We start from the raw sequence: 57671 nt of genomic DNA on the forward strand, positions 1-57671 counted from the left end.
TTTTGCAACTGGCAGGAAGAGTTGGCTGTTCAGCGATACCGTGGACGGAGCCAAGGCCAGTGCCGTCGTCTACAGCCTGATGCTGACCTGCCGCGCCTCACGTGTCGAGCCGTTGGCGTGGTTGCGCCACGTCCTCACCGAATTGCCTCAGCGCGCCGGCGACGCCGGTCGATATGACCGACCTGCTGCCCTTCAACTTCCACAAAGCCGCCGCTGCCTGAACGGCCCGGTATCGCCCGATACTAGGGCAATCCATCAAAACCGCCGGCGTCAACGTGCGGGGAAAATCGCGCTTACCGGTGATCGCGGCGATGCGGGTTTCGATTCGAGCAGGCAAATGACAACCGTTCCGCTCAGATCATGGAAGCGTAGATATTCAAGATATCGTTCTGAACGCCGTTTGCTCAATCTGTTGGGAAGTCATACCTGGTCCAGGAGCGAATCGATTACCTCAGGCCTCAATGTCCCGCATGGTTCAGTCGGAGACTCGACGCCGCCGATCTGGGACGATGTCTTCCTGAGCCGTCTTGCTCAAACGGCTGAGGCCATACCGCGGCGAGAGTGCAACAAAGCACGTCAATCGGTACATGATGTTCCAGAAATGGAACATTGATCTGTGGTTTGTTGATATTCCAGCATTCGCCGCCGATTCAGCCGAGTTCGCCGGAACGATGAGTGCAACAGGCTATAGGAGTTTCGGCATTTGGATACTCGCACTCTGATGTTCCGGGTGTCCTGACGTGAGTTGGTCCGGCAGAGCCAACCGGGTTTCACATCTGGAGCGGCGCTACAAGGTGGCCCATGGGAACAGTCGACGATCTAACACTTCTCGCAGAGATCATCGAGGCGGGCAGCCTCTCGGCGGCAAGCCGCAAGACAGGCATCCCGAAGTCCAGCCTGAGTCGTCGGATCGGCGATCTCGAAGGTCAACTCGGTGTTCATCTCGTGCATCGTGGCCCACGATACTTCTCTCCGACTGAAATAGGTCTCTCGATCTACGAGAGGAGCCAAAAGATCAGAGACGAACTCGTCGCCATCAGGGCTCTCGCGGAGGATCGTACCAACCGCCCGTCGGGGCTGTTGCGCTTATCGTGCCCTGCCGTTCTTTCTGAGCATTTGGTCACGGACTTCGCAATCCAGTTTGCGGAAGCCTACCCGGATGTGCGTATGACCCTAGACAATCCCAAGGGAACGTTTGATCCGAAGAACGACCACTATGACTTGGTTATACATCCCGCGCGAGAAGATCTCGCGGACTCCGAGTTGATATGCCAAAAGCTCACGAAGACGCCTTACCGTTTGGTGGCTGCGCCCGACCTTATCCGGCGCATCGGACCATGCTCGAAACCCGCAGACCTCCAAGATTGCCCAGGGATCGGCTGGAGCGCGGACGGCTCGATCTCCCGTTGGCGGCTTCTCCATTTAGACGCGTCAACAGTTGAAATCAACGTTGCGCTAAAGTTCGCCGCCAACAATCTCAACATCATTCGCCAAGCCGCCATACGCGGGTTAGGCTTGGCGCGACTTCCAATTCCAATGTGCGAGGCAGACCTCCTGAGTGGAAGGCTCGTTATGCCTCTTTCAGATTGGTCACCTCCACCGGTGACGCTTTACGCGCTGTATCCCTCGCGTCGATCTTTAACAGTTGCCGGAAGGTTGTTTCTGTCCGGCCTCGCCAAGTTTCTTCAAGAAAAGCTGCGCTCGTCCGGCGACCGGCCACAGTTGAGCTCGACCTCCACCGTGAAGCCCATGCCCGACATGCTTCCAAAAATCGCAAATACCGACCTGGTAAAGTGCGCGAAAAGTCACGATCCCAAGCAAAGCTCCGACAATCCTATTCGCGCGCTCGTCGGACGATCTTCGTATCAAGAAACGTAACGCGAAACTGTGATATGGCGATCAAAGTGGACCAGCGCTTGATCCGCCGCGTAGGCAGGCCAGTTGGGCAGGCCGTTACCGTTGGCATCTCCGGTCGCTGCGAAGGCTGCAATTGAACCTCTGAAGAGACGGCTCAAGTCTTGCACTTCTTGCTGATCCGCTCCGCTGATCATCGGAGCGACTTTCCAAACATCGATATTGCCGAACAGGAAAGGAAGATCGATGCAGTGGCAAGCGCCCAGTTCCGGATTCGGCGACTGCCAATCGAACGAGTACGAAAACGCTTTTCGTCCGAACCGGGACTGTATACTGGCGATCTCGAAACTCTGCTTTGTGAAGATCCTGTCACTGTAGAAATCGCCTAGAAGCGCGCGTGGCGACGCAGATGCACGTGTGGAACGAAGTTGGAGAACCATTGAACTCGCGTCATCTCCAATTTCCGATCGAATCAGGGTCTCTAGCGCATCATCGGACAATTCTTTAAGCGCGGGATTCGCGACAGAGAACGCGGCATACTCCTCTCGCGTCACCCCGATCATGATGTCGCACCAACGCGCGCTACCTATTTGGATGGATGCGATCGGATCGCAACCAGAAAATGCAGTATCTAGAACCGGCATAAATGGCGGGGCGATATCTCCCGGTTTCGCTGAGGCGCGCTTTTGCAAGGCTCGTAACCCCTCAAAGATCCGATCAAGCGGCATTGTTCGCAGTTTGCCGACTTCGTTTGGGCTGACATCGAGAACATCGAGGATCGCGTTCACTATTGGTCGAGCCTGCTCAACTGTTCGCATTTTGATGCCCACGGGCGTGCTCATCATGATTGCCCGTTTGAAGAGTTTAGGACAGTGCTCGGTCCCAAAATGCATCGCGATGCTAAAGGCCCCTGCCGATTGCCCGATGACTGTAACCCGCTGTGGATCGCCGCCAAACGCACTGATCGCTTGCGCGATCCATCGGAGCGCAGCGATCTGGTCGTGAAGACCAAGGTTCAATCCTCCCAGGCCAGCGTGAGGAAAGAAGCCGAGAATGCCTAGCCGATAGGTGATGTTGACGACAACAAGACCGTTCTCTTTCGCAAGAAGGCTTCCGTCGTAGCAAGGCAACGATCCTCCTCCAGTCATGAAAGCGCCCCCGTGAATGAACACCAGGACGGGAGCGCGGTCATGTTCAGTGTGACTGGTCCAAATGTCCAAATGGAGACAGTCTTCACTTTGCTCTGCATCATAGATCCCCATAACAGCATCGAGACGCGATGGATTCTGGGGAGGAATTGGGCCGGGCACGATCGCATCGCGGACACCTTGCCATCGCGGAGCCGCGCCTGGCATCTCGAAGCGCCGCGAGCCGACCGGGGCCTCCGCGTACGGTATTCTCCGAAACGCCGTTACGCCTTCCGATCTCACGCCGCGCAGACGACCAAAGGGCGTTTCCAACTCAATGAAATCCACACCGGCCATTTCTTATCTCCAAACGAAGCAGCTTGAGGCTCAACGTCAGGCGGTTGGATCAAGCGCACCGGACGCTGAAATTGAGGGGCGCTCCAACTTCGAAATGTTGACTGATGCCAGAAGGAATGGTCCTACCTCATCGATCAAAGTGGGCGGCGCACGGGTCGTCGCATTTCGTCTCGCTGGAGGTGCGGCAGGAGCGCAAAGATAGAGAGAAACGCGGGAATTGTGATGGTGAGCAGGATGGACTTCGGGTCAAGGTCCATCGAAACCAACAAGCCGGCGACCGCTGGCCCGACTATTGATCCGATGCGGCCAGCGGCGGCTGAGAACCCGACTCCCTGCGCTCTAAGCGACTCCGGATAGATCGAGACGGCGAGGGCAGACTGACCAACACTGCACGAGATCAAGCCCGCGCCTGTCCCGACAATCAACAGCGAGATGCCTAGCGGAACCAGGTCGTGCATCGCAAGCCCGGCCGCGGAGACTACGGCGAGCATGTTTGCCAATAGAAGAACGCGGGTAATTGGGAATCGACTCACGAGAAGTACCACGACGATATTCGCAATAAATCCGCCGGCACTGAATAGGCTTACCCCAAGCTGGGAGAATTCGGGTGAAAATCCCAGCTTGCGGAGAAGCGATGGAAGCCAAAATACAAGCGTATACCCATCGGCAAAAAGGAGGAACGAGAAGATCCACAAGCTGACCGTTCTGACTGCGAAGCCAGGTGCAAGCAAATCTCTTATCAACTGAAGGGACCGTCGGAATCCTTTACGCTCGCTGGCGGGAGTTTGATCACGCTCGGTGATTGGCCGAGGGAGCCAAAGCAACAGAGTAATTGAAAAAACAAGCGGGAGCGCCCCTCCAACATAGAAGAGAGACTTCCAGCCAAATCGAGCAGTGAGGACTGCTCCAAGGATGCCACCCAGAATTCCACCGGCGGCCATCCCTGTGGCGACGATGACAGCGACCGCCTCCCTGAGCCTTCGCGGGCACTGCGTGGTGGCAATAGCAACGGCTGGCGGGAGTGCTGTGCCGAGCCCGATTGCCGTGACGAGCCGCAGCGCCGCAAGCTGCTCGACAGAGCTCACAAGTGGAGTTACCAGCGAGAGGCCGCCAAAGGCGGCCACGCTCGCGATCAAGACCCGCCGTGCTTGCCAGCGGCTGACAAGCGATCCAGATGCCAGATATCCGAGAACGGCTCCTAAACTCGTTGTTGCGAACGCAGCCGTGAGTGATGCTGGCGATACTTTGAAGTCAGTAGCGATAGCCGGAGCCGCCACGCCAATTGAACTCGTATCTAACCCGTCGAGGAGGACCGCGACGAAACTAAGAACGATCGCGACCCAAGACATGGTTCGCGGGTTGGCGTCTGCCCCAGAATTTAGATCCGCTATGTTCGTCACCTCGGCCTCCCCCCAAAATCTCGCTATGGCAAGTCAAGAAGCTTCCAGATTCGGTGTCTAGTTCCAGAAGTGAGACGCTCAGTTCTGGAATTGAGACGCCCTGTGCCGGCATTGGTTGGTTTGAGGAAGGCGGTCGGCTTTCAGCCCCGAAGTCTCGATGTCGAGCACTGCTACGCAGGGCCCATCTGCCCCGGCTGGCATCACTCTTTTTCTCTCGGGACATCCTGATCGCGGCTGTGATAACCTCGTTCCAACGCGCGTTGGCCGACCAGGTGGACGAAGAAAGCTGTTGCCTCTCAGCTGTTGCCTGCGGGCAGAGCCTAGCAATTTGGCCGTCTCTTCCACTCGATACTGGCTGATTGGGACGACGCCCGCTGGGTCAAGTGAAGCATGGAAAGCGAGACTTTTTGCCCCGGACGGCATCGGCGCGTCGATGGCAAGTAGATGGCTGCGCCATCCGCAGCGGGCCGGTCGATGAGGTCAATCGTTGTTACACAACTCGATCCGAGTGCCGTCTGAAATCATTCACAAATGGCAAGAGATCGTCGATCTGCTTGCCGAGATCATGCACGTGCCGTCCGCTTTGATCATGCGAGTTGACCCGCCCAACATCAAAGTGTTTGTGTCCAGCCGGTCTCAAGCGAATCCCTACGAACCGGGCGAGCTCGCTCCTCTCGACACCGGGCTTTACTGTGAAACCGTGATGAAGACCGGCCAACCTCTGCTAGTCCCGGACGCCAATCGCGACGAACGGTGGAAGTCAAATCCCGATGTCAAGTTGGGGATGATTTCCTACCTTGGCGTACCCATCAGTTGGCCAGACGGCGAGGAGTTTGGAACCATTTGCGTTCTCGACAGCAAAACGAACCAGTACAGCAAGCCATACCTCGGTCTGCTGCTCCAGCTACGCGATGCAGTGCAGCTGGATTTGCGAACGCTAACGAGGCAGCACAGACAGCTCGAGGAACGAGAGACGAAGATTCGGCGTCTGGTCGATGCGAACATCATCGGGATTTTCATCTGGGAGCTCGGAGGTCGACTCCTGGAGGCCAATGATACGTTCCTTCGTATGGTGGGTTACGATCGTGAAGAGCTCATCTCGGGCGCCGTCCGCTGGATCGACCTCACACCGCTGGAATGGCGCGACCGCACAGCACGTGCTCGGGAAGAATTAGACAGGACTGGCGTTATCCAACCCTTCGAGAAGGAGTACTTTCGCAAGGACGGCAGCCGCGTGCCAGTGCTGATCGGTTCGGCGGCGTTCGATGAACAGCGAGACCAAGGCGTCGCGTTCGTGCTTGATCTGACTGAACGAAAGCGTGCGGAAGCCGAAGCCCGTGAAAGCGAGCGACGCTACCACGAGGCTGTAGTGGAGCTCGCGCACGCCAATCGCGTCGCCACGATGGGGCAACTGACGGCCTCGATTGTCCATGAAATCAGCCAGCCGATGGCTGCCACACAGGCTAATGCAAAGGCCGGGTTGAATTGGCTGGGTGCCCAACCGCCGGACTTGGAGCAAGTCCGGCAGACGCTCCTATCAATCCTCAATGACGGCGAGCGGGCCGGCGCCGTGATCAACCGAATCCGAGCACTTTGCAAGAAGGCGCCTCCGCGAAGGGAGAAGACGAAGATCAACGAAGCAGTGCTTGAAGTCATCGCTCTGACCCGGGACGAAGCGGTGAAGAATGGCGTCTCGATAGCGACGCAACTCGCCGAAGGCTTGCCGGTCGTTCACGTAGATCGGGTCCAGCTGCAACAAGTGGTCCTCAACTTGATCATCAATGCCGTCGAAGCGATGAGCTGTGTCGGCGAAGGGCCACGTGAGTTGCTGATCAGCACTGGAATAGACGCCTCAAATGGCCTGCTCGTCAGTCTCCAAGATTCGGGTCCGGGAATGGAGCCAGGGAGTCTTGAGCACCTCTTCGATGCATTCTACACGACCAAGTCTAGTGGCATGGGCATGGGATTATCAATTTGCCGATCGATCGTCGAAGCGCACGGGGGACGGATATGGGCGAGCGCGAATAAACCTCGAGGCGCTGTCTTTCAATTTTGCCTGCCTTTTGATTGAAATGAGACACTCCCGTTGAATTTGCACGAGGAGCGGATACTAGCTGTGAATCAGCGCCCAACATTGACCCCATAGATATCAAATCGATCAAGGATTTAGGGCGCCGATCGGCGCCCGGACCCCGCGCCGGATCACATTCCCCGAGGCGCGGCCCGGGAGTTGAGCCTGCGGAGGGGAAGGCATTTTGGACGGCAGCGAACCATGGTCCGAGGGTGCCTCGTAACTCTTTTATTCCACATCTCGCTTGGTACAGTCTCGGCGCTGGCAGAAACTTTTGACTATCACGGCTCGGCGACGATTGACTGTGTATGTCCTGCTCCCGTCGGAAGCTCCGATTGTCGAGTTCCGAAGTATCAGGAGTGGAAATACTCTTTTCGTGTTGCGGTTAGTCCAGGACTAACGGGCGGCTTGGATGATGCCTGTTTCCGTCGACGAGACAGGGCAGTGTGCTGTGACCGGCCCCGCTCATGGTATAGAGGCTGGGTAGGTAAACATTGCCCGGGGCGGCCAGACTGCAATTAAGGAGCCGAATCGGGCCTCGGGCATCGTCAATGGAGCAGATTTGGGCTCGACGACGAGGGACACTTCCTTGCCATTCTTGATCGCCCTGACGGCCGTACCTTCTGCGGTGGATTTGATGTCTCGGATTTGCGAATCACCCGCCGCTTCAAACTTGGCTACAAGCTCCTCCTGGTCAGGGCACGCGCGGGCGAGAAGGCACCAACCATCACACGAGCGCTTGAAGGATCGCTCGCCCGACATGATCTGTGCTCCCTGGCTTGTACGCAGCGTGAACAAAAAATGTACCGAGATTTCAGCGCCTGTTCGACCCAGCGATTCAGCCCTCAGTGATGCCAAGCCGTAGCTTGGCGGATTCGCCTGACGGATAAGCACAAGGAAGTTACTTTCGGGTGTGACTTGTGACGCGCACCACCTCGCGCCTAGGCTTCTCGGCTATATTGCTCATATAATTTTGCGGCGTTGTCCCAGCGAATGGCTTCCAAATAGACATCGACGTAACGCGCTGCCGCGGCGCCGTAGTCCATGTGATAGGCGCGCTCGTACATATCAAGCACCAAAACTGGACGACCGCCCGTGAGGGTTGTCGTATGGTCGGCCGCCCACTGGTTAACGAGGCGCTTGTCGCGGGGAGAATACGCAAGGATCACCCAGCCTGAACCGCCACCTTCCGCCTTGCCCATCGCTGCGAACTGGGCACGCCAGTGCTCCAAGCTGCCAAAATCACGCGCGATGGCTTCTGCCAACGCGCTATTTGGTTTTGTGCCGCCGCCGAGCCCGTCGAAATAGATTTCGTGCAGGATCATGGAATTTGAGGCGATCAGTTCCTCGCGCTTCAATCCGTTGATCACGAAATTGGCGGCATTGGCGAAGTCAAGTTCAGCCAACTGCGTACCAATCGCGTTAAGGCGCTTCACCGCGCCGACGTAGTTGTTTTCGTAATGGCTGACGAGCACCTTTTCCGAGATGCCACTGATGGATTTTGGATCAAATGGCATCGGTTTGGCTTGGTAAGACAATGCCTTGGCTCCAGTCTGTTGATTGCCTTGAGCATGCGCTCGGCCGTCTGCGAATACAGCCGTTGATGCTGCGGCCGCGCCATGCCTGCGATGAATTTCCGCCGCTCGGTATTCATTGTCATCGGACTCCCCACTTGTTGAACACCCTGAGTTAATCGGTTGAGGCCGCCGCCATCCGCAGGAAGGCGGCGGGTTTGCTTCCTTGGCTGTTAGTTCGCTCGTCTCGAAATCCGGACTCCGCAAATCTGTCGTCCGGCGGCTTACGTTTCAGGCTTGGCCTTTACGCCGCGCGCATCTCGCGAAGCACGCTCAATGTGCCATTCCAAAGTTCGATCCGGGCCTGAATGCTGTTGCACGCGGCGCGCAGAGCCCATTCGTTCCTTTGTGGCGAGTCCGCAACCCGGCCTTCGAGCAGTTCTCTCCCCATCGGACCATGGCTGTCGCCATCGAGCTCGATGTGCCGCTCGACGTAGTAGATGAAATGACGCAAGCGATCCTTGTCGTGCTTCGCGCCAAGGACCGTCTTCTGAAGCCTGCTGAACATCTCCGGAATGATGTCCTCGCGGCCGTAGAAAAATGCCGCCAGGACCTCTTCCGTCGACCCCGATTGGGCCAGTGTCAACGTATGCCCGACAAAGGACCGGACGTGAGGCGGAACGCCGGTCCGCACCAAACCCGCTTCGATCGATGTCCCGGCTCGCACCAGCGAGCGAAACGTTTCGAATTGCCGCGTGCTGGCGCCAACCTCCTCCATGGCGCGGAGATAGAGGTCGAGGTGACTGACATACGACCCGTCCGGATCGACATCTGTCTCTTCGCCAATCACGATGTCGTTGATCAGGCGCGCCGCCCGCGCATTGTCCGCCGGGAACCACGGCACCTTTGTGCATGTCAGGTCGTGCTGCAGCCGCTTCAGCAGTGACATGAAATCCCAGACGGCGAAGACATGGTCTTCCATAAATCGCTTCAGATCGTCGACGGTAGCGACCTCCGCGTAGATGGGATGGTCCAGCAGCTCCGAGCGGAGGGTGGCTAGGTGGTCACGAACCTGTTTCGGCATGTTTGACCTCTTTTTGGTACGTTTGACCTTGGCTCTGGATTGAAGGATGAGCCCGGCTTCCGCGAACTATCCCCCTTCATTCAATGATACAAGTGTTTCACCAATCAGCCGTGCGTGATACAGATGTTAGTATGAGTGATGCAACCGTCGAGACGGTGACGGAGGATCGGTGGCTCCTGCTGATCCATCAACTTCCGGCCAAGCCAGCGTATCTGCGAGTCAAGATCTGGCGGCGGCTCCAATCGCTTGGGGCAGTCGCGGTCAAGAACGCGGTTTACGCTCTGCCAGCAAACGAACAGACCCAGGAGGATTTCGAATGGGTGCTCAAGGAGATCATCGAGGGCGGCGGCGAAGCGATGATTTGCGCGGCGCAGTTGATCGACGGCGTATCGGACCAGGAGGTCCGGACACTGTTCACAGCCGCTCGCGACGAGGACTACGAGGCGATCGCCAAAGAGGCAAACGCTCTGGCCGAGACTCTGCGTGGGGACCCCAACGCCAAAGGTCAGGTTGGGGCGAGAACGCAATTGACGCGCATGAGGGCCAGGATGGCGCAGGTTGTCGCGATCGACTTCTTCGGCGCGAATGGTCGCGAAACGGTCGACGGGCTGCTCATCGGCCTGGGGACCAGGCTTACGGAGGGTACCATGGCGGAGACATCTCAACGCGGCGCAGCGGATCGCACGGCCGACCTGGCACGCTTGAAGGACCGCACATGGGTAACGCGCGAAGGGGTGCATGTCGACCGCATCGCCTGCGCGTGGCTGATCCGGCGCTTCATTGACCCAGGGGCTCGGTTTAAATTCGTATCCGCCAAAGACTACACGCCGAGCCTGGGCGAGCTACGCTTCGACATGTTCGAGGCCGAATTCACCCATCAGGGTGACCACTGCAGCTTCGAGGTGCTGCTCGGCCACGCCGGCCTGACCGACCCAGCGCTCCAGGCGATCGCCGAAATCGTCCACGACATCGACCTGAAGGACTCCAAGTTCGGACGGGGCGAAACTGACGGCATCAAGGCTCTGATCGCTGGCGTCGTGATGGCGCATCGGAAAGACGAGGAACGGCTCACTCGTGGCGGCGCGATCTTCGACGACCTCTACGAATACTTCAGCAAGAAGCGCAGCTGACTTGCTGGAGCGTTCGATGATTCAGTTTCGGTTGCCGGCCCGTCCGTCGAGCGCCTTGTTGCCCGAGCACTTATTCCCCGACGGCGGTCCCAAGCGACCCGCGCGCTACCGCACACTCATCGAACTTGCTAAAGTTTCGGCTGCCTCGCCGGACATATTGGACTGAAGTGTCCAGAACTATGTTGCTCACCGGCACAAACAACAAGCGAGTGAAGTCATTGCTGCAGTCGCTCTTGCGCGCGGTTTCGCGCGGAGCCGACGAGAGGTCAGGCGCGCGGCGAGTGGTGTCATAGAGAAACGCTCCGTTCACGCCGCTGAAGCTTTTGCGGCTCCATGAATCTGACGCACCTGGCGGGTTCTTAACATCACAACCGAACACGCTTCTGAGATTTGACCGTGATGACCTGGTTTGAGAATCTTCCTTACTCGCACGAGACGCAATGGTTGGAGATTATGATGCATCCGAATCCTGACTTGCTCCGCACAACTGAATTAAACTACGAGGAGTGGCGAGATATGCTGCGTCCAAATTGGGGGCTGTACACCCCCGATGACCCCAAAGGCTTTGCCGGTCGGGTGCGCTCTCGGCGCATTTGCGGATTTAATGCATCGGATATCAGCAATAATGTCCGCCGTTGCGAACGATCGCAAAGGGATGTTCGCCTCGACGGCGTCGACCACTACTATGCCGTATTTCAAATCGCCGGACGATCAACGATCATTCAGAATGAAAACGCTGCAACATTGGTCCCGGGCGATGTCACGCTCCTCGATTCTGCGCGTCCCGTAACGTACCTCAATGATGGTCACGAACAGTGGTTATCTCTTCAGTTGCCGCGCAGGCGCCTGATAAGTCACCTAGGCGTTGAACCGAAGGTCGGCTTTGGCGATCGCGCCGGAACGCGTGCAGGGCGCGCGCTCTACCAGCTCATTCTGGAAAGTGCCGAAGACAAGCGTTCAATATCTGCCCCGGCCGAAAAGTACATGCAGCTTGCGCTGTATGATCTCCTCGGAGCACTGTTTGTTCCGTCGGATCGAGCGACCGCCTCGATTTACAACGACAAGCTGTTCACTCGAATCTGCAATATCATCAAGGATCGCTTTGCCGATCCGGATTTTGGCCCATGCGAGGTGGCGATCGAGGCGGGGATTTCGCTGCGTTACTTGCAGAAGTTATTTAGCCAGCGCAATTCGACCTGCAGCGAGTTCATGTATGCGCTTCGTTTGGATCATGCCGCGCGCCTTCTGCATCGGCGCAAGTTGCTGAGCACAGGCCAGCCTGTCAGCGAAGTCGCGTACGCGTGCGGTTTTCGCAACTATACGAATTTCGCCCGGAAATTTCGCCATCGATTCGGCCACTCACCCGCGGCACATGCGGGAGATTACGCCTAGCCGAGGACATTTCCGTACCACCGAAAGTGCGTCTTCGGCTCGCGACGTCTGACCTCCGGCGATCTAATCTCCTCTCCAATCGATCCGAGTGCGGTCGCAGAGGAGGCCATGATGCTAGGAACATCGACAACACTGCTGACAAATGCGACGCCAAGGGCGCCGACCTCGATACTGGATCCTTATGCGGATGAAGCCCTGCTGAATCCCTGGCCGCTGTACCGCGAGCTGAGAGAGATCGGGCCGGTCGTCTGGCTGGAAAAATACGGGATGTTTGCCCTGACGGGTTACGATGCCGTCGTGAAAGCTCTCCGGGACTGGGAGGCATTCCCGTCATCGTTCGGCATGAATGATGATATGAACCAGCTGCTGCGCGGGAACACGCTGTGCAGCGACGGCGACGCCCACAGCCGATTGCGCCGCGTCGTAATGCGGCCGGTTACGCCGGCCGCGCTCAAATCGCTCAAGGAGGAGGTCGAACGCGAGGCCGAAGCGGTCGTCAACCGACTGTGCGCCAAAGGTCGGTTTTGCGCAACCGGAGAGCTTGCAACCCATCTGCCGGTGACGATCGTCTCCAGCGCGATCGGTCTGCCGGAGGAAGGGCGCGAGCGGATGATGGAGTGGAGCATAGGCATGTTCAACTGCTTCGGCCCCATGAACGAGCGTGCACGCAGCGCGATGCCGGTGCTCTCCGAAATGATGCACTATGCCGAGACCCAAGCCGTTCCGGGCAAGCTGAAGCCCGGAAGCTGGGCCGAAGCGATCCATCATGCCGCCGCCGCCGGTGAGGTGCCGTCCGAGGCGGTGCCGGTGATGATGATCGACTATATGGGGCCCAGTCTCGACACCACGATCTTCGGCATCTCCAGCGGCGTGTGGTTGTTTGCCAAGCACCCCGATCAGTGGGATCTCGTGCGCAATGATCCTTCGCTGATCCCCGCAGCCATCGACGAGATCCTGCGGATGGAGGCGCCGGTCCAGGGTTTCTCGCGCTACGTGGCGCGTGACTATGACCTGGACGGCTTCTTGCTGCCGGAAGGTTCGCGCGCGATCGTCTTCTATGGCGCCGCCAATCGCGATCCACGACAGTTCCCGGATCCCGATCGCTTTGACATCCGGCGCAGCAATGCCGGACGTCACATGGCGTTCGGCGCCGGGCCGCATGGATGCCTTGGCGTGAACCTCGCCAAATTGGAAATGCGGTCCCTCTTCATGGCGCTTGCGCAAAAGGTAAAACGCTTCCACGTCGAGGCCGAAGAGCGCGTGCTCAACAACATCCTGCGCGGCTTCAGCAAATTGATTGTCACCGTCGAATAAGCGGGCAGTCCGCAGCCGCGCGAAGCCATTTCACAACGACGCAACTGACAGACGTAACCACGTTCCCTCATCCTGTAATCGTCGCGAAACAGCGGTTCCCGACACCCGAGCTGGGCAGCTGCCAAGAGGAAGTACCAACATGGATATGTCTGCGTAAACGATTGTACCGGTTGTACGGGGGGCGCCCGACGGCTCGGCGCGTCTCTCGACCGTACCACGGCAGAACAGCTTCGTCGTCCTCGCCCGGTGTGCTTATCGTCGCATCGACGGTCCGGCCAAGGTTACCAAGGCGCATCTCGCCGCCGTGGAAGCCGGGACCATCGCTGATGCAAGTTACAAACTGACCGGTCGTTCCAGCTCCGGAATATCCGTTACGTGGTCGAGATATTCAACGTTCCACCACGCTGCCATTAGGTGGTTAGACCGGCATCGCGTGCCGGCTAGGGGCCCAACGCGCGCACGACGGCAATGGCTGCGAGGCCTCTTGGCGTCAATAAGCCCGTGATAGATTGACTTGCCGGCGTTTCAGGTCTCGGCATTCGGTCAAGAACGGTTGGCTTCAACTGGCGGACTGAAAAGCTTTGAGTCACAAAAGGAGTCGGTTCGCCAACTGATAAGGTAATAGGCAAAACCTATCCAGTTCGCCACTGATAAGGAAATTGCAGAGACCTTATCAGTGTGATGGACGAGCGGAATGGCGCTGCCAGACAGGATTGAACTGAGGTAGCAATCCTGATTTTCATTGATTCTATTGTATTTTTCGGTCCGGCGATTTGTTTTTGTGTGGCACTCTTGGGTCGCGCCGGAGCGACAACCTTTAGCACATTCCGTGCAAGCTCACCAAGGAGGAGATCGCAGAGTCGCGGACGCTGATTGGCCTCCTTCGATAGTCGCTTAGTTCGATGGCGGTGCCAAGGTCACTCTGGCGGAGATAGTGGGGTTCCCTTCCCCTTTTCTCGATCACCCCGAAAAACCCGCAAAATTGGATTCGCCTTAAGGCCCGGGGGAGGTTTGTGGCCACCGCGGTGTACCCCGCATCGGCTCCCCGACCGTCAAGGTCGGCCGACTTCGAGGCGTGCCTACGCATGGAGTCGAAGGCGCACGACAAATCACTCGGACCGGCAACTAAGGTCGAAGATTTCGATATCGAGCACCGGCGGCTTCACTGGACCAGTCTCGGGCTCGACGGGCCTCAGACGCCGTAACGTTGGAATGATGTAGCCGGAGAAATTCTGGTAAGCACTTACAAATTGCGATACCGGTCGTCCTCCGAGTTCCAGCGCGTCATAGTCCAGCCGAACCAACCGCCCCTCTGCATCGAAAAATAACTTCTGTTGGAGCGGATAAATGGAGCGGCGTTTCGGAAAAATCGACGTGCATCAGGCGAAGTGGCTGTGAGCGACCGTTGACGGATGGTGGATCCCCCTCGCGTAGTCGCGCGCTGTCAAACTGGCCGGGACCATTCTTGGCCGCCCGGTCCTGGGCGGGCTGCACCACCAATATGTTCGGATTTGATTTACGACAGGCACAGGCATACCCGTTCACGCTGATGTCGGACGATCTGCCGGCGGCGGCGCGCTTTATCGACATGCTGCTGGATCGATCGGGACGAAACGGCCTCACCATCTGGCACGTCTGGGCGACCTGCTTCAAAGGGATTCATCTGATCAAATCGGGATCCGCCACGGAAGGCCTGGCGTTGGTCGAAAGGACGCTGGCCAGAATTCCCCCGAACCGCTTCTCGCTGCGCTATGCCTGGGTGATCGGGGAACAGGCGGATGGGTTGCGCCGGGCGAAGCGCATCCCGCAGGGGTTGGTCGTGATCGATCAGGCCCTGTCGCTTTCGGCTCGCGATGAAGAGCGCTGGTGCGTGTGCGAATTGCTTCGCATCAAGGCCGAGCTGCTGATGGCGCAGGGCGGGGCGAAGGCGTTGGAGGCCGCGGAGCGCTGCCTTGTTGAATCGCTCGACTGGGCGCGCAAGCAAGGCGCCTTGTCGTGGGAATCGCGAACCACGCTGAGCCTTTACCGCTTGCAGGCATCGAGGGGGCGGCAAGCCAATGCAATCTCGAAATTGAGAACGGTCTTCGCCCGGTTCGATCAGGGATTCGGAACGACGGATCTACTGGAGGCGTCGAAAACGAAGGCTCTGCGAGCGATCGGCGAGGGTGACGTTCGGCCCGGGCGTGCATTGCTGCCGCAGCGACGCTCGTGCGCGGATGCCATGAGCGACAAACGTATGGCGCTTGAAGCGTCGAGGGCGAGCGGTGCCCTTGGCTGACTGACGGCACGGCATTCACTGATACACGGAGCGCCAATCACTCATACATCCATATGAGCGATATCGTCCCAACGTTGAATGGCTCAGAAAGAAGTGGGCGGACATTGTAGCGTTAGGGCCGGCCGGACCGTGACGTTGGCGGCTCTGATGGAAACGTATGACAGGTGATGCAGCACGAGCTTGAGGCTGGATTGGAACCAGTGAGCGCGGCAAATGCCGGGAGGATCTGGATGAGTAACATTGGAAGCAAGGACCGCACCGCGATCGAACCCGTAATATCGGCCCGGCTGGGCGTGGGCTCATGGATTATCCTGATTGTGCTGGTAGCGGCCGCGTTGGCCACCGGTGTCGTTGTCTATGTCGGCTGGAAGCTCGCAGACGGTGTCGACGTCCCGATCTCGGGTTATGTGGCGATGGCGGGTGGAGTCATCGTCTCTCTGGCCGTCGGATTTGGGTTGATGGCGCTCCTACAGCAGCCGAAAAGGGTATGACGAACCGCCCGTATTGATCGTTCCGGAAAATGACTTCAAGGAATTCGAGTCTCCCTCTAAGAGGTCGAATTAGCGGGGAACGGGGGCTGACAACGTCTGCTCGGCAGGGCTCGCATCGCGATGCAAAAGTATTGCGAGGTCGCGGGGGTCGACTGGGTGATGCAATATGATCGGGATCTCAAAGGCGTGCACGATATCGCTCCTGGAGGTATCTGTCAGAGAGTCGCAGCCTTGGGAATGCTCTCTGCTTTTCATCCTTGGATCAAACCGATGCCAGCCGCTCAACGCCGGATATGCTGACACTCTGCGGCTGGCCGTAAACGTGCGGCTTTTGTCCGTTTTTTCACCTGGCTTCTGATTTCGGACAGCGCCCACCGCACTATATTCAATTCGGTCACACGGTTGATCTTGTCATTCGTGTTCACCGATATCGAAGGCCGGACCGCTTTGGCGGCGCATACAGCGCCGCCACGCGGTGGCGTATGGCTGGAAATCAGGTAAAGACAATGGATCAAGCAAGGGTCGCCACGTCGGTCAGGAAATATTTCGAAACGACGTCGTTTCTCGACGGCGCCAACGCGATCTATATCGAGCAACTGCAGGATCGTTACCACGCGGACCCGAACTCAGTGGGCGCGGAATGGCGGGAATTCTTTGCATCTATCGAGGACGACATTGCGACGGCGGGGAAGGCGGCGGACGGGCCGTCCTGGAAGTGCGCGAATTGGCCGATCCCGGTCAACGGCGAGTTGATTTCGGCACTCGACGGCAATTGGACGCCCAATGCAAAGCCTGCGCTTGACGTGCCGGCCAGCCCCCCGATTGCCCGTCCCGCCTCAGATCTCGATATCCAGCAAGCCACGCGCGATTCCGTTCGCGCATTGATGATGATCCGGGCGTACCGGATGCGCGGCCATTTCCATGCAAACCTGGACCCGCTGGGTCTGGCGCAGCCGCAGGACCACGAAGAGCTCAAGCCGTCGACTTACGGGTTTTCGGATACCGACCTCGATCGCAGGATCTTCATCGACGGCGTGCTTGGCATGGAGTCCGCCACCATCCGCGAGATGCTCGATATCCTGCGCCGTACCTACTGCGGCACCATCGGATACGAGTTCATGCATATTTCGGATCCGGCCCAGAAGGCCTGGATCCAGGAGCGCGTCGAAGGCCACGCCAATCTGGTCAAGACCAGCGGGGACGAGAAGCTCGTCATCCTCGACAAGCTCGTCGAGGTGAAGGGCTACGAGCGGTACCTCGACAAGAAGTTCGTCGGCACCAAGCGGTTCGGCCTCGACGGGGCCGAAGCAACGATCCCGGCTCTTGAGGAAATTCTGAAGACCGGCGCGAAGCTGGGCGTGCGCGACGTCGTGCTGGGAATGGCCCATCGCGGTCGTCTGAACGTGCTGGCGCAGGTGCTGCGCAAGCCTCACCGGGCCATCTTCAACGAATTCAAGGGCGGCTCGTTCGTTCCGGACGAGGTCGAAGGTTCCGGCGACATGAAGTACCATCTCGGTGCGTCGTCGGACCGCGAACTGGAAGGTCGTTCTGTCCACCTTTCGCTGACGGCCAACCCCTCGCACCTCGAGATTTCCGATCCGGTGGTTCTCGGAAAGGTCCGCGCCAAGCAGGACCAGAATAACGATATCGTCGAGCGCACCACCGCTTTGCCGTTGCTGATTCACGGCGACGCGGCTTTCGCCGGCCAGGGTGTCGTCGCGGAATGTTTCGGGCTCTCCGGGCTGAAGGGTTACCGCACCGGCGGCTCGCTGCACTTCATCATCAACAACCAGATCGGCTTCACCACCGACCCGCGCTACTCGCGGTCGTCACCTTACCCCTCGGACCTGGCCAAGACGATCGAAGCCCCGATCTTCCACGTCAACGGCGACGATCCGGAGGCGGTCGTGCACGTGGCGCGCATCGCGATCGAATTCCGGCAGCGCTTCCACAAGCCCGTCGTCATCGACATGTTCTGCTTCCGCCTGTACGGCCATAACGAAGGTGATGAGCCGGCGTTCACGCAGCCGCTGATGTATAAGGAGATCCGGGCTCACAAGTCGACACTCGAGATCTACGGCGAGCGGCTGATGAGCGAGGGCGTCGTCACCCAGGCCGACATCGACAGGAAGAACGCCGACTGGGTCGCGCACCTGGACGCCGAGTTCGAGGCCGGTCAGACCTATCGGCCCAACAAGGCGGACTGGCTGGACGGACGCTGGACCGGTCTCAAGGCCACCAATGAGGAGCCCGACGACGCCGGCGGTACCGGCGTCGACGTCGAGAAACTGCGCTTCATCGGAGAGCGGATCACCGCTCTGCCCGACAACTTCAAGGTTCACCCCACCATACGCCGGTTCCTGGACGCCAGAAGGGCCTCCTTGACCTCGGGTGACGGAATAGATTGGTCGACGCCGAAGCGCTCGCCTTCGGGTCGCTGGCGGACGAGGGAACGCCCGTCCGCTTGTCCGGCCAGGACAGCGAGCGCGGGACGTTCACGCAGCGGCATTCGGTCCTCAGCGATCAGGACACCGGCGCCCGCCACACCCCGCTCAATCGCATCCGCGAGGGTCAGGCCCGCTGTGAGATCATCAACTCGTTGCTCTCCGAAGAAGCCGTGCTGGCGTTCGAGTACGGCTACACGCTTGCCGAACCCAATGCCCTGGTGCTGTGGGAGGCTCAGTTCGGCGATTTCGCCAACGGCGCCCAGGTCGTCTTCGATCAGTTTCTCTCGTCCGGCGAGCGCAAGTGGTTGCGGATGTCCGGGCTGGTCTGTCTTCTGCCCCATGGCTATGACGGCCAAGGCCCGGAGCACTCCTCCGCCCGTCTCGAGCGCTATCTGCAGAGCAGCGCCGAGGACAACTGGCAGATCGCCAACTGCACGACGCCGGCGAACTACTTCCACATCCTGCGTCGGCAGATGAGGCGCGATTTCCGCAAGCCGCTGATCCTGATGACGCCGAAGAGCCTGCTTCGGCACCGGCGCTGCAAGTCCACGCTTGCCGAGATGGGCGACGGCAAAGGCTTCCAGCGCATCCTGAAGGATGACGTCGAGACCAGGCCGGTCGGCACCATCAGCCTCGCCGACGACAGCCGGATCCGGCGCGTGATCATCTGCTCGGGAAAGGTCTACTACGACCTCTACGAACAGCGCGAGGAACGCGGTATCGAGGACGTCTACCTGCTGCGCGTCGAGCAGCTTTACCCCGTCCCGTTGAAGGCCATCACTCACGAACTGTCACGCTTTCCGAATGCGGAGGTCGTGTGGTGCCAGGAAGAGCCGAGGAACATGGGCGCGTGGAGCTTCATCGAGCCCTATCTCGAATGGGCGCTCGCCGAGACGAACGGCAAGGCCAGGCGCGCGCGATACGCCGGGCGTCCGGCCTCCGCCTCGACCGCCGTCGGCACGATGTCGCTGCATCAGGCTCAACTCGCCGCGTTCATGGAGCGGGCTTTTGCGCCATGAGCGGGCTGCCGGACATACTCGCTGATGACCTTGACGTCGTCTTCTGCGGGTTGAACCCCGGACTCGGTGCTGCAGCCGCCGGGCATCATTTCGTCGGCCGGGGCAACCGGTTTTGGACCGTGCTTTTCATGTCTGGTTTTACTGCCAGGCTATTCGAGCCGACCGACGACCGGCTGCTCCTCAACGAAAAGTGCGGGCTGACCACGGTGGTCTCCCGCGCGACGGCCGGCGCCGATCAAATCTCGGTCGGTGAATTCACGGCCGCATCGAGCGCCCTCGACCGGAAAATCCAGACCTACAAGCCAAGATTTATGGCGTTCCTGGGCAAGAAGGCCTACAGCGCTATCGCGCGCCGATCCACCGTCGAATGGGGCCGCCAAATCGAAACATTCGGCAGCACCGGCTCCTGGGTGCTTCCCAATCCCAGCGGACGCAACCGCGGCTTCTCTCTCGACGAACTCGTCTCCGCCTACCGCGAGCTTCGGCTCGCTACCGGACGTACCGAACCGATCGCACAGAAGGTCTTCGCTTCCGAGCACAAGGACTAGATCATGCGGGTTGCCATTCTTGCCGTTCCAGGAGTCCAGATGCTGGATATCGCGGGCCCGATGGACGTGTTCTCGGAAGCCAACACGGTATTGCGGGATTCAGACGCGTACTCCGTCCAGATCATCGGGCTGTCCTGCGATCCGATTGCCGCCCTCAACGGGACCCGGTTTCTGCCCGACGCTTCGATCGATTGTTCGCTCGAAGGATTCGATACGCTTCTCATCGCCGGCAGCCCCGGCATCCAGAAGTTCGAGGACCATCCCGGACTGATCGCCTGGATCCGGCGGGAGTCCCGTCACGTCCGCCGGCTGGGCTCGATCTGCACCGGCGCCTTCCTGCTCGGCAACGCCGGCCTGCTGGACGGCCGACGCGCGACGACGCATTGGAATTCCGCCGCTCGGCTGGCCGAGAAGTTTCCGCTGGTCAGGCTCGAGCCGAACATCTACGTGAAGGACGGCCACATCTATACGACGGCCGGAGTGACCGCGAGCATGGACCTCGCGTTGGCACTGGTCGAAGAGGACCACGGCCGCAGCACCGCGCTACGTGTGGCGAAAGAACTGATCCTGTTCCTCAAGCGGCCCGGCGGCGAGCCCCAGTTCAGCATCCATCTTGAGGCTCAGGCTTCAGAGATCGGGCCTATTCGGGACATCCATGAATGGATTCTCGGCAATCTGTGCGAGGACCTTTCCGTCGAGACGTTGGCAACGCGTCTGGCGATGAGCACCCGCAATTTTGCCCGCCTCTTCAAGCGCGAGACCAATATGACGCCCGGCGATTTTGTCGAAGCCGCACGCGTCGAGGCGGCACGGCGGATGCTGGAGGACAGCGATACGCCGCTGAAGAAAGTCGCCAGCATGTGCGGTTTCCCCCGCCAGGCGGGCCTGCGACGCGCCTTCATGCGCAGGATGGACCTGACGCCGGTTGAATACCGGCAGCGGTTTCGACCCGCGGAATTTGCGGCCGCCGGCGCCATCAAGGCAAAAGCTGCCGCCGACGGGCCGATGCTGCGGAAGGCCAGCTAAAAGGAGTGGACGGTCTCATCCGGCTGCTGGACGCGACAGCGCTAAGCCGACTTCCTGCCTGCAAGCGCAGCATGCAGGAGCACATCATAGTGATCACCCAACGCGTTCAGCGCAGTAGCGCCATCACCGGAAAATGACGAACCGTGCATAGTCGCCAGCAGCTTGGGCTTCAGCGCGGCCAGCTTGCGGACCGTCGAACCCGTGGTCGGGCCAAGACTGGTGTAATGGAATTGACTCTCCGAGGTAATCGACTGTTCGATGATGTCGCTCTCGGTGATCGCTGGACCGTTTCCAGCGCGCGTAAACAGGTCTCCGCACAGCAGGGTGCCTGTCGTTTCCTCGAACATGACGCCGGCATCCCAACCGTGCGGCACATGCGGTGTATCGATATAGCGAAAGCGCTTGCCGCCGATATCGATCACCTCGCCGTCGGAAAGCACGCGCGGCTCGCGATCGGCCATATCGCTGACAGAAACGCGACAGCCCACCATCCCGTGAGCAAGCTGGGCCGCAGGCGCGGCGGCCAGCCATTCATTCATCGATCCGCATTCATCGGCTTCGAAATGGCCGAAACCGAGCCAGCGTAGTCGCTCCACCGGCATGATCCGGGCAACCGCGGCTGAAACCAATGGAAACATCTTCCGCTTCCCGCAATGAAATAGTAGCGGCTCATCACCGTCGAACAGGAAATGATTGTAGGTGAATCCGGCCGGCGGAGCGGCATCGGGCACAAAGACGGAGAGGCGATACACGCCTGCACCGATTTCATCGATCCTGGTTTCCATGACAATCCCTTCCGATAGTGGCCTTACGACCGGTTGCGAACAGCCATTTGCATCTAGTGCGCGGCGGTGCATAATGCAAACAATCGTTTACTTTTTCAGGATGCCCCCTGTTGTCCATTGAAAAACCGCGCAAATCCGAGATCGCCCGGAACCGCATCCTGGAGGCTGCCCGGCGCATCTTTGCCGATGACGGCTATGAGCACGCGACCATTCGGGCGATCGCCGCCGAGGCGTCGATCAACCCGTCCATGGTCATCCGCTATTACGGATCCAAGGAAGGTCTGTTCGCCGCGGTCGCCAAAATGGATCTCAAGGTGGCGTCGCTGGCCGGGGTGCCCGTCGCGCAGCTGGGCGAGGCGCTGGTCGGCCACGCGCTTGATCGGTGGGACGATCCCAAGGACGGCGCGGCGCTCGCCGCGATGATGCGGGCTTCGATCTCGAACGAGGCCGCGCGCGAACGCATCGTTGCGCAGTTTTCCGAACAAGTAGCCGGATTGTTTGCGACGATGGGACCCGCAGCCGTGCAGGCGGCGCCCTTTATCGCGACACAGATGCTCGGATTGGCCATGGCGCGTTACATCTGGCGCGTTCCGTCGATTGCCGCCTTGCCAAAGGATCTTGTCGTGAAGCAGATCGGAAAGGCGGTGCAGCGATATCTCGACGATGCCGCTGAACAACAGCGCAAAATACTGTGAGAAAAATCGTCCGGCAGAAATGCTGGAGTGACTCTCGATCATCCAAATTTCTTATCGACAGTGCGAACATCGCTGAGCATCGAGAGTTCATATCGCTTCGGTTCGGAACGCCAAACGAGTTCATGAGAGTGCCGGATGGGTCGTGGCGGGGCAAAGCGAAAATCGAAATACAGCGCCCTGAGGGTTGTTCGGGGTGACCAGCAATTGCCCGTTATGGGCTTCGATAATCGACCGGCAGATCGAAAGACCCATTCCCATACCGTCGGATTTCGTGGTGAAGAGCGGGTTGAATATCCGCTCGGTATCTTGCGAACTGATTCCGGTCCCGGTATCCGCAACCGACATCAAGACGCGGCCGTCGTCAGCGATCTCCGATCTCACGCATAGAAGCCTGGGCCCGTCCCTGGCCGCCATGGCTTCGATAGCATTGGTGATCAGGTTCAAAAGCACCTGCAGCAGCGGAATTCGATCCCCCATGATCTGTGGCAGCCCCGCACTGGACGCAACAACAAGAAGTATTCGACGACTCCGCACCTCGTCGCGTACTAAAGCAAGCACTTCTGCAACGAGGTCGTTGACGTCAATCGTGCTGTGGGCTCGGGCATCCATCTTGAAGTTCTCTCGAATGCTTTCGATGACGGCCTGCGCGCGATGACCGTCGGCAGCAATGTTTCTAACCGCCTCTTTCGCTTTGTCGAGATCGGGTGTGGCGCGATCCAGCAGGCGGAAACTCGTGTCGGCTCTCATTATCATCGCGGACAGAGGCTGCCTGATCTCGTGAGCAATGGTGGCGGCAATTGCGCCGCCCGTCATTAGGCGAGCCTCGCGCTCGCGACGTTGGGCACGAACCGCGTTGAGTAGTCCCCCATAAAGGGTGTTTATTTCGTACAACAGGAGAATGAGGACGAGACCGCTGGACAGGAAGCCTACGACGCGCACTCCATACCAGCCCACGCTGAAGCGGCTCGGGGCAGGGTAGTAATTCACCATTTCGATCAGGTACAAGCACATTACGACCGTCAGCCAAAGATCGAGCATCGAACGTTGGCGGAGCCAAAGCCGAAGAGGGCGGAAATACTCAGCAACGCGACGGGTCCCGCAACAAAAGGCCACTGCGGGCCAAAGCGGAAGTCATCGAGCATCACGCGGGGCAATCGCGTTTCGTCCGCTACGCAAAGAAATGCCAGCACAGCGACAAGAACCGCTGTCAAAATGACGCTCAGCGTGATCGCCGAACGCATGGTTCCGTACCAGAGCCGCTTGGTGGGATTGGCTTCCTTTAACAGGGCATAGCCGATGACGAACATTGGAAAGCCGATGTGCCAGAAAAAGTAGAGCCATACGGTACTCTGCAAGCCGCCTACCAGGCCCGTGGATGCAAACACGCCTGGAAATGTCAGTATCCACGGGATCTCGATAAGGGCCCCGTACAGATATCCACTCGCGATCACGAGAATCGCCGTCGAGCGGAGAATGACAAATTGATTGAATAGAAGGATCGCGGTGATCGCATCGATCACAAACATCGCTGCAGAATAGGCCGGTACGAAGGCATCGACGCGGAAGGGCGGGATGGTTGAAAGCGGCCCGACAATGATGAAGACGGCGACTAAAAAGCCGGCCACGACCGCGAGCGCCAGTCGTTTTTGTGCAGGACCCGGCGACAAGGTGGAAAGGAGGAGATCTTGTTCCTCGGGGATAGCCACGATTGCTTCCGACATTGGCGCAATCTCCTGACCGGCGAAAGCACAATACGCCAGGAATCTATCTTCAACCAGCCTTCGAAGGTCTGGACACCCCGAGTTCCGCGGGCCTGGAGGTCTGCCACAGGATGCCAGATTGCATTTGCATTGATTTCTTGAAAACCTCTCAGGTCGAGGTAGTCGCTTCAGGATGCAGGTACAGGCTGCAGTGGAGGATAATGGCTTCTTGTTCGTGCCGGGCTGGACTTTCCTAGGCGCCACTTACACCGCTGTTTTGGTGCAGCCGTTTATTATGGCCAGCGTTGGAAGCCCGATTAATGCTCAAATGGCAGGGATGCATAACACGTACATCGTTCCGGCAGAACTGAGCTGGAAGTTAGGTGACACCGGGTTCTTTGTGAAGGCGGGCTTAGGCATGTATGTGCCTGACGGCACGAAGACTGGTGTAAATGGTCTTGGAAACCTCGGCAATCCGTGGTGGACGTTTCAGCCGGAGGTGATCGTTTCTTATTTGAAGGACAACTGGAATCTAACTGCTAACTTTTTCGCGGAGTTCAACACCAAGAATACAATAACCGGCTACACTAGCGGCGATGTTTTTAATGCTGAGTTCACCGCAGCAAAAACAATCGGAAAATGGACGATCGGACCAGTTGCATACTATGCGGGTCAGGTTAGTGACGATACGTCGAGCGCATTTTACGGCGGCGTCATTAATGTCAATCGATATAATATCTGGGCGGCCGGCGGTCTAATCGGATACGACTTCGGCCCAGCCGCGCTCAATGTCTGGGCTTTCGACGAGGTATCTTCGCGCGCAAGGGGGCACCCCAATTGCGGGCGTTGATTCGGCCACGATTACCAAAGGCTTCAGTGCGTTTGCAAGCTTGAGCTATAGGCTATGGGCCCCTGACGCGCCGGCATCAACAGCCCTGCCCCGAATCCATAAGTGAGGGCGCCAGGCACGGCGTAGGACCGCTTCGCAAGACGTAACGCTCGACGTGAGCCGTCCGGATGACTCATGCGCACCGGACGGCTTTCCATTATTTAACGTGCTACAAGTCGAAATGGCTCTGTGGCGCGATGCGCGAACCACGCCAACGCGTACAATTCGAATTCCAGAAGCAAGTTCGAATGCAGCGCGATGAAAACCCAGCGAACCTTTAGATCATTAGGTTCGCAGTTCCAGAGTGGATTGGACTGCAGCGATCCGGCTTGGGGTCGCCGCAATCGAGCTTGAGCGTCGATAGTCTGCTGAACTGTTTGTTTTACTTCGCGGTTTGTTCGCTCGTTTCCGAGAAACGGCGGGACCTACTACTTGATGTTCTCGATCGTTAAGATCCTGACGTTCAAAATCCTTAATAACATTTATCTGGCTTACGTCAGGCTCGCCGGTGGCGATTAAACCAATCATGTCGAATCCAGAGCGGTCGCAGCATTATCCGCTCCGGCTAGATTCTGACTGGATTCTGAAACTTCCAGTATCTTTTCTGAAATACAGCGATTGTACTCTTGGAGATGATCATGACGTTCACTCAGTGAGAATGTCATGGAAAAAGCTCCGACAGTTATAGAAGTTCCTGTGTTGATTGTAGGAGGAAGCCTTGTGGGGCTTTCGGCCGCGCTATTCCTGAATTGGCACGGCGTGTCGACGCTTAACGTCGAAAGACACGGCAGCACAGCGATCCATCCACGCGCCGGCCACTTTCACCTCAGAACGCTTGAGCTTTTCCGGCAAGTTGGACTAGAGCAAGTGATTGTTCAAGCGTCCCAAGAGCAATTTGGCCGTGGCGGTGGCATCAATTCCGTCGAGAGTCTTGCCGGCAAGGAAATAGCACAATACATCGCCGACTTGAACGCCGGGGTCGAAGCGTTCAGTCCATCCAGGCGCCTTTTCCTCTCGCAGCAGAGACTTGAACCCTTGATAAGAGGCCGCGCCGAAGAGCTGGGGGCTGCTCTTCGATACGGAACCGAACTCGTTTCGTTCGATCAAGACGAAACAGGGGTGACGGCCGTCGTTAAGGACCTTGCGACCGGCGAACAAAGTACCGTGCGTGCTGCCTATATGATTGCTGCCGACGGCAACCGTAGCCCGATCCGAGAGATACTCGGTATCGACACAAGCGGGCCTGGGCATCTGTCGGACAGCATTACGATCTATTTTAAGGCTGATCTTGAGCCATATGTACGTGATCGCGAACACGGCGTGATTTATGTATTCAATGAGGAACTGCGCGGCTTCTTTCGACTGGAGAAGGCTGCACAATCTGGCTTCCTAGTGGTCAGCACGTTGGGCGACACGACGAAGCCGGGTGCCCGCGATGTTGCTCGCGGCATCACGAAGGAAAGATGTATTGCGTTGTTGCGAAGCGCTATCGGTGTGACCGACTTGGAAGTTGAGATTCTCGATGTTGCGGTCTGGAAAGCGCATGCCGTGACCGCGGCTCGTTTTAGATCGGGCCGCGTTTTCTTAGCGGGCGATGCTGCCCACGTCATGCCGCCGTCGGGAGGTTTCGGCGGCAATACTGGAATACATGACGCTCACAACATTGCTTGGAAGCTTTCACTTGTATGTCGGGGAATCGCAAGCGATGGTCTACTGGACACCTATGACACGGAACGACGTCCAATATGCGTGACTACGGTGAACCAGGCGTACAGCCGTTGGGTTCGGCGAATTGATCCAGAGTTGGGGTTAGAGGAGGCGCCGGCGCTAATGGACGATCTGACGCTCGAGATAGGTTATCGCTACCCTCCCGCGGACGGTGTAAATTATTACAGCAGTCCGCTTGCGCGACCTGCTCAAACTGGCGATAGGGCCCCCCATTTGGTTCTTGAGCAGGGTGGGCAATCGATCTCAGTGCTTGATATCTTTGGTCAGAAGTTCGTCCTTCTAGCGGGAGGCGAGGGCGATACTTGGTTGAAGGTGGGCGTGACTGCAGCAGCGAACCTTGGGGTGCCGCTTAATGCCTACCGGATCGGAGACGATAGTGACCTCATCGATCTCGACGGCTCATTTGAAGAGAGATATGGCCTGGAGGCCACCGGAGCGGTTCTAGTTCGCCCCGACGGATTCATCGCCTGGCAATCGAAGGCCACGGACACCCCAACTCTCGATAGAATGTCGAACGTTCTAAGGCGTATTGTCGGATCCTAACGCTAGAACCTCTAGCGATTACTCCGTTCGCCTTTCTGCGATCGGAAGTTTCCGGGCGTTGCTCCGACGATTTGTTTGAAGACGGACGAGAGGTGACTCTGGCTGGAAAAGCCGCTCGCCAGAGCAATTTCGACGATGGGTGTGTCGGAATATGCGAGCAACTCTTTCGCTCGCTCGATGCGCTTGAATAGTATGTATTGGTGCGGCGCGACCCCTAGTCGTTTCTTGAACACTCTGGCGAAGTATATCGGGTTCATGCTCGCGACGTGCGCCAGTTTTCCGATGGTTAACTCGCTATCGAGAAAGGCCGCGATGTAGTCGACGACGCGATTCAGATGAAATTGAGATAAATCGCCCGATTCATAGAGCCGATTTTCGAAGCTCCCGATGTGCTTGGAGGTGTATCGTTTTAATAGTTGGATCGCGATCGCATTTGCGAGCGTATCTACGTAAACCGGGTTGCTGTTCTTCTCATTCCTCAGTTCGCTGAGGACCGCCAGAACCAATTGCTCAAGAAGGCCGTCGCGAAATCCAAGCCCCGGTATGATTTCCAGCTGTTCGGGATCTCTTTCAAATACATCCGCAGCGAGTCGCTCGACAATCGTCTTTCGGATGTACACGAGGAGCACTTGGGGAGAGCCTGCAACGCGCCAGTCAGAAGACACTCCGGCGGGAATCATTCCGTGAAGCCGAGGGCTCAATCGCGCTGTTCGCGGCTTCTCACCGTCGATCCTTCGTGAAATCATCGCGGAATCGCTGAGGCAGTACGCGATACAGTGATGGTGGATCGGGGGTAGGGTATCGTGCCAAGGTTTTTCGGCCGCAACCGACGCATACAAGTTTTGCCAGCCTCGTCCGTCGCTGTGTGCCAACAGCTTGTTCTTATGTTGCAAGGCAATGCCATGCGTTTCGCGAACTGAGAACGTGCCGGCGGGAGTTAAGCTGTTGAGCATGGGGCGTTTCGTATCATCTGATGGCGACCAAGATCGAGCGCAATCGTCATTCTGACGGTTTCAACTGCCAGCGCAACCCAGAAAATAGGTCACAAAATGCCTCTTAATTGGTCCGGTTCCTGAAATATAAGGTTCGGTTCTTGGAAGAATAGATCTTTCAGGAAGACGACAGTCCGGCCGATTGTAGCCGCCTGGCATTTGACGCGGATGGGAATATGTCTGCCGAAAAAAGGAGGGTTCGGGAATGCGTGCGATTGTGATTGGAGCAGGGATGGGCGGGCTCTGTTCGGCCTTAGCCCTACGGGAATCCGGGGCATTCGATGCCATCGATGTCTTCGAACAAACGTCTGAGCCCAGCACGGCTGGCGCGGGTCTGAATATCGCCCCTAATGGTGCGCGAATTTGCAAATGGCTGGGGATCGATTTGGATGGCGGTGATCCAAAGGGCAAGCATGGGGCGATCGACGGGGGGCGTGCTGCAATCCTGGAGACTACAAGGCAGATCATGCCTGACGGCACAGTCTCCGCGCGCAAGCTCGACCATAAAACGGCGGCCGGCGACAATGCTGGGTTTCACCACATGCATCGCCTTGACCTTCTCATGTGCCTTTATAAGCGGGCAGACGATTTTGCGCCGGACAAGGGCGTAAGCTCGCCAATCTCCGTCCAGATGAACAAGCGACTCGCCGGCATCTCACAGGATGAAAACTCGGTCACCGCGACTTTTTCTGACGGTTCATCCGCTCGGGGTGACGTATTGATCGGTGCGGATGGGGTCAACTCAAAGGTCCTTCGGCTCCTTTGGCCCGATACGAAGCCGCGTCGCTGGACCGAGGTAATTTGTTATCGCGGATTAATTGCTCGAGAAGATGTGGCCAAGCTGACCAAGCAAGACGGCCGTCCGATGGACAACAATCCGATCGATTCGTTCAGCATGGACGTAATCAAGAATGATGTTGCATTCTGCATGACCTACTGGGTCAGAGGTGGAGAACTTCTCAACGTCTGGTTGGCCTACTACGAACCAAACGCCGAAGACTTTCAGGCCGACGATTGGTATCCCATCGATCATGCCGACATGATCAAGCACATGAACAAGGGATTTGGCGACGATCCTCGCAAGGAAGACGTCTTGGCCATGGCAGCGGCGATGGAGAGCCCGACGAAATGGGGTCTCTATGACCGAGATGCATTCGAGAGCTGGCACCAGGGCAGAGTATGTCTGCTCGGCGACGCCGCCCATCCGATGCTTCCGACTTTCGGCCAGGGAGCATCGCAATCCTTCGAAGATGCCGCAGCCCTCGGCAAAGCATTCGAACTCCACCGCGGAGACTACAAGACCGCGCTTATGCACTATGAGAGGGTTCGACATTATAGAGCGACACGCTTTCAGTTTATGTCGAAGTTCCTTTTCAAGCATCTGGAGCCACCGGACTCGGACGAGCGAAAAATTTTGATGAAGGCGTTGAATGAACGCGATTTTCCGGCGTTTGATCACGAAAAACGTGCGGGAGATGATGACGCCTGGATCTATGCGTTTGATGCCAGGAAAATCGGAGACAAACTTCCGACCAAGAAGTACGGCCCGTGGGACTTCCGTGATCGAAGCGCGGCCGCAGAAACCCGCAAGAAGTTGTCGCAGACTCTATGGAAGCCTTCGGTTTCCCTGAAGGGCGACAGAAAAGTAACCCGCGCCGAGGTGGCCGCTCACGGTACGTTCGATAACTGCTGGATTATCATTCGGAACAAGGTTTACGATTTCTCCGAATGGAAAGACAGGCATCCAGGAGGGCCGTTTGTAGCACGCATGTATGCAGGCAAGGATGCGACCGCGGAATTTGGTGATTACCACAGCCGGCTCGCAGAAAAGCATATGGAACATTTCTGTGTCGGCGAACTGACCGACGACTGAGTGAGATTTGCTCGGACAGGTCGCATTGCTGCGCTTGCGGCGACCGCAGCATGTTCCAGGGAACGCATCATGAGTGGACACCGTAGCAAGAGGATAGTGGTGGTTGGTTGCGGGCAGGCCGGCTTGCAAGCCGCCATCAGCCTGCGGCAGCGCGGCCACACAGGTCCGATTTCAATGATCGAGTGCGAAAGCACGGGCGCCTATCAGCGCCCGCCGTTGTCAAAGAACTTCATTTTGTCCAAGGCTGATTGCTCGGATTTAGCTATCAGGAAGGATAGTTTCTATCGAGATCAGAATATAGAACTTCTCACGGGTCGATTGGCGAGTTCCATCGACCGCGCGAGAAAAGCGGTAGTGCTCTCAGACCGAAGTGAACTCGGGTACGACTGTCTGGCACTCGCAACAGGAGCTTCCGCAAGGCCTCTGGCCGTGCAAGGAAGCGAGCATGCGCATTACCTGCGAGGATTTGAGGATGCGTTGGCCTTGCGAACGGCTTTTCGCGCGGCGCGGCAGATCGCAATTGTTGGCGGTGGATACATCGGATTGGAGTTGGCCGCATCTGCCCGGAAAATGGGCCTTGAGGTAACGGTCCTGGAGGCCGCCGACCGCGTGCTCGGTCGGGTCGTGGCTCCCGAAACTTCGCGTTTCTTTGCGGCACTTCATCGCGAGCGAGGGGCCCTCATTCAGCTTAATACCGCGATCTCTAGCATCGTTAAATCGCGATCGGGCAGGTTGCTTGTCTCCTGCGCGAATGGCTTTCAGACCGAAGTTGATGTGGTCGTTGCTGCCGTTGGAGCGATGCCCCGCACGGAACTTGCGGAAGTAGCGAACTTGGACACTGAAGGAGGGATCGTCGTCGACGTCCGCTGCCGTACTTCCGATCCGCTCATCTATGCTGCCGGCGATTGCACGTCGCAGCAGCTGCAGACGACAGGACGTTTTTCGCGAGTCGAATCAGTGCAGAACGCTATTGCGCAGGGCAATCAGGTGGCAGCGTCCATCCTTGAACTGGACGCGCCAGCACCCGATGTGCCCTGGTTCTGGTCGGACCAATACGACATGAAGCTGCAGATCGCCGGGCTATCCGTCGGGTACGATCGAATTGAGGTACATGGCGAGCCAGGCGATGGCTCGTTCAGTGTGGCCTATTTCCGGAACAGTGCGCTGATCGCTCTTGACGCAATAAATCGCCCGCAGGACTTCGTTCGCGCGCGGAAAGCGATAGGGCACTTACAGCAAAGCCTCGCTCAAGAAAATAAGGAAACCGAGGTTTCCGCACAAAATGGAGCTGGTGATGGTCCTCATCAATTTCATTGAACCGTCGGGTAACGTTCGGCAGGTGCGTGCCACGCCGGGCTGCAAGCTCAAGGATGTGGCAATCGACAACTTGGTGTCCGGGGTTGTGGCCGAATGCGGCGGGGCCTGCTCCTGCGCTACGTGCCACGTGTATATCGAGGAAGGCTTGATGGACTATGTCGGGTTGCCCGTCGGTTTGGAGGCGGAGATGCTGGAGCTTGCATTCGACGTGCGCAGGAACAGTCGGCTCAGCTGCCAAATCGCCGTCACGGAGGAGATGAATGGTATGAAAGTCGGGATACCTACCAGGCAATCCTAATCCTCATCGGCACGGGAAGCCGAAACGGTTTCGCAGTACGCAAGCGTTTATTTCTGGCCCAATAGGCGACGCCGAAGACGCCGAGGGTGACGCGAGCAAATGAGCGAAGATGGTCACGACGTAAGGATGAGCGCCTTCGGATCTCAATCGTCCCGCGGAGCTCTCTGCACCACAAATCCCCGATTATGGGTTGGTCGGATGTGCGATGGAGGTCTTGGTCCGTCAAACGTCCCGGCGAGGGAAGGAAAGCGACGATGCGGCCATTCGTTTATGCGGCCCTGCCAGGGCGCGTGGTATTTGGCTCTGGAACTCTTGCTTGCCTTAGCCGCGAGCTTGACGCACTCGGCTGTTCGCGCGCCTTGGTTTTATCGGCCCCATTTCAAAAACCCTTGGCAAATGAGGTCTCCCATCGACTGGGTGCGCATTCGGTTGGTGTGTTCACAGAAGCAGAGATGCACACGCCGATTGAGGTCACTGAACGGGCAGTTTGCCGTGTAGCGTCTTTGGGCGCCGATTCCGTCGTGTCTGTAGGGGGAGGCTCCACCACCGGACTCGGAAAAGCTATCGCGTTGCGTACCGACCTTCCCCAGATCGTCATTCCGACCACCTACGCGGGTTCCGAAGCGACGCCAATTCTCGGCGAGACGGAGGCAGGTCGCAAGACCACACAGAGAAATCGAAAGGTCCTTCCAGAAGTCATCATCTACGACGTTGATCTGACGCTGACATTACCCGTGCCGCTGTCGGTCACGTCCGGAATCAATGCATTCGCTCATGCGGCCGAAGCACTTTATGCCGCCAACGCAAATCCGGTCACATCAATGCTCGCTAAGCAGGGAATGGAAGCCATCGTCCGAGCCCTGCCACGGAGTGAAACGCAATCGTGAAGAGAAGTTCGAACGTGGAACGTTGGGGCACGCCATCAACGCAGTTTCTCCCTGTCTTGCATTGCTGGTCGCGCAGTTCGGACCAGTCGCCCTGGGAGCGAGCTTGCGGCTACCTCGCCATCAGCTGTCCGGAATGGCCCATCGAGGACATGTACATTTCGCCCCTAACCGAAGCGGATTGGACCTCGGTCCATCATCCTGGGCTATCCTAGCCCAAGCCGCTCCGGGCCACCTGGGCCGCCCGTCAAAACAGGTTCGCGCCTATCAGGTTTGCTGTTGGCTCGGTCTCCGGATCGCCGGCGTTGTCGTCGGATGACGGTGTTTGGCCGGTCGATCAGCGTGGGCCACACGTGATGATAGCTTGGGTCTTCGCGCCGAAAGGTACCAATTGGCGGGAAATGCACCTAGACCCCCTCGCTTGGTCCCGTAACCCGTTGAAATCACAGCAATGAGCCCGCCCTCCGAGCGCACCATAAACCCTCATAGATCACACCAGCCTAGCGAGGCGGAAGCAGGCTTGCCGAAAAGATCGCGCGGGGTCGGTCGCGATGCCGGATGTGAGCGCGGATCAGCCCTCAATCCAGTTGCTGCGCGACGTTAAGCAGTTTCTCTCTTAGCCACTTGTGTCCCGGATCGGTCGTATGGCGTGGGTGCCAGTACATGGCCTCGTGGATGTCCGGGACAGATATTGGGGACTCCAGCAACTTGATATCGACCGTGTCAATCAGCCTCCTGGCCGCCCGTTCCAGCACGAGGCTGACGAGCCGCGTCCCTTTGATAAGAAATGGGTTCAACAGGAAGCTTTCGACCGTCACCTCGATACGCCGTTGAACGCCGGCGTCGGCAAGATGTTGGTCGGCGAGGTTCAGCTGCCGATCGTCTCCGATGCCGTAGACGAGATGCGGGAGTTCGAGAAACTGCGTCTCGGTCAACGTATTGCCTGTGACGTCGGGGTGATTTGCATCAACGGCGCACAGCCAGCGATCGCTCAGCAGCGACGCCGTCGGATAGTCGTTCGGTCCGAAGAGTTCGATCGGCTCAATGACAATGTCCGCCTGGTTCGTCTGCAGCACGCGCGCGGCGTCGCGAGCACGAGGCAATAGATGAATCGTCACGTTCGGAGCCTCGTTCGAGATCATCCTGACGAGCGGCGTGAGCAGGACCAATCCCGCATAGTCGGACGCGCTGATCGAGAACGTCCGCGCATCGCTCGACGGGTCGAATCCAGGGCGACGCAGCAGCAGCTGTTCGACTTTGCTAAGCGATTCCTTTAGCGGGACGATGAGGTCCTCCGCACTTCGCGTGAGAGCCAGGTCGCGCCCAACGCGCACGAGCAATGGATCATGGAAGACTTCGCGCAATCGCGCGAGAGCCGCGCTCATCGCCGATTGGCTGAGACCGATGCGCTCCCCAGCCCGGCTTACGTTGCGCTCGGTGAGGAGCGCGTCGAGTATAACGAGTAGGTTGAGGTCAATACTTCGTAGGTTCACCCCAGGGCTCCCGATGAATGGGACCTCGGACCGTAACAATTTGCATCGCCATGCACTATCGGAATGAGCTCGTCCTTTGTCGGATTTCGATCGGCGGTATCTCTCATATTGCGGTTGCGAGATGTTGCCGTGCGATGTGGTGGATCTCGGCTTTTCGGCGTCCCTCGAATGGTGTCTTAACGCGCATAAGACGGATGGATCGATCCGGCCGATAGCTGGAATATTTATTATCGATTAGACGTCGGCCAGGCGCGCCACTTAGCCTCCGTGACACGAATAAGTCGCGACGAGGCTTACCATGAAGAACAACTCGGGAATTGGAAGCGACCTCGGAGTTTCGCCCTCGCAGACGACTGCGGATGCGGTGGCATTTCGGGCAGCGATGCGGCACTTCGTTGGAAGCGTTAGCGTCGTGACAACTTGGCATGGCGACAGGCCCTGGGGTATGACGATCAACTCGTTCACCTCGGTGTGCACCGAACCTCCGACGATACTGATCTGCCTGAACGGCAAGACCGTGACCGCCAGCCACGTGCAGAAAGGCGGGCGTTTCGCGGTGAATCTCCTCACTCAGGATCAGCTTCACTTATCGGAGTTCTGCTCGCGTCCTGGCGTCGACAAGTTCATCGACGGGCACGTCCTGGTGCCGGACGATGTTTCGGGCGGAAACGGGGTTCCGCGGCTGCGCGAGGCATCAGTCGTGTTCGAATGTCGGACGGTCGAGCAGCTCGTGGTCGGAAGCCATCGCATCGCGATCGCCGCAATCGAAAGCATTCATGCCTCGGCTGTCGGTCCACCGCTGCTCTACGGTCAGGGCCGCTACATGCATGGCGTCGATCTGGAGGCGCGCGCATGACGCCCGTGTCGTCTCCAAAGGAAGTCGTCAACGCGCTCTACGATGCCTACGGCCGGCACGATGACCGCGCGATCCTTGCGCTCTATTGCGATGATGCGACGCACGACGAAGTCGCGCAACTCAAGACGAAGCAGGGCTCCGCCGAGATCGCGGTGGGCATGCAGAAGCTGTTCAGCTGGCTCCCGGACGTCCGCTGGGAGGTAAAGTCCATGATTGTAGGAGGCGATGGAGCTGTCGCCGTCGCCTACGTCATGCGCGCGACCGCTCCGCAGGGGAGCGGCGCGACTGAAGCCAAGACCATTTCGTTGCGCGGAGTCCAACTGCTCGAAGTCGCAGACGGCCGGATACGCCACAGCGAAGACTACTGGGACACAGCGACGTTCCAGCGGCAAGTTTCCTAAGAACATAACAAGGAGTGAGCTATGAGAACCGGTGCCGAGTATCTTCAATCTCTACGAGACGGTCGCCGCGTCTACGTCGGTGGTGAGCTGATCGAGGACGTGACCACGCATCCCATGACGAAGGGGTATGCGAATGCCATCGCCGAATACTACGATCTTCACCTGGACCTGAAGAATCAGGACGTTGCGACCTTTGTCGACGAGAGCGGTAAGCGTCAGTCAATGCATTGGTTTCTGCCGCGGTCAAAGGAAGATGTGGTCAAGCGCCGCCAGTACTGCGACTTCCTCTGCCGTCATTTCAAGGGCGGCATCTTCACACGGCCGCCAGCCGGTATGAACGTGGTCATGTTCACCCAGGTGGATGACCAGAAGCCTTGGTCGGACAATTCGCGCTTCAGCGGCAAGAAGCGCGATCTCTCCGGCAACATTCAGCGTCAGTGGGAGGAGGTCACGTCTCAGGATCTGGCTATCTCGCCGATGTTCCTCGACGTCCAGTTCGATCGCGGCCGTGACAATGCGATGGCCGAGACGCCAATGCTGAAGATCATCGAAGAGCGCGACGACGGAATCCTTGTGCGCGGCTGGAAGGCGATCGGCACATCCGTTCCCTTCGTCAATCACCTTCTTATCGGAAACTTGTGGCGCCCCGGCCAGACCGCGGAGCAGACTGTCTACGCGCTGGTGCCGATCGCTACCAAGGGCATTTCGGTCGTGGCCCGCAAGTCGAACGCGCAGCCGGACGCAGATCCGTACGATCGTCCGTTGGCCACCATCGGTGACGAACTCGACGCGATGGTCTACTTCGATGACGTTCTCATTCCGTGGGACCGGGTACAGCACGTTGGCAATCCAGACCACGCGAAATGGTATCCGCAACGTCAATTCGATTGGGTGCATCTCGAGACCCAGATTCGTCATTGCGTCCACGCCGAACTGATGGTCGGCCTCGCTCTACTCTTGACTCAGTCGCTGGGCACCAGCACCAACCCGGTCGTCGCGGCGCAGCTCGCTGAGCTCATTCGCTTCCGCGAAACCTGCCGGGCGTTCATGATCGCCGCTGAAGAGACGGGATTCGCGACGCCCGGAGGGCTGTTCAAGCCGAACAATATCTACATCGACTTCGGTCGCGCCTACTATCTCGAGAATCAGGCCAAGATGGTGAACACCCTGATCGACTTCTGCGGTCGCGGCGTCGTTATCCAGCCGTCGAAGCGCGAGATGGAAGATCCATACATCGGTCCGAAGCTCGCCGAGGCTCTCCGCGGTGCGGAGATCAGCGCCTACGACCGCATTAAGATCTTCCGCCAGATCAGCGAGCGATTCCTGAGCGAGTGGGGCAATCGCCACGAGATGTTCGAGAAGTTCAACGGCACGCCCCTCTATCTCATTAACTTGCTGACGATGCAACGCACGGAGTATCAGGTCGATGGGCCGCTGACCGAGCTGGCGCGGCAGGTGCTCGGCTTCGGCGACACGGCGGAACTAGGGAAGCGTGCGCAGGAAGCGGAGCAGAAGTCCCACTACGCCAGCGTCCGCTTCCAGCCTGACTACGCGAAAGCCCAGGACGTCAAGAAGTCCTACATGAACGACGCGGCCGAGTAGGCGAAGCGTCACCCAAGATCGCGGAGGCCCCAGTGGGCTTTCGCGGTCCTTTCAGTGTTTTTCGAAGGTGAATGATGCCACGCTTTACTTTTCCCGGCGTGCCGACGCGCGTGGTGTTTGGTTCGCGGACCATCGAGTCGATTGGCAGCGAGGTTGAACGGCTGGATCGAAGGCGGGCGTTCGTGGTTTGCAGTGCGGCCCAGCAGCGTGAAGGCGAAATGCTCCGCGACCTTCTCGGTCGCTCCTGCAGCGACGTCTATGCGGGCGCCGTCCTGCACACTCCGACCAGTGTGACGAAGGATGCCATGCACGCCATGGTGGGCGCCATTTCCGACTGCATTGTATCGATCGGAGGAGGCTCGGCTATCGGCCTTGGCAAGGCTCTCGCGCTGCGCACTGGGATCCCGCAGATATGCGTGCCTACGACTTATGCAGGCTCGGAGATGACGCCGATCCTCGGTCAGAGGGAGGGCGCTGAGAAGACTACGGTGACCGACCCGGCGATCCTTCCGAAGGCGATCATCTACGACGTCGAACTTACGAAGTCATTGCCGGCTCGGCTTGCCGCGGCGTCGGGTCTCAACGCGATTGCTCATGCCGCTGAGGCGCTCTACGCGCAGAACGGAAATCCCATCATCAGCCTGTTTGCTCAGGAAGGCATCGCAGCGTTGATCCGATCGCTGCCGCAGATGGTATCGGATCCGACAGCCGTTCAAAGTCGGTCCGATGCGCTGTACGGCGCGTGGCTTTGTGGCGTCTGCTTGGGGGCAGTCGGGATGGCTCTTCACCACAAACTTTGTCACGTTGTGGCCGGCTCCTTCGATTTGCCGCACGCGGAGACGCACGCGATCCTGCTTCCCTATGCGCTTGCGTACAATCTGGAGGCGACGCCGACGGCCCTGGAGGCGCTACGAACGGCCACCGGTTCGAACGATCCAGCCAGAAAGATCTACGACCTTTCGCGAGCGTTGGAGTTGCCGGCGTCGCTGGGCGAGCTCGGCTTCGGAGAGGACAATATCGATCGAGCCACGAAGCTCACGATGGAGAACTCGTACTGGAATCCCCGGCCTTTCGACCACTCGGCGATCCGGGAGATACTGCGCGCGGCGTGCGACGGTCGTCCGCCGAAGACGATCCAGGTGGACGACTACAGGATTTGACGGGACCTCACCAGAAAGAGTTGGACAGGGAACTATGCGAAACTTTGACGAGATCACGATCACCGAGGCGGTCATCAACCGTCTTTCAGGCGCAAGCGACAGACGGGCGGCTGAGATCAGCGCTGCGTTGGTCCGGCATCTCCATGCATTCGTGAGGGAGGTGCGGCCAACCATCGAGGAATGGGAGAGGGGGATCGCGTTCCTGACCAATACCGGCAAAATATGCAGTGACACTCGTCAGGAGTTCGTGCTCCTGTCAGATACGCTCGGGGCCTCGATGCTCGTGGATGCCATTAATCACGGAGCAGCCCAGGGCGTCACGGAGTCGACGGTGCTTGGGCCCTTTTACGTCGAGGGGCCACCCGAGAAAGAGTGCGGGGAAAACATCTCTGGCGGTCTCGAAGGTGACCCGCTCATCGTCACGGGAACCGTGAATGCTCCGGACGGCACTCCGATCAAGGGCGCCGTCGTCGATGTCTGGCATTCGGACGGCGATGGCTACTACGATGTCCAGCAACTCGAGGAGACTGGTAGCCTAGCAATGAGGGCCCGGTTCTCCACGAACGGAGATGGGAGGTTCAGCTTCTGGAGTATTAAGCCGGCGGCATATCCCATTCCTCACGACGGTCCTGTCGGAGCCATGTTAGAGAAGCAGGGACGGCATCCGTGGCGACCGGCGCACATCCACTTCATGATTTCGGCGCCCGGCTATCAGAAATTGGTGACGCACGTATTCGCGGAAGGCGACGAGTATCTCGACACCGACGTCGTCTTCGGCGTCAAGGACAGCCTGGTGAGAGAGTTCATCGAGATGCCGGCGGGGCCGGCGCCGGACGGCCTCATCCAGAACTCGCCCTTTTTCCATCTGCACTACGACTTCGGCTTGCACTTATCTTGAGGCTCGATTTTTCGATCAGTCGACATGCGCGCCAAAATGGGCACCAGCAATCGAAGCGGCGTTTCGTCACTAACTCGCTCAGGACTATCTGTGCCTCATGGAGTTTGCTCGCGCCTAGCGACCTCGAACAAACCTCTCCGGCCCGTCTCGAACGTTCGGCTTTTTTGAACGATCCGTTCAACTTTGACCTTCTTCCCAAAGACGTCGAGTCAGTGCGAACTGTTCCGGACTGGTTTGGATCGGTTATCGCAAGCACGTCACTGATGGCGGAGGAAAAATCCGCCACGACATACTGTGAGAATGTTCTTGGGGGCCGCGGACGGACCGTAGCTTCCGAAATTGGGGGGAAGTGATCAATGTTTGTTGGAAGGATTCCACTCCATCGCCGGTCGTTGCTTCAAGCGGCCGGCGCGACCGTCGCGCTGACCGCGGTAGGAGGGCTGCCGCGGGTAGCGTTCGCCGTACCGAAGACCATCAAGGTCGGCTTGGTGATGCCGGCGACCGGTCCGCTTGCGTTCTTCTGTGAGCACGTTCCGTTCACGCTCGGCCAGCTAAAGCAGACGCTCGGCGGAAAGATCAAGATCCACGGGACCGAGCATCCGTACGAGATCGTGGTCAAAGATAGTCAGTCCAGCCCCAACCGCGCCGCCGAGGTGACGCAAGAGCTCATTCTCAAGGACAAGGTCGATCTCGTGGTGGGGTTCGCGACACCGGAGACGGTCAATCCGGTGTCGGATCAGTGCGAAGCCAACGGCATCCCTTGCATTACGAGCGGCGCACCCCTCGAGCCTTACTTCTTCGGCCGCAAGGGTGATCCGAAGAAGGGCTTCGACTGGACTTACCACTTCTTCTTCAGCGGCCAGGGATTGGTCGGATCACTCGTTCCGTTTTTCAATCGGCTGGATACCAACAAGAGAGTGGGTGGCTTGTGGCCCAACGATGGTGACGGCCTCGCCCAGTCTGACAAAGAACGTGGCTTTCCCGCCTTCTATGGTCAGCATGGCTTCAGCGTAGTGGACCCGGGCCGCTTCGATATGCCGGCAAGCAACTACAATTCCCAGATCGCAGCTTTCAAGGCTGCCGACGTGCAGATCATCAGTGGCGTGGTGCCGCCGCCTGAGTTCACCACCTTTTGGAATGGGGCGGCGCAGCAAGGCTTCAAGCCGCGGGTTGTATTTGTCGGTAAGGCGCTCGAGTTCCCCCCAGCAATTACCCCGCTCGGGGACCGTGCTATCGGGCTGACTACCGAGGTGTGGTGGTCGAAATTCCATCCCTACGTTTCCGGCCTCAATGGACAGAGCTCGGCGCAGCTCGCGGACGCGTACGAGAAAGCATCGAGCCGCCAGTGGTCGCTCCCGCTGGGCTTCCCACATGCATTATTTGAGTTGGTTTTCGACGTTCTTAAGCGGACCCAGGATCTGGCCAATGCGGCGTCGATCCGGGATGCCATCAAGGCTACCGACTACAAGTCGATCGTTGGACCGATCAACTTCAACAAGGGGCCGTTCCCGAACTGCGCCCAGACGCCACTCGTCATCGGCCAATGGGATAAAGGCAAGAAGTACCCTTACGAGATGACCATCGTGGACAACTCCACGGCAAAGGACATCCCGGTGGGCGGCGAGCCGCATCCAATCAAGTACGCCTGACGTTCCGTCCGCGTCGGAATCGCGCCGGCGCGGCCCGCTTCGGTCCGGTGAAACGTCACTCGTCTCGCAAGATTTCCGCGGATTGGTCTGATCGTCAGATCGGTGCCAGTCCTCGGCTTGCTGCCTGGCTGAGCCCGCGACCAGCAAGAGACCGGTCTGCGCCTCAGCTAATGGACATCACGAACTCATGCTCAAGCTTGTCGACGTCTCGAAGCGGTTTGGCGCTCTCTCGGTCCTTCAGAATCTCGATTTGACGGTAGCTGCCGGTAATGTGCTTGGCGTGATCGGCCCTAACGGCGCCGGCAAGACCACGCTGTTTAATATCATTGCCGGTGCGCAGGTGCCGAGTGCAGGCCAAGTCCACCTGGACGACCGCGACATCACCCACGTCAAGGTGTGGGACCGCTGTCGCCTCGGCATCGGCCGTACCTACCAGGTGCCAAAGCCCTTCACCCACATGAGCGTGTTCGAGAACGTCATGGTGGCCGCCGTGCATGGCGGTCGCATGGGGATCCGCGCCGCCAAGGAGCAGGCCCAGCACGTTATCGAACTCACCGGGCTCATACACCGGCTGCGTACACCGGCCGGCCATCTCTCCTTGCTTGATCTCAAGCGGCTAGAGCTCGCGAAGGCACTGGCTCAGAAGCCGCGGCTTCTGCTGCTCGACGAGATTGCCGGCGGCCTCACCGAGTCTGAGTGCGATACCTTGCTCGAGATCGTTAAGACTGCGCGCGACCAGGGCGCCACCATAGTCTGGATCGAGCACGTGCTGCATGCGCTGCGCCGGATCGCAACCCGGCTTGCGGTGTTGCACGGCGGCACCATCATCTCCAGCGGTGCGCCAGACGAGGTGCTCGCCGACAGTCGCGTCAAGGAAGTCTATCTTGGCGTGTGAGGGCACCATATGACCGCCAGTCCGCTACTCTCGATCGAGAACTTGTCAGTCTACCACGGTCAGTTCCGTGCCCTGACCAACGTCAGCATCACGCTTGGCGCCGGCGAGGTGGTCTCGATCATCGGAGCCAATGGCGCCGGCAAATCGTCGCTTCTCAAGACGATCGTCGGCCAGGTCGATCGAACTGAAGGCGCGATCCGCTTCGAGGGCGCTGACCTTCGTGGCACACACACCGCTGATATCGTCCGCAGCGGGGTCGCGCTGGTACCTGAAGGTCGCCGGTTATTTCCCTCGCTTACGGTGGAAGAAAACCTTGAGATTGGCTGGGAAGTCGGCCGTCGCGGCGACATCGGTTTCGACGACGTCTACCGGTTCTTCCCGGTACTGAAGGAGAAGCGCCGGCAGCTCTCGCGCGAGCTCTCTGGGGGCCAGCAGCAGATGGTCGCGGTCGGCCGTGCGCTGCTCGCCAACCCCAAACTGATGCTGTGCGATGAGATTAGCCTTGGACTTGCGCCGACCATTATCAAGGATCTCTACCAAATCATCCCGACCGTCCGCGACCGCGGCATCAGCATTCTCGTAGTCGAGCAGGACATCAGTCGGTCGCTCGCAGTCGCCGACCGCTTTTACTGCCTACTTGAGGGCAGGGTGAATCTCTCCGGGCGTCCGGCCGACGTCACCCACGACACCGTCGTCAAACACTATTTTGGACTCTAGCCACATGGTCGAAATCTGGACGAATCAGATCTTACAGGGCGTGCTGCTCGGGGGCCTGTACGCGCTGTTCGCGATAGGGCTCTCGCTCTCGGTCGGCGTGATGCGCTTCGTCAACATCGCCCACGGTGACCTGATCGTGATGATCTCGTTCGTGCTTCTGTCGCTGACCGGCGGCCTCGGATTGCCGACGCTCGCCGCGGTAGCGATTGTGATCCCGATCTCGTTTGTCGGGGGCTACCTCCTGCAGCGCCTGCTACTGCAACGGGTGCTCGGTAAGGATGTGCTGTCGATCATCCTCGTCACCTTTGGCCTCTCGATTGTCATCCAAAACGCCCTGCAGGGCGTCTACGGGGCTGACATCCGGAAAGTCGGTGGCGGCGCGATCGAGACCGCAACTATTCCGCTAAGCGGCAACATCAATGTCGGCGTGCTGCCGCTGGTAATCTTCATCTCGGCCACGCTGCTGATTTGGCTGCTCGACCTGCTGCTCTACCGTAGTCGGATCGGTGCGCGGATTCGCGCGGTGTCCGACAGCGTCGCAACCGCCGATCTCGTCGGCCTGCGTTCGGCGCGGATTTACGCCATCGCGATGGCAATCGTCGGCGCCACCATGGCGATCTCGGCGGGCTTTATGGCGATCTGGACCAATTTCGATCCGACCAGCGGCCCGAGCCGACTCCTAATAGCGTTCGAGGCGGTGGTGCTTGGCGGCCTCGGCAATCTATGGGGCACGCTGATCGGCGGCATCATTATCGGCGTCGCCCAGGCGGTCGGAGCCCAGTTTGATGCGGCCTGGCAAGTGCTGGCGGGTCACATCGTGTTCTTGGCGATCTTTCTGACACGGCCGCAGGGCCTGTTTCCCAAATACTGAGGACGACAGCCGTGACCCACTTCCTCACCACTTCCTACTCAGTATTTGTCGGCCGTCTGCTGCTCGCCTGCGGCATTGTCTTCCTCGCCACGGGACCGTTCCTGCTCGACGCCAGCGGCATGCAGGTCATGACCGAGTTCATGCTGATGCTAGTGCTGGCGCTAATGTGGAACCTGCTTGCCGGCTATGCGGACATTGTTACCATCGGCCAGCACGCTTTCGTCGGCGTCGGCGCTTATGCGTTCTTCGGCTTCCTCGTGTTCGGTGAGTGGAATCCGTACCTCTCCGTGCTCATGGCGGGCGCCGTGGCGATGCTATTGGCCGTGCCGGTCATGGTCATCATTTTTCGCCTGCGCACCGCATATCTCGCGGTCGGCAGCTGGGTGGTCGCCGAGACGCTGATGCTGTGCGCCGGCAAGCTCTCGGCGTTCGGAGGCGGTTCAGGCATCAGCATGCCGGTGTCGGCTGTGAAGCAGTTCGGTGCGCGGATTGGCGAACGTTACGCTCACATCTACTGGCTGGCGCTGGTGCTCCTGGCCGTCGTCTTTATCTCGACCTGGCTGCTGATGCGGTCAGCCGTCGGCCTCGGGCTGACCGCAATGCGCGACAACGAGGATGGCGCCGGCGCGGTCGGCGTCAATCTCACACGGTCGCGTGTGCTGTGCTTTCTGTGGACCGCACCGTTTCTTGGCCTCGCAGGCGCGTTGATTACGCTGCAGAAGCTGCGCGTAGCGCCGCCGGCCTCGTTCTCGATCACAGAGTGGACCGTCTACATCATCTTCATAGTGCTAATTGGTGGCGTCGGCAGCTTTGAGGGCCCGGTCATCGGCGGCATCGTGTTTTTCTTGCTGCGGGAGTACCTCGCCGAGGTCGGCGTTTGGCACTTCATCGTGCTTGGCCCGATCTCGATTGTCATCATCCTGATCGAGCCGCGGGGCCTGTGGGGCCTATTGCGCCGCTTCGTGCCAGGCGACTTGATCCCGGTGTCTTACACGCCGTCGGCGCTGAAAGGTACCAAGACAGAAAAAGCTCGCTCACTTGCTGCGTCTACGTCAGACGTTCTGTCCCAGAGCTGATTGCCACATCTAGGCTGTCGCGTGCATCGCCAACTCGAGCAGAAGACAGGTCTTGCAATGATGCTGTCTGGTTGCTCTCGGCGACGTACAGAGTAGACTAGCGACCTGCCGACGGGGCGGCCTTCGGTTGGAAGGCGCTCGTTTGCCCATGCTGACGTGTCTAGGCATGGACCGGCCAGGAGCCGTTCGGTTCTCCTTCGGCGGTGACGCGAAATGCCCCGCCTGGATCTGTATCGTTCGAATTTATTGAACGATAAGTTCGAAGTTGGGCTACTTCCCTAGACGGCTTCTGAACTCCGATTATGAGGCATGCCGCTACTTCGGCGGTCTTGGTTCAACGAATTCGGGGGAGGCGATGACATTAGAACTTCAACGGCAAATGCCAAAAGAGTCCGAGAATCCTGTCTACATCGACGAAATCATCAAAGGCCGTCGGGCAAAACGCGGCTTTACTGACAAGCCTGTTCCGGTCGAAGTCGTCAAAGATATCCTCTCGGTTGCCAGGTTCACTCCCAGTTCGAGCAACACACAGCCGTGGAAATGCTACGTGTTGACAGGCAAGGCGCGCGAGCGGCTTGTTGAGGCTGCGGTGAAGAACTTCAACGACAACCACGACAAGCTCGTTCCGGAGTATCCATTCTTCCCGGATCCGATTCCGGAGCCACATGCTTCGTGGTTCAACAAGTTTCGCGGCCAGCTAGGTGACTCGCAGGGTGTTGAAAGAAGCGACAAGGAAGGTCGCCGCCGCGATGTTGCGAGGCAATTCAAGTTCTTCGGGGCTCCTGTCGGTCTCATTTTTACGATGGATCGGCGACTGGTCCCTGCGAGCTTCATCTGCTACGGCGGCTTCCTTCAAACGGTAATGCTCGCCGCGCAAGGCCGGGGACTTGACACGCTCGCGCAGCAGATTTGGTCTCTGCAATATCGATTGTTGCGGAAAGAGCTCGGCATTCCGGAAAGCGACATGGTCGTATGCGGAATGTGCATTGGCTACGCCGACAACGGCCTGCCCGAGAACGACATGAAGCTTGACAAGTTCGGCCCGGAGAAATTCGCCACGTTTCTCGACGCCTAGAGCTTCGCGTTGGGGGGAGATGGGTACCGATTATCTAGAGCGCGAATTCTCTACGATAAGCGGTACCCATCCTTTGGTCGATCGCACGTTGTCTAGCCATTTGAGAATTCCGGGATACCGTTCCATTTGGTAGCCGCCCTCCGCAGCTACGGACACGTAGGCGAAAACTCCAAGGTCGGCGATCGTGTAGTTGCTGCCCACTAGCCAATTTCGCGTCTTAATCCAGCTCTCGAGCTTAACTAGCGCGCCGTCTCCGTCCTTTTGCCGAAGGGCAATTTCATCCGCCATCTGGGACGCCAGCCCACGAAGACTGTACACACGAGGGATCGCAATGGCCTTTTGAAGATCGGCCTGTTCGAAGAACAACCAGCTGAGCACCTCTGTCCGGGCATACTTGTCGTCAGGGAGTAGGTGCGTTCCGTCCGCAAGATGCATCAGTATGGCGCCGGACTCCACGAGAGGACGACCATCATCCAAGACCAATGTAGGGACCCTTGAGAACCGGCTCAGTTTTACGAAATCCGGCTGAAGGTGGTCACCTCGGACCAGGTCCAACGTGATCCTTTCGTACTTGAGGCCCAACTGCGAGAGTAGGATTCGAACCTTCCAGCAATTTCCAGATAGCAGGCTATCGTAAAGACGAAGCATGGCCCACTCCAGCAATCTTCCGGTTTGAGGCAGGATACGAGCCGCTTATGTCGTGAGACAAGTAGGTTTCCTTCCGCACCGCAACCTTTTGAGGTAAGAATGGCAAGTGTTTAGAGTAGCTTAAACCGATACGTTTGTGATCTAAAGGTGTGAGTGGTGGCATTATCGACCTAGGGTAAATTTCGATGGTTCTTAGTCGTGCTTGACCTCAAAGACGTCTTCTATTTTGTCCAGGTTGTCGACAGAGGGGGCTTCACCTCTGCGAGTAGAACCTTGGGCTTGCCGAAGTCCACCTTGAGCAATCGGGTAAGGGAGCTCGAGGGGATCCTGGGCGTAACCCTGCTCAACAGGACGTCTCGGTGCTTCGGCATGACTGAGGTAGGAACGCAGTTCTACCACTACGCTCAGACATTGTTGCAGGCCGCGGAGGTCGCGGAGGAGGCGGTACGCCAGAGGGCAACCGAGCCAAGCGGTGTCATCAGGATGACGACAGCCGTCGAAATCGCCCAGTTTGCGTTGAAGGATCTGATACCAGTATTTCTTAAGAAGTATCCGAAAGTGCAAATCGTAGAGATTACGACAGATGCTCTAGTCGATATTGTAGCTGATGGCTTCGACTTGGCGCTGCGCGGCCATACCGCGCCCTTGCAGAATTCTTCACTCGTCCAGCGAGCCATCGCGCGGGCCCCGTGGTACCTGTTCGCGGGGCCCGGATACTTGGAGGCCAGGGGCACACCGACAACTCCTGAGGAAGTTGCCCAACACGATACGATCGCGATCGCGAGGACCGGTTCATCAAATCTGGTGTTGACCGGACCGAACGGCCGGAGGTGCATCGTTCAGACGGTGCCTCGCTTCCAGAGCAACAATCTGGTTGCGCTCAAGGAGTCGGCATGTGCCAACCTGGGTATTGCGGCTTTGCCCGGTTACATTTGCCGCGAGGAAATTGCTGCGGGAAAGCTGAAGCAGATATTGCCCCGCTGGATTGCGGCTGACGCGCGCATGTCAGCGCTCATCCCATACAAGCGCGGCTTACTCCCCGCAGTAAGATCCTTGGTTGATTTTCTCGCGTTGGAGATACCGCGCGCCACCGCATTCGAGCATGCAGCTTCGGACGATCTGCAGCCCAAGAGCTCGAGCAAACGTTCGGCCTGAGGGCTTCGCTCGCCGTTCAACTTATTGAACGCTGCGTCCTCCGTTAGCCATCTTCATGTCTCGCGACGACGCTGCCATCATTCGTGATCGGTAGGGATGGCGCTTCGGCGCCCGTAATCGCGAGGTCCAAAAATGAACGAAATGATTATTCGCGGCGTCAATAACCAAGTGTTTGTCGCCGCAAATCTCGGCAGGATCGAACACTTCTACTCGACACTCTTGGGTCTACCGGTGGTGAAACGGACCGTCCATCATTTGGACCCCCGCTTGCCGGTGATCACCTTTGGGTTTCAAGCATTCAAGGGCGAAAAGAAGCGTGGCCACACCATCAGCTACATCGAATGGAACCCGATCTTCTACATGATGCCAGACGTTGGGTTCGTGGATCAAAAGGTGGCTGTCGCTGGGGTTACGTCGCCCCGCGTTGGTGATCCGAAGGGGCGTTGGGGTGCTGGTACAAACCATCATCTGGCTCTTCATGTCCCAACAAGAAATGGCCTTCTGAAGTGGAAGCGAAGACTCACGGACGCGGGGATCCATGTCACCGGGCCCTACAACCGCAATTACTTCCACGCGATCTACCTACGTGATCCCGATGGCGCGATCATCGAAATCGCGACTACCGAGCCCGGCTTTGGGCACGATGAAGCCGTGCTGGGGTCTGGGTTCCGGCCTCAGCCGAAGGAAAATCTCATCGGTGGTCGCGATGAGATCCTTACCGCTGCTGAAACTTGGCCGCGGCAGATGCCGACCGTTACCGATGACTTCGCCCTGCGTGGTTTCCACCACATCACGTCTATCTCGTCGAACGCCGAGCGGACCGAGAAGTTCTTCGTCGAGACAGTTGGACTTCGAATGATCAAGAAGACGGACTATTTGGATGAGCGGGGAGGCACGCACTACTACTACGGCTGTGACGATGACCTCTCACCTGGCTCGGTCCTGACCTTCTTCGGTCTGCCGGGATACACCACGGGACGTCTTGGCACCGGACTGTCGCATCACTTCTCCCTGGAAGTTGAGAACGAATCCGCTCTTACTCACGAGCGAGAGCGTCTCAAGCGGGCGGACGTAAAGGTTTCGGGTGTTTTCGACTGCCTCTACAGCAAGCTCTTCTACTTCCGGGATCCCGATGGGCATATCTGCGCCCTTTCGACGCCCACTCAACTGACCGTCGATGAATCCGCCGAGGAGCTCGGAACCAAGCTCTGCTTGGCGCCGGAGTTCGAAGACAGGCGCATTGAGATCGAGCGTAGTATCGCGCTGCGCCCGGCTCCCGTGCCGCTTCCCCAGAACTGAAGGAGCGGTTACCGTGCAGAAGTCAGCCCTCCATCGCTCGAGCCACGTAAGCAACGGAGGTATCCTCCGATGCCTGCCGCAGGACACCCTGCGGTGGGGGGTGGGAATCGTGGACACGGCTATTCGAGAGCTGTCCGACGAGGGCTTCGAACGGCCGATGATTTTTACGGTTGAGCCGCTACTTTTCTCAACCAAGCGTGTCATTCTACCGCACCTTCACGATGCCGCGGGAATTCTCTCCGATTTCCCGCCCCATGCCCCGGACAGCGCAATCGAGGATGCGCTTGACCGGTGTATCCAGGCCGGTGCCCGTTCAATAGTCGCTTTTGGCGGTGGTTCGGTTCTGGACGCCGCAAAGGCGGTTTCTCATTTTCATTATCTTCGGCAAGCGCGATATCTCCCAATAGTAGCTCTGCCGACAACTCTGTCCGGATCTGAGTTCTCTCACTATTTTGGAATTACTGAAACGTCTGGCCCGCGTCCGTTCAAGAGAAGCTACGCCGAGCGAGCGACAGTTCCCAAAATCGTGCTGATGGATCCCAGTCTCCTCATGAACACGCCTCGTGCGTTGCTCCTGTCATCAGCGATCAAGGGGCTCGACCACGCGATCGAAGGCATGCGCCAGGTCGACGTCGACCACCCACACGCAGTCATGGCTGCAGCTGGGGCAAACAAGTTCTTTAGCGTCCTGGAACGTTGGCCCGTTGATCTGGAAACAGAAGAAGCGGTCCAGAAAGGGGCCGTCGATCTGAGCGACCTGCTCCAACTCCAATTGGCGGCGTGGCAATGTTACTTCTACCCAGCATCCGTCATCTACGGTCTCAGTCATCGGATCGGGCACATCTTGGGTGGGACGTTTGGATTCCCGCACAGTGCCACTTCTTGCATAACGCTCGCGCCCGTAATTCGGGCTTGTGAAGCGCGGTATGGCAGCAAGCTCCAGGTGTTCAATTCCCGCGGAGAGTCTAACCCAGGGCCGGCGCTCGCCTCCCGGATAGAAAACCTCGTTTCGTACCTCGGTCTACCAAGCCATCTTAGGTCTTTTGAGATCGGGCTCTCAGCGCTTCCGGAGATCGCGGATCTCCTGCGAGCGAACTACAAGGCTGAGGTAGCCGATCTTGGGGAGGACGCGGATCGAAAGCTCGACGCTCTGCTCAGAAGCCTCTGGTGAACGAGGATGAGATCCCGATCCATCGCAGAGATGCTCGTCAAGCTAAAGGCGGGCGCGACGACCTCGCGGCAGCTCGTGCAGGAAGCCCTTGAGAGGGCGAGAGGGTGCTCGGCCGAGCTGAATGCCTTTGCAGCCATCGAAGGCCGCGCGGTAGATCGCGCGGCCGAGAGTGATCGACGATATGCAAAGGGATTGGTGAGGCGCCTCGAGGGCATCCCGATCGTCATAAAAGACAATATCGAAACTGCTGACATCGAAACTCGTTATGGGTCAGCCGCTTACATTGGCAATGTACCGAAAACTGACGCTACCGTAGTGCGTCGTTTGCGTGATGCCGGCGCGATCGTCCTCGGTAAGACGACAACCCACGAATTTGCCTGGGGCGTCACCACGTCAAGTGACGCGTTTGGTCCAACTCTCAACCCGGCCGATCCGAAACGGATACCAGGAGGGTCAAGCGGTGGATCGGCAGTTGCGGTGGCTTACGGAGTTGTGCCGGCTGGTCTCGGAACGGACACCGGCGGGTCCGTTCGAATCCCGGCGGCGCTGTGCGGAGTGGTAGGGTTCAAGCCAACGTTTGGCATTCTACCAACGGACGGTGTCTTTCCACTCGCGCCGACGCTCGACCATGTCGGTCTGATCTGCGGGAATGCGGAAGACTTGGTCCTGTTGGCAAGTGCGCTGGGTATGGACATCCCACGGAGCGACGCCAGACCGAAGCGGAAGATTGGCGTTCTCAGTACCCCAACCGACGTTCCTGTTGAGAGCGACATCGCCAGCGACTTTGAAAGGGTCGCCGAGAGGCTCCGTCGAGAGCATGACGTCGTTGAAGAAACTGAGCGACTCGACGAGGCGTATTCGATCTTCGCCACCCTCGTCCCGGCTGAAGGCGGCATGGTTCACTTCTCGAGAAATTCACCAAGCTTGATAAGCGAACGCTATGGGAAGGAGACCGCCGCCAGACTTGAGCGATCGCGATCGATCAGCATAGGTGATTACGCGAAAGCTCAAGACGCGCGACGAACGTTCTCCCTGAAAATGGCTTCGCTGTTCGAACAATTTGAGCTCCTTGTTCTTCCGACATGTCCGTGTTCCGCGCCGCTGGTCGGAACCGAGCGTGTGGATATCGATGGATGGACGGGAGATGTTCGCAAAGCGCTCATGGCGCACACGGCGCCCGCCAATCTTGTCGGATATCCAGCGGCAACTATCCCTATGCCGAGAATGAGAGATGCTCCGCCGGCGGGATTGCAGATCATAGGACAACCCGGGTGCGATCATGAAGTCATCGATGCCGCCGCGCAATTGCAGAACATGAGCTGCATGGACCGCGCTTAGTGCTGTGGTTCGCTGAACGCGACTCCTAGATCGCGGGATGCAAGTCGGTGAGCTGGTGCGTTCAAAGAGCCGCGGTTTGTCGACCTCTGAGAGGAGGTCGATCGCGGAGGTGCCCGAGGGCAGTGTGTCCGCTGCTTGCTCGGAGCGCGCAACAACAGCACGTGAGGGGATTAATGCTGGTTTGGGCACGACAAGTTAAGGCGGCGCGCAGCCTGATCGGCTGGGAGCAATTCCAACTCGCCGTTGCCGCTGGCGTCGGTATTGCGACGATTCGCCGACTAGAGCGAATGACAGGGCCAATCAACGCCAAGTTCGAGACGATAGACAAGATTCGACGAGCGCTCGAAGGCGCCGGGATCGAGTTCATCGGAGAGCCGAAGCCTGGTGTTTGTGTTCGACTGGAGAAGTCGCAGGAGTCCTACGCGAATGCGTAGAGCGCAGACGTTGTGGCGTAGTGGAAATACTGATTGCTCAGATATCGTCGGTGATACTCTTGTATCTGCAAGATCACCGTTCATGAAATACGTAACGGAGATCGCGTTGATGCGTTGTCATCTGTCCGACTTTGACCTGTTATCTTTTCGCGTGCGGCGTTTTGACCGCGTGAGGAGAGACAACGGGATCGCTGTGGCGCTCAGCCGGAGGGGCAAATGACTTTGAAGACATCTTTTAACCTAAGCGTTGTTGCATTGAGTGTCGTCGCAACGATGCAAGCAGCTAATGCATTTGAATTCGGATCGCCGGGAGCCGCGCAGAAGCCGGGGTTGACGATCGGCGGCAGCGCAGGACTTCCGCCGCCGGGAATCTACAGCTTCAATCAAGTGTTCACGTACCAGTCGAATCTCGCCGGACCAGGGCAAGCGTTGCTCAATCCCGCCGGTGGAAAGACAGGCGTGCAAGCGGCCGTCGAGGCAAACGGCCTGTTGTTTGTCCCAGGTTGGAGTTTTCTTGGCGGTACCTATTCGGCCGTCGTGGTGCAACCGTTCATTATGTCAAGCGTCGGCAGTCCAGTCGATCTGCAGATGTCGGGCATGCACAACACCTACATCGTTCCGGCTGAGTTGAGTTGGAAGCTCGGAGACAGCGGCTTTTTCGCGAAGACCGGCTTGGGAATGTACGTGCCGGACGGAACGAAGACCGGCGTGAATGGCCTCGGCAATGTGGGAAATCCTTGGTGGACCTTTCAGCCAGAGTTCATCGTCTCGTATCTCAAAGACGGCTGGAATCTCACCGCGAATATCTTCGGCGAAATCAATACCAAGAACACGATCACCGGCTATCGAAGCGGCGAAATTCTGCATGCTGAGTTTACTGCCGCAAAGACAATCGGAAACTGGACCGTAGGCCCGGTCGCTTACTACGCCGGCCAGGTCGGAAATGATACGTCGAGCGCATTCTACGGAAACGCGATCAACGTCAACCGCTACAATACGTGGGCTGTTGGTGGACTAGTCGGCTACAACTTCGGGCCAGCTGCCTTGAACGTCTGGGCGTTTGACGAAGTCTCGGCGCGAGCGTCCGGCGGTACCCCGATTGCTGGCATCGACTCGGCGACGGTTACGAAGGGCTTCAGTGTGTTCGCCAACTTGAGTTTCCGTCTATGGGCCCCGGACGCGCCTGCATCAACGGCTCTGCCGAAGTTTCACAAGTAGACCTCGCCCTCGGAGCTATGGATCGGCTTAGTCCTCCTGGGGAGAGGCATTCGGCTCTCCCAAACTTGTCGCGTTGACATGCCACGTTGACATGCGATGACCCCGTTGCTCTCCCGGCAATGGGGATTTTTTTTGCCCGCTGGTGTGATTGCCAGACAATAGTTCGAGCGTTGCACCCTTAGGGGGTAGCAGCCCGGGATTGAAGAGGCCTGGAGGAAGGTCGCTGACCTGTTCAGGCGGCCGTAGTGGAAGCGCTTCCGCCGTTCAAAATTTTAGACGATGTGTTCAGCAGGAGGCGGCTTTCCAAGGGGTCCCAAACGCCCCGAACATGCGGTGGAGGATCGGGCGTTTCGATGAGTCTGTCGGTAACGCTCACCCAATGGGCTTGAGCCACCTGCAGGCGCGTTCTGTGAGCTAATTGCGTCAGACCCGCATGTGCAGCGGCGCTCGATCCACTTTAGGGCAGACACTCATGGAGAATGGGAGCACCAGCGCAATGACCGTCACGATCACCGAGGAAGATAGATTCGAACAGACGCCATACAGCATGTGGCTGCAGACTGAAAAACTGCATTCGATACAGAGGACGTTGACTGGCCATCCTGGGGAGTACTCTTTCATCGTCAACTGCCAGGTGATGGAGCTCTACTGGTCGCTAATTGTCCGAGAACTTCAAGCCGCTCAGGCCCATTTGAGGCAGAACGACCTCCTTAAGGCCCAGCAAGCATTGCGGAGGGTGGTCGATGCGCATGAACCCCTCAATGCCACGTGGCGTTCCCTGTCATGGATGACCCCGTTAGACCTGCTGCCGATGCTCGGCGTGATCGGAACCACGTTGGGGCGGGACACCGCTCTCCAGGGCTGGATTTATAGGCACATGGTCTACCTGTTTGGAATCAAGCAGAAGGAGCAGTTGGAGCACTTTAAGCCGCAGCCGCGCCGATGGCAGCAGCTGAACGAGGCCCTGAGCGCACCAAGCCTCTACGACGATGTGTTGGCATTCTTGCATCATGAAAAGCTGCCTGTTCCTCGAGGTCAGTTCGAGCGCGACTTCGCTGAGCCGTACAAGCCGAGCCCGGAGGTCGAGCGAGCCTGGCAGATTGCGTACGATGAACGGCCGGAGATCAAGGTGTTGGGCGAGACGCTCGCTGATATCGCCGAGGAATTCACTACCTGGAAGTATCGCCACCTGATGCTGACCCGACGTACCCTGGGATCCCGAAATGCCTACTTCGGCGTTTCTGGAATCGCTTGGTTGACGCCGACTCTAGAAGAGATTCCGTTCCCCGAGCTCTTCTCTGCGAGGACGTTTATCGGTGATCCTCCCGCTGGATGTCCTGTGGGTAAGGCCAAGGAGTGACGTTCGGCAGAGCGATAGTTGGGAGCGGCCATCGCGGCCGCTTCCCTTCAATCTACCAGGTACCATAGCGGCGGCGGGGCGCACCGGATGGAAAGTAGTTCGAACGGAATAACGAGGCGCTCGATTCTGGCGGCGGCTGCGTCGGCACCGGCAGTAGTGGGGGGTGCGAGCCCGGCTCATGCTGAGGATATCGACGAAATTGCCGCCCGAACGCGAGCAGCCCTAAAAGACCCGAAGGGGACTAAACTTGTTCTGCTCGGCACTGGGGCGGGACCTGTGCCGGGTCAAGCACAGAGGATGACGTCACATGCCATCGTCCATGACGGTGCAGCCTACGTTCTTGACTGCGGCCTCTCCGTCACGAGGCAGTTCGCGCGAACGGGCGTGCCGTTCTCACAGGTACGATCGATCTTCATTACTCACCATCATCCTGATCACAATATCGAGCTGGGGCCGTTCCTTGTGCTGGGCTGGATACACGGGCTACAGCAGTCGGTGCAGGCGTATGGGCCGCCGCCGCTGGGCCAAATGACCCGTGATTTGTTCGCAGCCCATAAGCCGACAATAGACTTCTGGGCAGAAGACTTTCAGCGTAAGCCGCTGGAGATGATCGAGGTCCACGAGGTCACGGGTGCCGGAGTGGTTATGAAGGACCCGGTTGTCACGGTGCGAGCCGTTCAAGTGCAGCATCCCCCGATAGTACCATCGTTCGCATACCGGTTCGATTTCGCTGACCGCTCGATTGCATTTTCGGGCGATACCGTGCCGCTCGCTGCGGTGGCGGATCTGGCCAAAGGAGCCGACGTCCTTGTGCACGAGGCGATGGATGTCGCCGCTACTCAAAACTTCGTGCGTAGGCTAGTCGCCACGGGGTTTCCCGGAACATACGATGTAGCGATGAAGCACATGTATGCTGTCCATTCGCCTACCGAGGAGGTTGGCCGCATTGCGGCCGAGGCAGGTGTCAAGACGCTAGTATTGTCGCATTTGGTGCCTGGTACTGGTGAAGTGAGCGATGCGGACTGGCGTGAAGCCGCAGCTAAGCACTTCAAAGGGGAAATTATCGTTGGACGAGATCTTATGGTGATCTAACGCCGGCGATCTCGCCCGTTTTTGGGACAGTGCTGATCGGCCAGAGCCGCCGGCCGGATCACTCCGGACACGCAAAGATAGCCGCCCGCGCGACGTTTTCACCTCCCAAATCAGCGGGGATCGTCAGTTGAAGCCTGTCCCGGCACCCCCGGCACCGAACTTGCGGATCGCAACATAGATGACGGGCGTCAGGAAGAGGCCGAAGATGGTCGCCCAGCATACGTGCAAAGACCGTTACGCCGGTCGCGCGCCGGACTTCGCTTCCAGCGCCAGCGCCGATAAGCAGCGGTACCGTGCCCGCGATGAAGGCCACGGATGTCATGACGATCGGGCGCAGCCGGAGCCGGCAGGCTTCCAGGGCAGATGCGACCGTACCTTCTCCCTGGATCTCTAGCTCGCGTGCAAATTCGACGATCAGGATAGCGTTCTTGCATGCGAGGCCCATCAGCACAACCAAGCCGACTTGCACGAAGACATTGTTGCTGCCGCCCGTGAGCCAGACCCCTGAGAGGGCAGCGAACATGCACACTGGGACGATGAGAATGACCGCGAGTGGCATCGTCCAACTTTCGTACAAGGCAGCCAGTGCCAGGAAAGCAAGCATCACAGCGATAGCAAACACAATGATGGCGGAACTGCTCTGCGTGGCCTGCTGGTAACTCGGGTCGGTCCACTCAAGTTCGATGCCAGTTGGCAGAACCCTGTGAGCAATTTCGCGGAGCTTGGTAGGAACCTCGCCCGACGACAGCACTTTGGGATCGGCATCACCGATGAGGTCCGCCGCCGGATACCCATTGTAGCGCATAACTGGATCCGGACCGTACGTGTGCAGTACAGTCGCGACTGCTCCGATCGGGACCATTTCACCGCGTGAATTTCGTACGCGCAGGTTTGTGATGTCCTCGACTCGTTGCCGGAGCGAGGTATCAGCCTGGGCGATGACCCTGTATACCCGGCCGAATAGGTTAAAGTCGTTGATGTAAACGGATGCGAGATAGACCTGGAGGGTGTCAAAGAGGTCCGTAAGGGCGATACCTTGAGACTTTGCCTTAACGCGATCGACCTTGACTTCCAAGTGTGGGACGTTGGCTTGGTAGGAGCTGACCGGATAGGTGATCCCAGGCGTATTTGCGATCTCAGCCTGGAATCGCTCCAGCGCTTTCTGCAGAGCCCCATATCGTAGCCCTGCGTTGTCCTTCAGGAACAGCGAGTAACCCGATCCATTACCCAGACCCTTTATAGGCGGTGGCAGCACGGCATAGGCGGATCCGGCGCTCAGCGCGGCGAATTTCTTAGTGAGTTCTGCATTGACGTCGCCTGCGTTGCGCGAGCGTGCATCAAACGGTTTGAGGATGATGTACGAGGTGGCGAAGTTAGGTGTGTTGGTGTTCTGCAGAGCGTTGAACCCAACGTAGGAGGTGACAAAGTCGACGCCGTCGACCTTCTCTGCGATTGCAGCCATCTCGCGGGTCAGATTGTCGGTACGTGAAAGTGACGCGCCACCGGGTAGTTGGGCGCCGCCAAATAGGTACAATTTGTCCTGGTTGGGTATGAAGCCGCTCGGAATGACCTGGAACAGCACGAACTTGCCGCTCAGCAGCAAGAGATAAGTCGTGAAGACCCCTCCGCGTCTGCGGAGGAGGCTGCCTACGGTGCGCTCATAGCGTGTCGAGTTTCGACTGAAGAAGCGATTGAACGGTCGGAATAGCCATCCCAGCCCGCGGTCCATAATGCGAGTGACCAGGTCCTTGGGGGCACCATGTCCACGGAGTAGCTTCGCGGCGAGAGCTGGAGAAAGGGTGAGAGAGTTTATCGCGGAGAGGACGGTCGAGATCGCGATCGTGACCGCAAACTGTTTGTAGAACTGGCCGGTGATCCCGGTCACGAAGGCCATGGGCACAAACACGGAGCACAGGACGACACCGATTGCGACGATCGGGCCAGACACTTCCTTCATCGCTTGATGTGCCGCATCGCTTGGGCTTAAGCCGAGCTCGATATTGCGCTCGACATTCTCGACCACGACGATCGCGTCGTCGACCACAATGCCAATTGCGAGAACCATGCCGAAGAGCGTCGGCGTGTTGATCAAGTGGCCAAGTAGATAAAGGAAGGAAAAGGTGCCAATGATCGAGACGGGCACCGCGATCAGCGGGATGATGGAAGCTCGCCAGGTTTGCAGGAAGAAGATCACGACGATGACGATCAGGACGGTCAAGGAGCGATTGCTGAACCGCACTAATAGATTCTCTCACAAAAATGGTCGGGTCCCATTCAGAGCGGTAACTGACCCCGTTGGGAAAATGCTTCGAGAGAATATCCAGCTTGGCGTAAACGGCTTTGGCGACGCCGATCGCGTTGGCGCCGGGCGTGAGGAAGATACCGATCGCCGCGCCGGCCTGTTGCCCGCGGAACAGGCGCATCGTGTAGTCACCGGAATCCAGTTGGACACGCGCGACGTCCGCTAGTTTGGTCGTCTGGCCCGCATCGCCAGTCTTCAGAACTAT

The 57671-nt window shown here is 58.4% G+C and carries 44 protein-coding genes and 4 pseudogenes (1 of these 48 running past the window's edge); 37 read left to right on the forward strand and 11 right to left on the reverse strand.

Annotated elements, in window-relative coordinates; all coding sequences use genetic code 11:
• Nucleotides 1-221: pseudogene (locus H8B02_RS08640) on the forward strand (transposase domain-containing protein); the annotation flags it as partial.
• 580 nt (nucleotides 222-801) lie between these two features.
• The gene (locus H8B02_RS08645; RefSeq protein WP_229165813.1) at nucleotides 802-1878 is read left to right on the forward strand and encodes a LysR substrate-binding domain-containing protein; all 1077 of its coding nucleotides are present in this window, start codon (nucleotides 802-804) and stop codon (nucleotides 1876-1878) included.
• On the opposite strand, the gene H8B02_RS08650 is transcribed toward H8B02_RS08645, so the two are convergent.
• Nucleotides 1866-3338 (reverse strand): carboxylesterase/lipase family protein, encoded by a 1473-nt coding sequence (locus H8B02_RS08650; protein WP_229165814.1) that lies wholly within the window; start codon nucleotides 3336-3338, stop codon nucleotides 1866-1868. The two genes, H8B02_RS08645 and H8B02_RS08650, sit on opposite strands and share 13 nt — an antisense overlap.
• Nucleotides 3339-3472: 134 nt before the next feature.
• On the reverse strand, nucleotides 3473-4738 hold the full coding sequence (locus H8B02_RS08655; RefSeq protein WP_229165815.1) for an MFS transporter: 1266 nt from the start codon (nucleotides 4736-4738) through the stop codon (nucleotides 3473-3475).
• 487 nt (nucleotides 4739-5225) lie between these two features.
• On the opposite strand from H8B02_RS08655, the gene H8B02_RS08665 reads away from it, so the two are divergent.
• Nucleotides 5226-6809 (forward strand): GAF domain-containing sensor histidine kinase, encoded by a 1584-nt coding sequence (locus tag H8B02_RS08665; RefSeq protein ID WP_376711624.1) that lies wholly within the window; start codon nucleotides 5226-5228, stop codon nucleotides 6807-6809.
• A gap of 941 nt (nucleotides 6810-7750) precedes the next feature.
• Here H8B02_RS08665 and H8B02_RS08670 read toward each other — a convergent pair.
• Entirely contained in the window at nucleotides 7751-8347 is a 597-nt protein-coding gene (locus H8B02_RS08670; protein ID WP_229165816.1) for a Fe-Mn family superoxide dismutase, read from the reverse strand.
• 280 nt (nucleotides 8348-8627) lie between these two features.
• Nucleotides 8628-9407, reverse strand: a complete 780-nt coding sequence (locus H8B02_RS08675; protein ID WP_229165817.1) for a DUF3050 domain-containing protein — start codon at nucleotides 9405-9407, stop codon at nucleotides 8628-8630.
• Nucleotides 9408-9538: 131 nt separating this feature from the next.
• On the opposite strand from H8B02_RS08675, the gene H8B02_RS08680 reads away from it, so the two are divergent.
• From H8B02_RS08680 to H8B02_RS08715, 8 genes and pseudogenes are all read left to right on the forward strand, one after another.
• The gene (locus H8B02_RS08680; protein ID WP_229165818.1) at nucleotides 9539-10537 is read left to right on the forward strand and encodes a chromate resistance protein ChrB domain-containing protein; all 999 of its coding nucleotides are present in this window, start codon (nucleotides 9539-9541) and stop codon (nucleotides 10535-10537) included.
• A gap of 399 nt (nucleotides 10538-10936) precedes the next feature.
• The gene (locus tag H8B02_RS08685) at nucleotides 10937-11929 is read left to right on the forward strand and encodes a helix-turn-helix domain-containing protein (RefSeq protein WP_229165819.1); all 993 of its coding nucleotides are present in this window, start codon (nucleotides 10937-10939) and stop codon (nucleotides 11927-11929) included.
• 111 nt (nucleotides 11930-12040) lie between these two features.
• Complete coding sequence (locus H8B02_RS08690; RefSeq protein ID WP_229165820.1) at nucleotides 12041-13243, forward strand: cytochrome P450; 1203 nt, start codon at nucleotides 12041-12043, stop codon at nucleotides 13241-13243.
• A gap of 1465 nt (nucleotides 13244-14708) precedes the next feature.
• The gene (locus H8B02_RS08695) at nucleotides 14709-15521 is read left to right on the forward strand and encodes a hypothetical protein (protein WP_229165821.1); all 813 of its coding nucleotides are present in this window, start codon (nucleotides 14709-14711) and stop codon (nucleotides 15519-15521) included.
• A gap of 230 nt (nucleotides 15522-15751) precedes the next feature.
• Nucleotides 15752-16012 carry a hypothetical protein gene (locus tag H8B02_RS08700; protein ID WP_229165822.1) on the forward strand — a complete coding sequence of 87 codons (261 nt, stop codon included), beginning with the start codon at nucleotides 15752-15754 and terminating at the stop codon, nucleotides 16010-16012.
• Between the two features lie 506 nt (nucleotides 16013-16518).
• Nucleotides 16519-19478: pseudogene (locus H8B02_RS08705) on the forward strand (2-oxoglutarate dehydrogenase E1 component).
• Complete coding sequence (gene mug / locus H8B02_RS08710; RefSeq protein WP_229165823.1) at nucleotides 19475-20026, forward strand: G/U mismatch-specific DNA glycosylase; 552 nt, start codon at nucleotides 19475-19477, stop codon at nucleotides 20024-20026. The pseudogene H8B02_RS08705 and the gene mug overlap by 4 nt, the downstream one beginning before the upstream one ends.
• A gap of 3 nt (nucleotides 20027-20029) precedes the next feature.
• Entirely contained in the window at nucleotides 20030-21052 is a 1023-nt protein-coding gene (locus H8B02_RS08715; protein ID WP_229165824.1) for a GlxA family transcriptional regulator, read from the forward strand.
• Nucleotides 21053-21093: 41 nt separating this feature from the next.
• Here the strand turns inward: H8B02_RS08715 and H8B02_RS08720 are convergent, their stop codons facing one another.
• Nucleotides 21094-21837: an oxygen-binding di-iron domain-containing protein gene (locus H8B02_RS08720; RefSeq protein WP_229165825.1), complete on the reverse strand. Its 744-nt coding sequence runs from the start codon at nucleotides 21835-21837 to the stop codon at nucleotides 21094-21096.
• 110 nt (nucleotides 21838-21947) lie between these two features.
• On the opposite strand from H8B02_RS08720, the gene H8B02_RS08725 reads away from it, so the two are divergent.
• The gene (locus tag H8B02_RS08725; protein WP_283842162.1) at nucleotides 21948-22532 is read left to right on the forward strand and encodes a TetR/AcrR family transcriptional regulator; all 585 of its coding nucleotides are present in this window, start codon (nucleotides 21948-21950) and stop codon (nucleotides 22530-22532) included.
• A gap of 120 nt (nucleotides 22533-22652) precedes the next feature.
• Here H8B02_RS08725 and H8B02_RS08730 read toward each other — a convergent pair whose 3' ends face one another.
• Complete coding sequence (locus H8B02_RS08730) at nucleotides 22653-23537, reverse strand: sensor histidine kinase (RefSeq protein WP_283842163.1); 885 nt, start codon at nucleotides 23535-23537, stop codon at nucleotides 22653-22655.
• Nucleotides 23538-23551: 14 nt separating this feature from the next.
• On the reverse strand, nucleotides 23552-24253 hold the full coding sequence (locus tag H8B02_RS08735) for an MASE4 domain-containing protein (RefSeq protein WP_283842164.1): 702 nt from the start codon (nucleotides 24251-24253) through the stop codon (nucleotides 23552-23554).
• Nucleotides 24254-24425: 172 nt separating this feature from the next.
• Between H8B02_RS08735 and H8B02_RS08740 the strand changes: the two genes are divergently transcribed.
• Nucleotides 24426-25082 (forward strand): SphA family protein, encoded by a 657-nt coding sequence (locus H8B02_RS08740; RefSeq protein ID WP_229165827.1) that lies wholly within the window; start codon nucleotides 24426-24428, stop codon nucleotides 25080-25082.
• A gap of 702 nt (nucleotides 25083-25784) precedes the next feature.
• The gene (locus H8B02_RS08745) at nucleotides 25785-27392 is read left to right on the forward strand and encodes an FAD-dependent monooxygenase (protein ID WP_229165828.1); all 1608 of its coding nucleotides are present in this window, start codon (nucleotides 25785-25787) and stop codon (nucleotides 27390-27392) included.
• A gap of 11 nt (nucleotides 27393-27403) precedes the next feature.
• On the opposite strand, the gene H8B02_RS08750 is transcribed toward H8B02_RS08745, so the two are convergent.
• Nucleotides 27404-28345, reverse strand: a complete 942-nt coding sequence (locus tag H8B02_RS08750) for an AraC family transcriptional regulator (protein WP_229165829.1) — start codon at nucleotides 28343-28345, stop codon at nucleotides 27404-27406.
• 244 nt (nucleotides 28346-28589) lie between these two features.
• Between H8B02_RS08750 and H8B02_RS08755 the strand changes: the two genes are divergently transcribed.
• From H8B02_RS08755 to H8B02_RS08770, 4 genes and pseudogenes are all read left to right on the forward strand, one after another.
• Nucleotides 28590-30257: a cytochrome b5 domain-containing protein gene (locus H8B02_RS08755; protein ID WP_229165830.1), complete on the forward strand. Its 1668-nt coding sequence runs from the start codon at nucleotides 28590-28592 to the stop codon at nucleotides 30255-30257.
• Nucleotides 30258-30326: 69 nt separating this feature from the next.
• Nucleotides 30327-31574 carry an NAD(P)/FAD-dependent oxidoreductase gene (locus H8B02_RS08760; RefSeq protein WP_229165831.1) on the forward strand — a complete coding sequence of 416 codons (1248 nt, stop codon included), beginning with the start codon at nucleotides 30327-30329 and terminating at the stop codon, nucleotides 31572-31574.
• Nucleotides 31552-31872, forward strand: a complete 321-nt coding sequence (locus tag H8B02_RS08765) for a 2Fe-2S iron-sulfur cluster-binding protein (RefSeq protein WP_229165832.1) — start codon at nucleotides 31552-31554, stop codon at nucleotides 31870-31872. The genes H8B02_RS08760 and H8B02_RS08765 overlap by 23 nt, the downstream gene beginning before the upstream one ends.
• A 254-nt stretch (nucleotides 31873-32126) precedes the next feature.
• A pseudogene (locus H8B02_RS08770) lies at nucleotides 32127-32738 on the forward strand (iron-containing alcohol dehydrogenase); the annotation flags it as partial.
• A gap of 596 nt (nucleotides 32739-33334) precedes the next feature.
• Here H8B02_RS08770 and H8B02_RS08775 read toward each other — a convergent pair.
• Nucleotides 33335-34249, reverse strand: a complete 915-nt coding sequence (locus H8B02_RS08775; protein ID WP_229165833.1) for a LysR family transcriptional regulator — start codon at nucleotides 34247-34249, stop codon at nucleotides 33335-33337.
• 382 nt (nucleotides 34250-34631) lie between these two features.
• Here H8B02_RS08775 and H8B02_RS08780 point away from each other — a divergent pair, with 382 nt between their 5' ends.
• The 11 genes from H8B02_RS08780 (at nucleotide 34632) to H8B02_RS08830 (ending at nucleotide 45449) form a co-directional block, all read left to right on the forward strand.
• Entirely contained in the window at nucleotides 34632-35105 is a 474-nt protein-coding gene (locus H8B02_RS08780) for a flavin reductase family protein (protein ID WP_229165855.1), read from the forward strand.
• Nucleotides 35102-35506 carry a nuclear transport factor 2 family protein gene (locus H8B02_RS08785; protein ID WP_229165834.1) on the forward strand — a complete coding sequence of 135 codons (405 nt, stop codon included), beginning with the start codon at nucleotides 35102-35104 and terminating at the stop codon, nucleotides 35504-35506. The genes H8B02_RS08780 and H8B02_RS08785 overlap by 4 nt, the downstream gene beginning before the upstream one ends.
• Nucleotides 35507-35527: 21 nt before the next feature.
• Nucleotides 35528-37108 carry a 4-hydroxyphenylacetate 3-hydroxylase family protein gene (locus H8B02_RS08790; RefSeq protein WP_229165835.1) on the forward strand — a complete coding sequence of 527 codons (1581 nt, stop codon included), beginning with the start codon at nucleotides 35528-35530 and terminating at the stop codon, nucleotides 37106-37108.
• A gap of 74 nt (nucleotides 37109-37182) precedes the next feature.
• Entirely contained in the window at nucleotides 37183-38268 is a 1086-nt protein-coding gene (locus tag H8B02_RS08795) for a maleylacetate reductase (RefSeq protein ID WP_376711625.1), read from the forward strand.
• Nucleotides 38269-38302: 34 nt separating this feature from the next.
• A complete protein-coding gene (locus tag H8B02_RS08800) occupies nucleotides 38303-39166 on the forward strand; it encodes an intradiol ring-cleavage dioxygenase (RefSeq protein ID WP_229165837.1) in 864 nt (287 codons plus the stop codon).
• Nucleotides 39167-39522: 356 nt separating this feature from the next.
• Entirely contained in the window at nucleotides 39523-40815 is a 1293-nt protein-coding gene (locus H8B02_RS08805) for an ABC transporter substrate-binding protein (RefSeq protein ID WP_229165838.1), read from the forward strand.
• 187 nt (nucleotides 40816-41002) lie between these two features.
• A complete protein-coding gene (locus H8B02_RS08810) occupies nucleotides 41003-41710 on the forward strand; it encodes an ABC transporter ATP-binding protein (protein WP_229165839.1) in 708 nt (235 codons plus the stop codon).
• 9 nt (nucleotides 41711-41719) lie between these two features.
• A complete protein-coding gene (locus H8B02_RS08815; protein WP_229165840.1) occupies nucleotides 41720-42427 on the forward strand; it encodes an ABC transporter ATP-binding protein in 708 nt (235 codons plus the stop codon).
• Between the two features lie 4 nt (nucleotides 42428-42431).
• Nucleotides 42432-43298: a branched-chain amino acid ABC transporter permease gene (locus H8B02_RS08820; protein WP_229165841.1), complete on the forward strand. Its 867-nt coding sequence runs from the start codon at nucleotides 42432-42434 to the stop codon at nucleotides 43296-43298.
• 11 nt (nucleotides 43299-43309) lie between these two features.
• Nucleotides 43310-44374 carry a branched-chain amino acid ABC transporter permease gene (locus tag H8B02_RS08825; RefSeq protein ID WP_229165842.1) on the forward strand — a complete coding sequence of 355 codons (1065 nt, stop codon included), beginning with the start codon at nucleotides 43310-43312 and terminating at the stop codon, nucleotides 44372-44374.
• A gap of 355 nt (nucleotides 44375-44729) precedes the next feature.
• Complete coding sequence (locus H8B02_RS08830; RefSeq protein WP_229165843.1) at nucleotides 44730-45449, forward strand: nitroreductase; 720 nt, start codon at nucleotides 44730-44732, stop codon at nucleotides 45447-45449.
• 30 nt (nucleotides 45450-45479) lie between these two features.
• Here the strand turns inward: H8B02_RS08830 and H8B02_RS08835 are convergent, their stop codons facing one another.
• On the reverse strand, nucleotides 45480-46097 hold the full coding sequence (locus H8B02_RS08835; RefSeq protein ID WP_229165844.1) for a glutathione S-transferase family protein: 618 nt from the start codon (nucleotides 46095-46097) through the stop codon (nucleotides 45480-45482).
• Between the two features lie 198 nt (nucleotides 46098-46295).
• Here H8B02_RS08835 and H8B02_RS08840 point away from each other — a divergent pair, with 198 nt between their 5' ends.
• The 8 genes from H8B02_RS08840 (at nucleotide 46296) to H8B02_RS08875 (ending at nucleotide 55164) form a co-directional block, all read left to right on the forward strand.
• On the forward strand, nucleotides 46296-47252 hold the full coding sequence (locus tag H8B02_RS08840; protein ID WP_229165845.1) for a LysR substrate-binding domain-containing protein: 957 nt from the start codon (nucleotides 46296-46298) through the stop codon (nucleotides 47250-47252).
• Between the two features lie 132 nt (nucleotides 47253-47384).
• Nucleotides 47385-48551: a VOC family protein gene (locus tag H8B02_RS08845; RefSeq protein WP_229165846.1), complete on the forward strand. Its 1167-nt coding sequence runs from the start codon at nucleotides 47385-47387 to the stop codon at nucleotides 48549-48551.
• A gap of 100 nt (nucleotides 48552-48651) precedes the next feature.
• Entirely contained in the window at nucleotides 48652-49722 is a 1071-nt protein-coding gene (locus H8B02_RS08850) for an iron-containing alcohol dehydrogenase (RefSeq protein ID WP_312000736.1), read from the forward strand.
• Between the two features lie 30 nt (nucleotides 49723-49752).
• Nucleotides 49753-51060 carry an amidase gene (locus H8B02_RS08855; RefSeq protein WP_229165848.1) on the forward strand — a complete coding sequence of 436 codons (1308 nt, stop codon included), beginning with the start codon at nucleotides 49753-49755 and terminating at the stop codon, nucleotides 51058-51060.
• A gap of 173 nt (nucleotides 51061-51233) precedes the next feature.
• A complete protein-coding gene (locus tag H8B02_RS08860) occupies nucleotides 51234-51494 on the forward strand; it encodes a helix-turn-helix domain-containing protein (protein WP_229165849.1) in 261 nt (86 codons plus the stop codon).
• A gap of 216 nt (nucleotides 51495-51710) precedes the next feature.
• Entirely contained in the window at nucleotides 51711-52712 is a 1002-nt protein-coding gene (locus H8B02_RS08865; RefSeq protein WP_229165850.1) for a SphA family protein, read from the forward strand.
• A gap of 496 nt (nucleotides 52713-53208) precedes the next feature.
• Nucleotides 53209-54072 carry a tryptophan 2,3-dioxygenase gene (locus H8B02_RS08870; RefSeq protein ID WP_229165851.1) on the forward strand — a complete coding sequence of 288 codons (864 nt, stop codon included), beginning with the start codon at nucleotides 53209-53211 and terminating at the stop codon, nucleotides 54070-54072.
• Between the two features lie 87 nt (nucleotides 54073-54159).
• On the forward strand, nucleotides 54160-55164 hold the full coding sequence (locus tag H8B02_RS08875; protein WP_512699905.1) for an MBL fold metallo-hydrolase: 1005 nt from the start codon (nucleotides 54160-54162) through the stop codon (nucleotides 55162-55164).
• 123 nt (nucleotides 55165-55287) lie between these two features.
• On the opposite strand, the pseudogene H8B02_RS08880 reads toward H8B02_RS08875, so the two are convergent.
• A pseudogene (locus H8B02_RS08880) lies at nucleotides 55288-57671 on the reverse strand (efflux RND transporter permease subunit); it runs 752 nt beyond the window's last position.

This window comes from Bradyrhizobium altum (assembly GCF_020889705.1).
Lineage (GTDB): Bacteria > Pseudomonadota > Alphaproteobacteria > Rhizobiales > Xanthobacteraceae > Bradyrhizobium > Bradyrhizobium altum.

Excerpts from the sequence above, each read along its gene's own strand:
- H8B02_RS08700 (WP_229165822.1), top strand. The coding sequence starts at position 15,752 with ATGAGTAACATTGGAAGCAAGGACCGCACCGCGATCGAACCCGTAATA.
- H8B02_RS08720 (WP_229165825.1), bottom strand. The coding sequence starts at position 21,837 with ATGGAAACCAGGATCGATGAAATCGGTGCAGGCGTGTATCGCCTCTCC.
- H8B02_RS08870 (WP_229165851.1), top strand. The coding sequence starts at position 53,209 with ATGACCGTCACGATCACCGAGGAAGATAGATTCGAACAGACGCCATAC.
- H8B02_RS08795 (WP_376711625.1), top strand. The coding sequence starts at position 37,183 with ATGCCACGCTTTACTTTTCCCGGCGTGCCGACGCGCGTGGTGTTTGGT.
- H8B02_RS08875 (WP_512699905.1), top strand. The coding sequence starts at position 54,160 with ATGGAAAGTAGTTCGAACGGAATAACGAGGCGCTCGATTCTGGCGGCG.
- H8B02_RS08830 (WP_229165843.1), top strand. The coding sequence starts at position 44,730 with ATGACATTAGAACTTCAACGGCAAATGCCAAAAGAGTCCGAGAATCCT.
- H8B02_RS08845 (WP_229165846.1), top strand. The coding sequence starts at position 47,385 with ATGAACGAAATGATTATTCGCGGCGTCAATAACCAAGTGTTTGTCGCC.
- H8B02_RS08780 (WP_229165855.1), top strand. The coding sequence starts at position 34,632 with ATGCGGCACTTCGTTGGAAGCGTTAGCGTCGTGACAACTTGGCATGGC.
- H8B02_RS08855 (WP_229165848.1), top strand. The coding sequence starts at position 49,753 with ATGCTCGTCAAGCTAAAGGCGGGCGCGACGACCTCGCGGCAGCTCGTG.
- H8B02_RS08680 (WP_229165818.1), top strand. The coding sequence starts at position 9,539 with ATGAGTGATGCAACCGTCGAGACGGTGACGGAGGATCGGTGGCTCCTG.
- H8B02_RS08755 (WP_229165830.1), top strand. The coding sequence starts at position 28,590 with ATGCGTGCGATTGTGATTGGAGCAGGGATGGGCGGGCTCTGTTCGGCC.
- H8B02_RS08865 (WP_229165850.1), top strand. The coding sequence starts at position 51,711 with ATGACTTTGAAGACATCTTTTAACCTAAGCGTTGTTGCATTGAGTGTC.
- H8B02_RS08735 (WP_283842164.1), bottom strand. The coding sequence starts at position 24,253 with ATGTCGGAAGCAATCGTGGCTATCCCCGAGGAACAAGATCTCCTCCTT.
- H8B02_RS08765 (WP_229165832.1), top strand. The coding sequence starts at position 31,552 with ATGGTCCTCATCAATTTCATTGAACCGTCGGGTAACGTTCGGCAGGTG.
- H8B02_RS08685 (WP_229165819.1), top strand. The coding sequence starts at position 10,937 with ATGACCTGGTTTGAGAATCTTCCTTACTCGCACGAGACGCAATGGTTG.
- H8B02_RS08750 (WP_229165829.1), bottom strand. The coding sequence starts at position 28,345 with ATGCTCAACAGCTTAACTCCCGCCGGCACGTTCTCAGTTCGCGAAACG.
- H8B02_RS08860 (WP_229165849.1), top strand. The coding sequence starts at position 51,234 with ATGCTGGTTTGGGCACGACAAGTTAAGGCGGCGCGCAGCCTGATCGGC.
- H8B02_RS08690 (WP_229165820.1), top strand. The coding sequence starts at position 12,041 with ATGCTAGGAACATCGACAACACTGCTGACAAATGCGACGCCAAGGGCG.
- H8B02_RS08805 (WP_229165838.1), top strand. The coding sequence starts at position 39,523 with ATGTTTGTTGGAAGGATTCCACTCCATCGCCGGTCGTTGCTTCAAGCG.
- H8B02_RS08835 (WP_229165844.1), bottom strand. The coding sequence starts at position 46,097 with ATGCTTCGTCTTTACGATAGCCTGCTATCTGGAAATTGCTGGAAGGTT.
- H8B02_RS08820 (WP_229165841.1), top strand. The coding sequence starts at position 42,432 with ATGGTCGAAATCTGGACGAATCAGATCTTACAGGGCGTGCTGCTCGGG.
- H8B02_RS08810 (WP_229165839.1), top strand. The coding sequence starts at position 41,003 with ATGCTCAAGCTTGTCGACGTCTCGAAGCGGTTTGGCGCTCTCTCGGTC.
- mug (WP_229165823.1), top strand. The coding sequence starts at position 19,475 with ATGAGCGGGCTGCCGGACATACTCGCTGATGACCTTGACGTCGTCTTC.
- H8B02_RS08650 (WP_229165814.1), bottom strand. The coding sequence starts at position 3,338 with ATGGCCGGTGTGGATTTCATTGAGTTGGAAACGCCCTTTGGTCGTCTG.
- H8B02_RS08815 (WP_229165840.1), top strand. The coding sequence starts at position 41,720 with ATGACCGCCAGTCCGCTACTCTCGATCGAGAACTTGTCAGTCTACCAC.
- H8B02_RS08800 (WP_229165837.1), top strand. The coding sequence starts at position 38,303 with ATGCGAAACTTTGACGAGATCACGATCACCGAGGCGGTCATCAACCGT.
- H8B02_RS08785 (WP_229165834.1), top strand. The coding sequence starts at position 35,102 with ATGACGCCCGTGTCGTCTCCAAAGGAAGTCGTCAACGCGCTCTACGAT.
- H8B02_RS08745 (WP_229165828.1), top strand. The coding sequence starts at position 25,785 with ATGGAAAAAGCTCCGACAGTTATAGAAGTTCCTGTGTTGATTGTAGGA.
- H8B02_RS08760 (WP_229165831.1), top strand. The coding sequence starts at position 30,327 with ATGAGTGGACACCGTAGCAAGAGGATAGTGGTGGTTGGTTGCGGGCAG.
- H8B02_RS08675 (WP_229165817.1), bottom strand. The coding sequence starts at position 9,407 with ATGCCGAAACAGGTTCGTGACCACCTAGCCACCCTCCGCTCGGAGCTG.
- H8B02_RS08715 (WP_229165824.1), top strand. The coding sequence starts at position 20,030 with ATGCGGGTTGCCATTCTTGCCGTTCCAGGAGTCCAGATGCTGGATATC.
- H8B02_RS08740 (WP_229165827.1), top strand. The coding sequence starts at position 24,426 with ATGCAGGTACAGGCTGCAGTGGAGGATAATGGCTTCTTGTTCGTGCCG.
- H8B02_RS08790 (WP_229165835.1), top strand. The coding sequence starts at position 35,528 with ATGAGAACCGGTGCCGAGTATCTTCAATCTCTACGAGACGGTCGCCGC.
- H8B02_RS08645 (WP_229165813.1), top strand. The coding sequence starts at position 802 with ATGGGAACAGTCGACGATCTAACACTTCTCGCAGAGATCATCGAGGCG.